Genomic DNA, 57,671 nt, shown 5'->3' with positions numbered 1-57,671 from the left:
GGTGGCCGAACTGGGCCGCCGGACCGAAGCCGTTCTGGGCGCGGGGCGGGAGCTGGCCGCCGCCCGTGGCGAGTTTGACCGCGAAGGCATCATGTTTGCGGTGCATGAGCGGCTGGTCGCGCTGGACAGCACCATCTCGCGCCTGCGCGGCAGCACCACCCCGTCAGCCGCCCTGCAACAGCTGGAAGATAACCTCGATCTGTTCCGGGTACAGGTACAGGCCCTGTCCGCCCTGTCATCCGACATCCAGCGGCTGGACAACCGGCTGTTCCAGCTGAGCGAAGACCTGCAGCGCAGCCGCGACCGGACTCTGGAAAAAGCCGGACCGCTGCCGGAGCTGCAGAACGAGCGGCTGTTCGCGGCAGCCTTTGCCGTGCTGACCGCCGACGGTGCCGATGCCGTAACCCAGCGCGGGGAACAGTTCCGCGCTCTGGTGGCCGGTCTGGGGAAAAGCGGCAGCCCGGCCCGGGTCGGGGACAGCGCCGCCCCTTACCTGCAGGAGGCGGTTCTTGGCCCGGCGGGCATCGTACAGTCCCGGCTGACCCTGCTGCAGCTGCGGCAAAAGTGACGGTCGCCGTCCGCAAGGTGGACAGTCAGGCCCAGCGGCTGGCCGCAGTCAGCAGCCAGTACCAGAAGGAGATTTCCGGCCAGACCCGCCAGATGGTGCAGGAAATCAATGCCCAGACCCAAAGCAGCAACACAATGCTGGCAACGGTGGCCGTACTGGCGGTGATCGCCATCATCATTCTTGCCTACTATCTCGAGGTTCGGGTTCTGTCCCGGCTGCAACGTCTGCGGCAGGCCATTGACCAGTTCGGGACCAGCCGGTCTTTTGATGCCGCCATCCATGGCAATGACGAAATCGCCGGAATCGCCCGGGCCTTCCTGCAGCTGGCACGGGAGATCAGCAGCCGTGAAACCCAGCTGGTGGAAATCGCCCACAGCGACCCGCTGACCGGTCTGGCCAACCGCCGCCGGTTCATGGAACGGTTTGACACGCTGTCCCGCCGCCGCCGCCCCGGTGACGCCGCAGTTGCCCTGCTGGTGATCGACATCGACCATTTCAAGGACGTCAACGACCGCTACGGCCATCTGGTCGGGGATGAATGCCTGCGCCAGATTGCCCGGGTGATTGAGCGGTCAATCCGCACCACCGATCTGGTCGCCCGCTTCGGCGGCGAGGAATTTCTGGTGCTGTGTACGGACATCGACACCGAAGGCGCGGTGGTGGTGGCCGAAAAAATCCGTAAAGCAGTGGAAGACACCTCTGTCACCCTGACCGATCAGGGGGTCACGGTCCGGGTCACGGTCTCGGTCGGCGTTGCTGCCGTGCCACCGGATGCCCCGGTCCAGTCGCTGGATTTCGACATGATGATGGAAGCTGCCGATGTTGCCGTCTACGATGCCAAAAAAAGCGGCCGCAACTGCATCCGCCTGTCAGACTCTCAGGTCGCCCGCCTGACCGGCTGACACCGGCAGGCCCCAGACCGGGGGGGGGGCCGACCGCCGGGTAAATAATGATGGCGGTCCGGGCAAAAGCAGCCCATATGTGAAACCCGATCCGCCGCTTTCCCTTAAAACAGCCGGGGCTGCATCATGACCCTTCCGCATCTTCAGGCCGCTGCCGCCATCCCCGAGCTGTCGTGGCAGACCCTGACCTGTGAGGCAACCCGCCTGAGCCGGAAGGAACCTCTGCTGCAGCCGGTTCTGTCAGCCCTGCTGCCTGATGACGGCTCCCTCGCCGGGGCAGTGGCCGGTATTCTGGCCGGGGCCCTGTGTGCCCCCGGCATGGATGTGGCGGCCCTGTCCGCGCTGTTCCACGAAGTGCTGTCGCAGGAAGCCGTCAACACCGCGCTGACCCGCGACCTGCAGGCCGTGCGCGACCGTGACCCGGCCTGCACCACCTATCTGCATGCCCTGCTGAACTACAAGGGTTTTCAGGCCCTGCAGGCCCACCGTATCGCCCATGCCCTGTGGACCCACGACCGGATGGAACTGGGGGCCTGGGTGGCCAACCGCACCTCAATGGTGCTGGGGCCAGATATTCACCCCGCCGCCCGCATCGGGGCGGGGATCATGCTCGACCATGGCTCAGGGATCGTCATCGGTGAGACGGCGGTGGTGGACGATGACGTCTCGATCCTGCAAAACGTCACCCTCGGCGGAACCGGCAAAGTCACCGGCGACCGCCACCCGAAAGTACGGCGCGGCGTGATGATCGGCGCTGGTGCCAAGATCATCGGCAATATCGAAATCGGCGAGTTCAGCAAAATCGCAGCGGGCAGCGTGGTGCTGAAACCGGTGCCGCCGCGCTGCACCGTCGCCGGGATTCCGGCGCAGGTGGTGCGCATCCATGGCACCACAGAAATGCCCGCCCTGTCGATGAACCAGACCATCTGACGCAGAACCGCCCCGCGGCCCTTCTGGGTGGCGGTCTGGATGCGCTGCTGTTTGTCACAATTGGTGGAACCGTTGTCCTGTCACCGGACGGCTGATCTGTGGAATGACGGGTGCACAACCTCTTTCAATCTCGGAGCCCGCCATGCTGGAGTTACGCCCCAACTGCGAACTGTGTGACCGTGATCTGCCCCCGGACTCTGCCGAGGCCCGGATCTGTTCTTACGAATGCACCTATTGCGCTGACTGCGTGGAAACGATCTTACACAATGTCTGCCCGGCCTGCGGCGGCACTTTTGTCCCGCGCCCGATACGGCCCCGGCACGCGTGGCGGGCCGGCAAAATGCTTGGCCTGCGCTATCATCCGGCCAGCACCACCCGCAGACACAGCCCGTTCTCGGCGGAAGAGATTGCCGACCATTCCGCCCGGATCCGGGACCTGCCCCCGGATCAGCGGTAAGCCCCCCTGAAACGGAAACGCCCCCCGGAAATCGGGGGGCGTCCTTACGGGTTACACCGCTCTCAACGGCGTCTGTGCAATGGCCAGACGTGCCTTCGATGTCAAAGATTCCGGCGCGATCACTTTGGCCTTTTCGATCGGGAATATGAGCAGTGCCGCCCCGGTTGACTCTTTTGCAGCCAGCAACGCCTGCGGCGACATCAGCACAGAAATCCCGAACATGACGGCCGTTTCGCCATCATCGTGTGTCCGCACCTGGTTGCTTTCAAACGCAGCCCCATACAGAGGCTGAATTGCCTTGATCGGAGCATCAAGGAATGCCGCACTGTTGATCTTCTTTTTAATACTACGGTTCTCGAACTGCACAGATCCAAAGACATCATACCGCTGATTGATAACATTGGTGACACCCGGCGATTTAGCCCGGTCCAACAACAGAATATTCTGCCCATCCGTGAAGGAGGCGAATGTGGAAATGCGGGTTCCGTTGATGATAACCCGTGTCGCATCGTAGTTTAGATCTGTTTCATTTTGGACCTTCCAGTCCGGGGGAATACAGAAGTTCAAAACATTAGCGAATTGATCCTCAAGATCCCGCGGAGTCTTGGCGGCAAAATCGTCAGGCAACATGGCAACGCCCTGCTGGACAGTTGTCATAATTGCAGGATCGACGATCACGTTACTGCGACTGTCCAGAGAAAATTCAACCGAAGATGCACTCGGATCATAAAGATCCTTAGCAATCTTCGCCAATCTTTCTGCAATATTACCGTTCCATAGGTTGCCCACCCGGCTCTCAAGCTGCAAAGAGTCGAGGCGGTTTTCGGGGCGTAGAGTTTTATTCACCTGCAGAAAAAGCGCTATCATCTGCTGCTGATTTTCTTCGGTATCGAGCTGATATTGGTAATTGTTCAGGGTCCGTATAGGCTCCTCAACAGCGCTACGATGGCGGCAAAAAAGGTATGGAATCAATTCTCCGCCATTAATCTCAGCCGCTAAGGCCGAGCCACCGGCTTCATACATCAGCCATGGCGACCCTTTGATATTTTCTGGCGACAAAACTGAAATCGCAACCCTGGTTTGCTTTAATTTCTCGCGAATCTGCTTTTCGAAACTACCAGCCCCGAGACTAGCGGCAGAGAAAAAGATCTCAACCTGCTTCTTACCAGAGTAGAGCGTTGTCAAAGCATCGTACAGAACCTGCCCAACCTGAGCAGTAAACCGCTTTGAATAAGAAATGAAAATCGTATCAACAGCTGCTGTCTCAGTCACAGGTCCCCCTACGCCCGTCTCTGCGGGCATATATCCTATTGCAGACATGCAGTTTGAGTCGGCACCCCGATCAAATGCACTCATAAAGTGCATTATCAGAACACATCAATCAATGCGATTTTATCGGTGTTCCGTCTTTCTTCCAAACGGCCAGAAAGACCGGGGCTCTTCCGGCCGAAACCGCTGAAACAGGCCGGGATCTGTCGGGTCAACCTGCAACCCTGACGGCAGCGGCGCACCCGGATCCAGCACCCAGTGGCCGATATCCCGCAGCACCACCTCTGCCGCCCGGTCCCGGGTCAGCATGTGCCAGCCATCGGGATACAGCACAAACCGCTGGCCCTCTGCCGCGTCCAGAGTCCGGGCGGCTGTCAGCGTCGCTTCGGCGGGCACGATCTCGTCATGGGCGCCATACAGCCACAGCACCGGCCCCCGCAGGGATGGCAGACGGTCCAGTGCCAGATCCATCAGGTCGGTGGCCCCATACAGGGCTTCCACCCGCGCCCCCTTCAGCACCAGCGGGTCCTGTGCCAGCGCCGCCAGCATCGGGTGGTTATCAGACGGCCACAGGTTCAACCCCCGCCCCCCCATGGTCATACCGGGGGCAACCCGGCCCATGACCGCCAGCGCCGCCCGGGCGGACCACGGCAGGGCTTTTCGCCCCAGCACACCGGGGGCGGAGAGGATGACGCCATCGACCGGCAGGGCCTTACCGCCGGTCATCGCCGTCACGGCCACCGCCCCGCCCATGCTTTCGCCCATCAGGATCAGGCGGGTATCCGGCCAGCGGGCATGCAGGGCGGCCAAACCGTCGCGGGCATCCTGTGCCATCTGCTCTGCCCCCGCCCAGCGCCCAGCATCGGGATTGGCCCCGAACCCCCGCTGATCGTAGGCGTAAACCGCCACCCCGAGATCCGTCAGCCAGTCACCGACCTCGGCAAAGGCATTGCTGTAGTCGTTGAACCCATGCAGGGCCAGCACCACGGCTTTCGGCGGCGCATCCGCCTGCGGCAGCCAGCGGCGCAGCGGCAGGGCATGGCCATCACGGGCGATCAGGGTGGTTTCAGTCAGATGCGGAACAGTCACGGCAGCCCCCGGCGCGGGAAAAGACGGCGCGCAGGCAGTCAGCAGGAGTGCCGACAACAGCAACGCCGCCATTTTCATCACCGGCCCCATGGTCGGCCTACCGGTGCCCGGTCAGGCCGCTGAGCGGGTCAGCTGCAGGAAGATATCCTGCAGATCCGCCTCTTCCGTGGAGAGATCGGTGATGGTCAGACCGGCATTTTGCACTGCAGCAAGAATTTCGGCAATGCTGGTCTTTGACGGGCGGTAGGTGAACACCAGCGCATTCCGTGCCGTATTGACGGTCGCGTCAAAGCGGTCCAGCCCCTCAGGAACCCCGGCCAGCGGCTGCGCTACCGTCAGGGTCAGGGTCTTACCATCCACCCGGCGGAGCAGGTTGGCGGTGGTGTCATGGGTGACCACCTGCCCGTGGTTAATGATCGCCACCTGATCACACAGCTCTTCCGCCTCTTCCAGATAATGGGTGGTCAGCAGAATGGTGGTGCCCCGCTGGTTCATCGCCTTTACCTGCGTCCACAGCTGCTGACGCAGCTCAATATCCACCCCGGCGGTCGGCTCATCGAGCACCAGAATCGGCGGCGTATGCACCATTGCCTTCGCCACCAGCAGACGGCGGCGCATCCCGCCGGACAGGGTCCGGGCGTAGGAGTCGGCCTTATCACTCAGGCCGACGGTCGCCAGAATTTCGTCGGTCCGGCGCTCGGCCTTCGGCACGCCATACAGCCCGGCCTGTACTTCCAGCAGCTCCCGCGGGGTAAAGAACGGATCAAGGTTCAGCTCCTGCGGCACGATGCCGATGGCAAGGCGGGCGTCGCGTTCCTCACGGTCAAGGTCACGGTCCCAGATTTTGACGGTGCCGCTGCTTTTCCGCACCAGCCCGGCCATGATGTTGATCAGGGTCGACTTACCGGCACCGTTCGGGCCCAGCAGGGCAAAAAAGCTGCCGCGCGGCACCGACAGCGACACATCCTTCAGGGCCTGTTTGGCAGGCTGGCTGCCCCGTGGGGCATACTGCTTGTTCAGGCCCCGGATTTCGATCGCGTTATCGGGCTGTTTCTGGGTCGGTGCCATCGGAACGGGGTCTCCTGCTGCGGGGGATGGCAACTGTACCGTATTTGGTCGTTGATCGCCCCGGCGTTCTGGGTATCATCCGCGCGTTTGCGGGGTCAATGTCATCGGGAGATAGGACACCATGTCCCATACCGCCACCTATAACGTGACCGATCGGGTCGAAGTTGAATCCATGGAAGTGTCCTGCGACGGCGGCACCCCGGCGCTGGGGCACCCGAAGGTGTACCTGCACCTGGATCCGGACAGCCATGAAGTGACCTGTCCGTACTGTTCCCGCACCTTCGCGCTGAAGGCCGGGGCGCACGTCGGCGGTCACTGATCCGCCGGGCAGGGAAAGACTCCGGCGGCCTCCGGCAGCCGGATCATGACGGACAGACGGCGACTTGCCCCGACCCACCGGGCGGCGCGGATGTTTCTGACGGGGAGGCTTCGGTCCTCCCCGTTCGTCTTTTGTCCTAATCCGGTTATACTCAGGGCCGGTTATACTCAGGGGCCGCCCAGACCGGCACAGTCCATCGGCGATACCGCACAGCGTTAGGGTTTAAACATGCAGCATCTTTTCCTGATTGACGGCTCCGGGTTCATTTTCCGGGCCTATCACGCGCTGCCGCCGCTGACCCGGTCAGACGGCACCCCGACCAATGCGGTCTCCGGCTTCACCTCGATGCTGATGAAACTGGTGGAAGACAACACCGCCGACCACATTGCGGTGATCTTTGATGCCGGACGCCGGACCTTCCGCAACGATCTCTACCCGGAATACAAGGCCCACCGCCCCCCGGCCCCGGAAGACCTGATCCCACAGTTTCCGCTGGTCCGGCAGGCTGTGCAGGCCCTGAACGTCGCCTGCGTGGAGATGGAAGGCTTCGAGGCGGACGACCTGATCGCCACCTACGCCCGGCAGGCCCGCGAGAAGGGGATGAAGGTCACCATCGTCTCATCGGACAAAGACCTGATGCAGCTGGTCGCTGATGATGTCGAGCTGTGGGACGCCATGAAGAACAAGGCGATCAACCGCGATGCCGTGATCGAAAAATTTGGGGTCCCGCCGGAAAAAGTGGTGGATGTTCAGGCGCTGGCCGGGGATTCCGCCGATAACGTGCCGGGGGTGCCGGGAATCGGCGTCAAAACCGCCGCCCAGCTGATTGAGGAATACGGCGATCTCGACACCCTGCTGGCCCGGGCCGGGGAGATCAAACAGCCGAAGCGCCGCCAGACCCTGCTGGATAATGCAGAGGCCGCCCGGATCTCCCGCCAGCTGGTGACCCTGCGCGATGATGTGCCGGACGTGCAGCCGCTGGAAACCTTTACCAAGGCTCTGCCGGAAATCGGCACTCTGACGGCCTTTCTGGAAGAGATGGAATTCCGCCGTCTGCTGGCCACCGTCAAGGGACGGCATCAGGCGGCGGTGTCAGAGCCGATGCAGGCCACGACCTCACGCGATGCCACGCAGGCGATGACCGCCGGTGGCAGCCGCAGCGACCAGACCCATACTCCGGCAGCACCGGCAGACACCGCATACGAGCTGGTACAGGATATTGATACTCTGCGCCGCTGGGTGGAAGCCGCCCACACCGCCGGGGTGATCGCCATTGATACCGAAACCACCGGCCTTGATCCGATGACGGCGGCGTTGGTCGGCATCTCTCTGGCCACCGGGCCGGGGCAGGCCTGTTACATCCCACTGCGTCATGTCGCGCCGCAGGATCAGGGGGACCTTCTGGGCGGCGCACCGGAGGCCCCGCCGCAGATCCCGATGACAGACGTCGCAGACCTGCTCCGCCCGCTGCTGACGGACCGCAGCGTGCTGAAGGTCGGCCACAACATTAAGTACGATCTGCACATTTTGGCCCGGGAAGGTCTGGCGGTGACACCGCTGGACGATACCATGGTGATGTCTTACGTGCTGGATGGCGCCAGCCACGGCCACGGGATGGACGAACTGGCAAAGCTGCATTTCGATCACGACACCATCACCTTCGAGACCGTCTGCGGCAAGGGCAAGAGCCAGATCACCTTTGACCGGGTGCCGTTGGATAAAGCGCTGGCCTATGCCGCCGAAGATGCCGACATCACCCTGCGCCTGCACCATTATCTCAAGGCCCGCCTGTTCAACGAGCGGATGCTGACGGTCTATGAAACCCTCGACCGGCCGATGGTCGGCCTGCTGTTTGATATGGAAGAGGCCGGAATCCGCGCTGACGCGGCGGCCCTGCTGGCATTGTCTGAAGATTTTGCCGCCCGTATGACCGATCTGGAAGCTGAGATCCGCACGCTTGCCGGGGAAGAGTTCAACATTGCCTCGCCAAAGCAGCTTGGCGAAATTCTGTTTGACCGCATGGGGCTGAAGGGCGGCAAGAAAAGCGCCAAGACCGGGGCGTGGTCCACTGATGCCGAGGTGTTGGAGACACTGGCCGCTGAAGGTCACGCCCTGCCCGCCAGAGTGCTGGACTGGCGCGCCCTGCAGAAACTGAAAAGCACCTACACCGATGCCCTGATCAAACAGATCAACCCGCGCACCGGGCGGGTGCATACCAGCTTTGCCCAGACCATCACCACCACCGGGCGGCTGTCTTCTTCGGACCCGAACCTACAGAACATTCCGATCCGCACCGAAGAAGGCCGTAAGATTCGCCGCGCCTTTGTCGCCGCGCCGGGGCATGTGCTGATCTCCGCCGACTATTCGCAGGTGGAACTGCGGCTGGTGGCCCATGTCGCCGATATTGCCGCCCTCAAGCAGGCCTTCCACGACGGGCAGGACATTCACGCCATCACCGCAGCGCAGGTGTTCGGGGTGCCGGTCGAAGGCATGGACCCGATGCTGCGCCGCCGCGCCAAGGCCATCAACTTTGGCATCATCTATGGCATTTCCGCCTTCGGGCTGGCCCGCCAGCTGGGCATTTCCAACGGCGAGGCCAAAGGCTTCATCGACGCCTATTTTGCGAAGTTCCCGGAAATCAAAGCGTATATGGAACGAACCAAGGCTGAGGCCCGCGACAACGGCTATGTCCTGACCCCACTGGGCCGTAAGTGCTTCATCCCGGAAATTCAGGGTAAGAATCCGGCGATGCGCGCCTTTGCTGAGCGCGCGGCCATCAATGCCCCGATTCAGGGCGGGGCCGCTGACATCATCAAAAAGGCGATGGCCGCCCTGCCCGATGCCCTGCGGGCCGCCGGACTGTCAGCCCGGATGCTGCTGCAGGTTCACGACGAACTGGTGTTCGAGGCCCCGGAAACGGAAGCCACCGCCACCGCCGTACTGGTCAAGCAGGTGATGGAACAGGCCGCGACGCTGTCGGTGCCCCTGATTGCCGAGACCGGCATTGCCGCCAGCTGGGCAGAGGCGCACTGAGTCTAAAAATAATACTTACTACCTATATACTTTATGAGGATCTCTGCGGCAGGGTAAACGACCAGTCTTTCGCGCACGGTTTTTTCTTTTGATGAAGGCTCCCCCGACCATGACCACCCTGCCCACCCCGGCGGAACACACCCTTCTGGAAGAGATGTTTAGTGCTGCGGTGGCGGCGGCACGGCCGGGGGCGGCCCAGATCGCCGCCCATCTGCCGCCGCTGCCCAAAGGGCGGATCGTGGTGGTCGGGGCCGGAAAAGGGGCAGCCGCCATGGCCGGGGCCTTAGAACAGGTTCTGGCAGAGCGTGCCCCGAACCGGGGCATTACCGGGGTGGTGGTCACCCGCTATGCCCATGGCTACCCGACCAAAGCCATCAAGGTGATTGAAGCGGGGCACCCGAACCCGGATACCGCCAGCCAGCAGGCCGCCGCCCGTATTCTGGCACTGGCAGAGGGTCTGGGGGCTGACGATCTTCTGATTTGCCTGATCTCCGGCGGGGGATCGGCTCTGATGGCCCTGCCCGCCTCCGGACTGACCCTGAAGGATAAACAGACGGTCAACCGGGCCCTGCTGCGCTGCGGGGCCACCATTGAAGAAATCAACTGTGTCCGCAAACATCTGTCTGCGATCAAAGGGGGGCGGCTGGCCGCCGCCGCATGGCCTGCCCCGGTCCTGACCCTGATGGTCTCTGATGTCCCCGGCGATGACCCGGCGGTGATCGCCAGCGGCCCGACCGTTGCCGACCCGACCACGCGGGAGCAGGCACTGGCCATTCTGGACCGCTACGCGGTCGAAGCTCCGGCTGCGGTGCGGGCGCATCTGCAGTCTCCGGCCAGTGAAAGCCCCAAGCCGGGGGACCCCCGGCTGTCGACCAATACCGGCATCATGCTGGCCACACCACAGGATGCGCTGGAGGCCGCCGCCGCCATCGCCCGCAGCAGGGGCTATACCCCGGTTATTCTTGGCAATGCCCTTGAAGGTGAAGCCCGCGATGTCGCGCAGGTCCATGCCGGGATTGCCCGGCAGATTGCCCGCTACGGCCAGCCGGTCGCAGCCCCCTGTGTCCTGCTGTCCGGCGGCGAAACCACCGTCACCGTGCGCGGACACGGTCGGGGCGGACGGAATACCGAATTCCTGCTCTCCCTCGGCATTGCCCTGCGCGGGCATCCCGGCATCTGGGCACTGGCCGCTGATACTGACGGCATTGATGGCGTGGAAAAAAACGCCGGAGCCATCATCACCCCGACAACGCTGGAGCGGGCGGCAGCCATGGGTCTCAACCCGACCGCCCGTCTGGATGACAACGACAGCTACAGCATTTTTGCCGCTCTGGATAATCTGGTGACCACCGGCCCGACACTGACCAATGTCAACGATTTCAGGGCCATCGTCATCACCCCGGCTGCGGCCCCGGGGTAACCGGCACCGCATTTCCGCCGCATCCGTCTTTCATGTTAATGTGATGGCAACGACTGGATGAATCATATAAAAGCCACATCAACGCTAATGATATTCAGCAGTGCCCCATCCTCTTCAGTCCGTATTCTTCCGGGGCTGAGCCTGCAAAGAGAGCCCGGCGGTGACATCCTCCCCCACACCCCCCACACATACCCGCACGCCCTCCCGCCGTAACCGGATCGCGGCAGCCTATGCTGTGACCGGCGTGGTAACAGTGGTGTTTCTGCTGGCGGCGGCGGCGGGGTTTTATCTTCAGGGGCTGGTCCGGACCAGTGTCGCCAACTGGCACGACTATCAGGAACACCGTCAGGCGCAGCTCGGCTGGCTGCATGACCTGCGGATTGAGATGGGCTTCGGGGGCCTGACCTCTCACCTTGCCGCCTATGCGGCTACGGGGAACGAGACGGCATGGTACCGGGCTGACCTGTCCCTGCGCCGCCTGCATCATATGGTCAGCCTGCGCCTCGACACCGCCACCCCCGAAGAAAGGCCGCTGCTGACGATCATTGGTGACGGGCTGGAGCGCTATCAGACGCTTCTGGCGTCGGCAAAAGCCCTGATCGCCGCCGGAGCCCGCTGGGAAGACATCCGCCCCCTGCTGTCACCGGACCAGACGGCGATGGTCAATGCGCTAGCCCGTCTGGAAAGCCTGACCGCCCTGAATGACAGCAGCCATAATGACGAGGTGGAGGCCCAGTTTCATCTGCTGGACACCCTGCATACGCTGATCCTGCCGCTGGTGGTGCTGACCCTGCTGGCAGCGGTCGGAGTGATCCTGCTGATCCGCCGCTTTGAGCAGGAAATCCGCCGCCGCGAGCGGTCCGATAAACAGCTCAGCCAGTTCACCGCGCGGCTGCGGCAGGAAATCGAGATGGCCCGCGATGTCCAGAATGACCTGCTCCCGACGCCCCAGCAGATCGGCAGCCTGACCGCAGCCGCCGGGCTACATCTGTCTTACCGCCTGCGTCCGTCCACGGAACTGTCAGGGGATTTCTGGATGCCGGTTGATCTGGGAGATGGCCGGGTCGGGGTTCTGCTGGCGGACATGACCGGCCATGGACTGGTGGCGGCGATGAACGGGCTGCGGATGACCGATGTGGTCCGCCGGAGTGATGACTATTTTGTCGTCAACGCCGCTCATCTGCTGGCCAATGTCTCCACCGACCTGACCGGGGTGTTGCCGGAAGGGCATTTTGCGGCTGCCGTGCTGGCCCTGTACGACCCCAACGGCCATACACTGGAACTCGCCGGGGCCGCCGTACCGCCACCGCTGATCTACCGCCATGGTGACGACAGCGTCGAAACCGTGACGGTCCGAGGGCTGCCACTGGGGATTGATGAGGATGCCCGCTACGACAGCATCCGCATGGACATCACAGCCGACACCACCCTGCTGCTGTATTCTGATGCCCTGACCGAAACCCCGGCGCTGGACGGCACCGTGCTGACCACAGAGCTGATCGGCAGCTGGCTGCGGGATGCCGCCATCCGCCGGACGGCTGACCCCACCGTGGACGTCGCCGGAGAAATTCTTGAACAGGCACTGGAAATGCTGGGACCGGATCTGCCCGATGACCTGACGATCATAGCCCTGACCCTGCCCGGCACCCCGCCGGCCCCGCCACCGCAGTCCGGACTGTCCGCCTTTGTCGCGGCCCTGGACCGCGATATCTGATACCTTCCCGCAGGAGCCCTTGCCGTGGACCTGACGCTTGTGCGGTTTTCTGACCGCGACTGCGCTGCCCTCAGCGCCTTCTATCACCTGATCGCCGATGACCTGATGGGCATTCTCGATCATTTCTATGACCGCATCGGCAACCAGCCGGAGGCCGCCCGGATCCTGTCCGCCGCCGGAAACCTGCAACGCCTGAAAGAAGCCCAGAAGCAGCACTGGAAAAGTCTGCTGACCATGGGGTTCTCGCCGGAATATTTCGAGCGGGCCCGCCGGATCGGACTGGCCCATGAGCGGATAGGCCTCAGCCCCTCATTCTATATGGAATCTTATGCCATCCTCAGCGAGGAACTGTTCGCCGCCGCCTTCCGGCGGGCCGGACGGCGCGGACAGGCACAGATGGTGCAGACCATCGGGCTGGTGAACCGGGCGATTATCATCGATATGCAGGTGGCGGTCTCAACCTATTTTGATGCCGAGACAGCCCGCAGTCAGGGGCGGCTGGACGCCCTTGCCGACACTTTTGAGAACTCGGTCGCTGCCAGCACCCGATCCGTGCTGGACAAGGCTGGCAGCATCATCCGCAACGCCAGTGACGCCGCCACCCATCAGGATACCGGGTCAGGCCGCACCGTCCGCGTTGCCCGTGCCAGCCGGGATCTGACGGAACGGGTCGAGGCGGTCGCCGCCGCCACGGAAGAACTGTCAGCCAGCCAGAACGAAGTTGTTGCCGCGATCGGTCGTTCTGACGATGCCACCCGGCGGGCTCTCTCCTCCGCTGAGGAAACTGTCAGCCAGATGGAAGAGCTGACGGCAGCCGCCGATGCCATCGGCAAAGTGGTTGACCTGATCAATCACATTGCCGGACAGACAAACCTGCTCGCCCTGAATGCAACGATCGAAGCAGCCCGCGCCGGGGCACAGGGCAAGGGATTTGCCGTCGTCGCCAACGAGGTGAAAAACCTCGCCAGTCAGACAGCCCGCGCCACAGACGACATCCGCCGCCAGATCGGGGCTGTTCAGGCACAGGTGGCCCGGGCGGCACAGTCCATTGAAAGCATCACTCAGGTGGTCACCGATGTTGCCCGCAACAGTCAGGACATCAATGCAGCTGTCGGCCAGCAGAAGGCGGCGCTTGACGAAATCAACGGAAGCGTTCAGATCATTTCCGGCGATCTGGGGCATGTAACGGAGCTGGTTGGAGCGATCACACAGGATTCTCTGAAGTCCTGCGGCACGGTGATCGAAATTGTCTGGGCAGGGGATGATCTGTCAGAAACAGCCGACATTCTGGCCGCACAGACCCGTGACTTCCTGACATCCATCAAAAGCCGGTCTTAGCCCGACCTTATAAAACAGACATAAAAACAATACATAAGACTTAAACCAAATCTCTCGACCCTATCCGTTCTGAAGGCCCGTTTCATGGATTACAGCATCACCTCCACCGCCGACGCCCGTACCGCCCAGCTGAAAGGCCGCCTGACCTTTCAGGAACAGCGGCTGTTCCGGACGCTGATCGACGATCTGTTTTCCGACGCCGCCGGGCAATACGTGATTGATCTGCGGCAGGTCGAATACATTGACTCCTCGGGGCTGGGCATGCTGCTGATTGCCCGCAAACGGGCCCAGCAGGCCAAAGCCGGGATCGTCCTGACCGGGGTGCCGACCAACGCGCGGGAAACCTTCGCCACCGCCCGCTTTGAAGACCTTTTCGAGATCCGGGGCTGATGCCTGACCCCGCCCGGTCCTTTTTTGCCCCGGCAGTCCGGGCCGTCAGCCTGCTTCAGGCCGCCGATCTGGACGCCCTGAGCAATGGCGGCTGTACCGTCCTGATCGAAAGTGGCGGCGAGGATGCCCCCCCGGACGGTAGGGAACAGGAACAGACAGAAGCGGTGCGTCTGTATGCCCTGTTCCCGCCCGAAGCCCGGACCACCGGCATCCTGCTCGGCCTGTGTCTGACCACAGGGTCAGCCTGCACCCACGATATCCCTGCCGTGATCATCGCAGGACTGCGGCATCAGGGGGTGACTGCGGCCTGTGGCAGTACCCGCCTGCACACAGCCCTGCACGAGGCCATCGTCAACGCGCTGATCCACGGTAATCTGGAACTGGCATCCCCCCGGCGGGATGACCCCGCCGATTTCTGCGCCTTCGGAGACGCCATTGCCGAGCGGCTGGCGGACCCGACCTATAACCGACGGTATCTATGGATCTCGCTGTGCCCCCCTGCCCGTCCGGGAGAGGGGGCCCGCCTGCTGGTTCGCAATGAAGGCAGCGGCTTCAACCCGGCCAGCCTGCCGCCGCAGGAGCGCCGCAGACCGGAACGGGCCCATGGCGGCTGGGCGCTGATCCTGGCCGGATGTGAACGGGCCACCTTCAGCCCTGACGGTAAAACCCTGACTCTGACCCTGCACCCGGAAAGCACTGCGTCCGACCCGGCCTGACGTCTGCGGAACAGGGCCAGAAACAGGAACGGCCCGCCTGCTTGATCTTCAGGCGGACCGTTTCCGGGGACTTCTGTGCTTTACCGGGCGGTCAACCCGGTGTCAGACGTCACTTACGGCCAAGGGAACGGCCAACGTAATCATCAACCACGGCCACCATCGGCTCCAGATGGTTGTTGAAGAAGTGGTTGGCACCATCGACCGGCCGATATTCAACCGTGATATTCTTCTGGCTCTGCAGCTTGGTCGCCAGCTTCTGCACCGCCGCACCCGGCACAATTTCATCACCGGTCCCATGCACGATCAGCCCGGAGGACGGGCACGGCGCAAGGAAGGTGAAATCATAGATGTTGGCGGGTGGGGCAACGCTGACGAAGCCAGCGATTTCCGGACGGCGCATCAGCAGCTGCATGCCGATCCATGCCCCGAACGAAAAGCCTGCCACCCAGCACTGGTCGGCATTGGCATTCAGGCTCTGCATCCAGTCCAGTGCCGAAGCGGCATCAGACAGTTCGCCCTGACCGTTGTCAAAGGCGCCCTGAGACCGGCCGACGCCCCGGAAATTGAAGCGCAGGACCGAAAAGCCACGGCGGGCGAAGGCGTGGTACAGGTTGTACACCACCTTGTTGTTCATGGTGCCGCCATGCTGCGGGTGCGGATGCAGGATCAGCGCAATCGGGGCATTTTCAGCCTTTGAATGGTGATACCGGCCTTCCAGTCGGCCCTCGGGGCCGTTGAAGATGACTTCTGGCATGGATTCTGGGTTCTTCGCGCGGTGATCAGAAAAAGAAACGGAACCATCGGCGGGCACCTTCGGTCAGCTCCGGCTGCAGCCCCGGCGGGGCCTGAGTCCGGGACTCTGGATAAAGGCGCATCCCGCCCGATTGACAAGGGATGCTGTACAAACAATATACCCCACAATCTTGACCACTTTTGTCGGAGATCCTATAGTGCCCTTAAGACTGGAAGGGCTAAAGCAGTCCGGCAGGACTGCTGGCCGTTTCAGTCGGGTCGGGGATCTCCTGCCAAAGGGGGTTTCCTGTCGCAGGGGGTGACCACGCCCCGCACCAAAATCCGGTTTCCGTGCTCCGTCCGCATCAGGTCTGCCACCTGCCGCGCCGGATCCTCGGCCCCCGGACCCGGGGTGGGACCGGCGCATACTAGCACATCACCAGCCACGGATATCAACCGGATATGTTTCTGACGCACCTGAAGGAAGACATAGACACAATTCTGGCCCACGATCCGGCTGCCCGGTCGCGGCTGGAAGTGCTTCTGTGCTATCCGGGTGTACATGCAATCATCGCGTACCGCGCCGCTAACTGGCTGTGGCGTCAGGGCTTCAGACTGCTGGGGCGGCTGGTGTCGCATCTGGCACGGATGCTGACGGGAATCGAGATCCATCCCGGCTGCACCATCGGCCGCCGGGTGTTCATCGACCACGGCACCGGGGTGGTGATCGGTGAAACCGCCGAAATCGGCAACGATGTGACCCTGTATCAGGGCGTTACCCTTGGTGGCACATCGCTGAACAAGGGCAAGCGCCACCCCACCCTGCGCGACGGCGTGATCGTCGGCGCGGGCGGTCAGGTTCTCGGCCCGGTGACGGTCGGTGAAGGGGCCCGTGTCGGGGCCAATGCCGTGGTGCTGACCGACGTTCCGCCCGGGGTGACGATGGTCGGGATTCCCGGCCGCCCCGCCGTCCCGAAAGAGAAGGTCAAGGCCGAGGAATTCTGCGCCTATGGCGTGGCACGGGACGAACTGCCGGACCCGGTGATGCGGGCAATGGATGCCCTGCGCGACCAGATCACCGCCCTGTCAGCACGGCTGGACGAGATGACCAGGACCGCAGGCACCCCTGCCGTCCCCCTTGATGACCGGGCCGGGCACGACAGCACCGCCCGGACACCCCCTGCCGCGGTCAACTGACCCTGCTGGCCCTGTTTCAAAGACGCTATGGACTTCTGCCCCGCCGGGCCTGTGTTTTTCTTAAGGAGCTGACCACGTGAGACTGAGCACCAAGGGGCGTTACGCCGTAATGGCCATGGCCGACCTGGCCTGCAACTCCAGCGGCAAGCCGGTGGCGCTGGCCGATATTGCCGAGCGGCAGGAAATCTCCCTGTCTTATCTGGAGCAGCTGTTCGGCCGCCTGCGCAAGGGCGGTCTGGTAAAAAGCGTGCGTGGCCCCGGCGGCGGCTACCTGCTGTCGCGGGCGGCGTCGGAAATGCGGATTTCCGACATCATTCTGGCGGTGGATGAGCCGATCCAGACCACCCGCTGTACGCCGGGCAGCCCGGCAGGCTGCCACAACAACAAGGGCCGCTGCATGACCCACGACCTGTGGGAAGAGCTGGGCAACCAGATTTACCTCTACCTCAGCGCCGTCAGTCTGGAGCAGGTGGTGGAACGCCGGGTGCTGGGCACCAGCGGGCTGTTCCGTGATGCCCCGGCCGCGCAGTAAGACCGCAACGGGGTCTGTGTTCCGCCGTGGGCCATTATCTTGACTATAACGCCACCGCTCCGGCCCGGCCGGACGCGGTGGCTGCCGTCACCGCCGCCCTGTCGGTGCCCGGTAATCCGTCGTCGGTGCATGCCGCCGGGCGCACCGCCCGCGCCCTGATGGAAGACAGCCGGGACCGGGTCGCCGCCCTGACCGGGGCCAGCCCCCGTCAAGTGATCTTCACCTCGGGCGGCACCGAAGCTATGGCACTGGCCCTGAACGGGTTTTCCGGGCGCCCAGTGCTGATGTCAGCCATTGAACATCCCTGTGCCCCAGCCGCTGCCCCACAGGCGGAACGCTGCCCGGTGCGGCCTGACGGTCTGCTGGATCTCGATGCACTGGCGGCCCGGCTGGCGGATTCCACACGGCCTCCCCCTGCCGCCGTGGTGGTAATGCTCGCCAATAATGAAACCGGCGTCATCCAGCCTCTGACGGAGGTTGTGGCACTGGCAAAAGCCCATGGATGTGCCGTCATCTGTGATGCGGTCCAGGCCCTTGGCAAGATGCCGGTCAGCTTTACGGCGCTGGATGTCGATTTTCTGGTGGTCTCCGGCCATAAGATCGGTGGCCCGCAGGGCATCGGGGCCCTGATTGCCCGGATTGCGGAACAGGTGCCGCCGCTGATGACCGGCGGCGGGCAGGAACGCGGCAAACGGGGAGGCACCCAGAACCTGCCCGGCATCGCCGGATTCGGGGCTGCCGCCGCAGCGGTCATGGCACAGGGACCGGCAGAACAGATCCGTCTGGCGAGGCTGCGCGACCGGATGGAGGCTGAGGTCCGAACCATGGCCCCGGCAGCGGTGATCTGGGGGGAGAACAGTCCCCGCCTGCCCAATACCAGCTGTATCGGCCTGCCCGGTGTTGCCCAGCAGCGGCAGGTTATGACGTTGGATCTGGCCGGAATCGCCGTCTCCGCCGGATCAGCCTGCTCTTCCGGCAAACTGGAACCCAGCCCGGTGCTGAAAGCGATGGGGGCCAGTGATGCCACCGCGCGGGAAGCAATCCGGATCAGTCTGGGCTGGGCCACCACCGAGGCCGATGTTGACGCGTTTCTGCGGGCCTATGCACCGCTGGCTGCGGCCTGCACCGGATAAGCCGCCGCCCGGGGTCCTTCCCCCATGCTCGCGAAACAGGAAAACGCTTGCCCGGACGGTGCCCGCAGGCTATCCATTTCTGCACCGCAAACTTGTCACACAATCAAGGTGGGAGAGACCCAAGAATGCCGAAAATGACCTTCGTCAGCCCTGACGGAAAGCGCCATGACGTTGAGGCGCCGGAGGGTCTGTCGGTGCTGGAAATCGCCCATCGCAATGACATGGATCTGGAAGGCGCCTGCGAAGGGTCGCTGGCCTGCTCCACCTGCCATGTCGTGGTTGATCCGGACTGGATCGACCGCCTGAAGGATCCGACCGAAGACGAAGAGGACATGCTTGACCTCGCCTTCGGCCTGACCAAGACCAGCCGCCTCGGCTGTCAGATTCTGATGACCGCCGACCTTGATGGTCTGGTCGTCCATCTGCCGGAAGGCAGCCGTAACGTCCTGAAGGACTGACCCGGCCTGCACAGTCCGTGTCACCCTGACGCCCGGCTCTGCCGGGCGTTTTGCTGTCCGGCAGGCCTGCGGCGCCGGTTTTTGCCGTTGCCGGTGCTTTTCATTTCCGAGTGATGCGCTTATGTATGGCGGATCAACCGCCGTCCGCCAATCTGTCAGCCCGGATCAAAGCCGGGCCGGGTGGCTTTTGAGAGTGGACCCCCGCCATGAGCCTTGCACCAGACCTGACCGCCCCCGGCAGCGCTGACACTGTTTTTACCGCCAGCCTGCTGGATCTGCCGGAAGATACGGCCAACACCCGGGTGGTGGTGGCAATGTCCGGCGGGGTGGACAGCTCCGTCACCGCTGCCGTTCTGAAAGAGGCCGGATACGACGTGGTCGGGCTGACGATGCAACTCTATGACGCCGGATTTACGGTTGGGCGCGGTAAAACCTGCTGCGCCGGGCAGGATATTTATGATGCCCGGCGAACTGCCGACCATCTTGGCATCCCCCATTACGTGGTTGATTACGAATCGACCTTCCTGAAAGACGTGATGGACGCCTTCGCCGATTCCTACATCGCCGGGGAAACGCCGGTGCCTTGCGTCCTGTGCAACCAGACCGTCAAATTCCGTGATCTGGTTCAGGCCGCCCGCGATCTGGGGGCTGCCGCACTGGCCACCGGCCACTATGTGCGCCGGGTCGCCACCCCCGGCGGAGCCCAGCTGTGGCGTGGTGCTGACCATAACCGCGACCAGAGCTACTTCCTGTTCACCACCACTCAGGATCAGATCGACTTCCTGCGGTTTCCGCTGGGCCATCTGACCAAAGATGAAACCCGTGCCATTGCCCGCCGCCACGGCCTGGCCGTCTCGGATAAACCCGACAGTCAGGACATCTGTTTTGTGCCGGACGGCGATTATGCCCGGGTGGTGCGGGAACTGCGGCCCGATGCCGCCGGGCCGGGAGAGATCGTCCATGTCGATGGCCGGGTCCTTGGTCAGCACGATGGCATCATTCATTACACCGTCGGCCAGCGCCGGGGGCTGGATCTCGGCGGCCTGCCGGAACGGCTATACGTGATCGCAGTTGATCCGGCCACCCGCCGGGTGATCGCCGGGCCGCGCAGTGCACTCGGACGCGACCGCTTCCGGCTGCGGGCGGTCAACTGGCTGGGGCACCGCCCCCTGAGCGAAGACGACGGCACCCGGATCACCGTCAAGGTCCGCAACAGCTTCCGCCCGGCAGCCGCCACCGTCTTTGCCGGACCGGACCGGACCGCCGAGGTGATTCTGGATGCCAGCGTTGACGGGGTCGCCCCCGGTCAGGCCTGCGTCTTTTATGACGGCGACCATATGCTGGGCGGGGGCTGGATTATCCGGGGATAACCGCCGGTCACAGACAGAAAAGCCCCGCTGGCCTGTGCCTGCGGGGCTTTTTTTGACTGGATCAGACCGGGGCAGATCAGCCGAGCATGGCGCGCAGCATCCACGCGGTCTTTTCATGCACCTGCATCCGCTGGGTCAGCAGATCGGCGGTCGGCTCATCATGGGCCTCGTCAGCCAGCGGGAAGATCGACCGGGCGGTGCGGACCACCGCTTCCTGATCCTTCACCAGATTGGCCAGCATCTCCTGCGCTGACGGCACCGTGTCATCTTCCTTGATCACCGTCAGGGCGGCGAACTGGCGGTAAGACCCCGGGGCCACCACGCCCAGCGCACGGATACGTTCCGCAATCAGATCCACCGCCAGCGACAGTTCCGTGTACTGCGTCTCGAACATGAGATGCAGGGTATTGAACATCGGGCCGGTGACGTTCCAGTGGTAGTTGTGGGTCTTCAGGTACAGGGTGTAGGTGTCTGCCAGCAGGCGGGACAGGCCTTCAGCAATCTTCTGGCGCTGTTCTTCGGCAATTCCGATGTCGATGGTGGTGGTCATGGCAGATCCCTTCCTGTGTCTCAGATGGTGGCAGACCGGCTGTTTCCCTGGGCCGCTGTCTGCGTGAGATGACTGTGCCAAAAAAAGCCCTAGCAGGCCAATGACTTCTACCGGAACAAATCATCGCTTTAACCGATTAAAATTACGACACCATACTGCTGAGATCCAGCACACCGGTCACCCACAGGCCGATCAGGATATGGGACAGGCAGACCCCGAGCAGAGAGCCATGGCGGGCATACATCCACCCCCAGAACAGGCCGGGCACAAACACAGCCACTGCATAGCCGGTGCCCAGATGCTGATGACAGATGGAAAACACCGCGTTGGACAACAGCACAGCCCGGACCATCACCATCCGCCCGGCCAACATCTTCTGCAGACTGCCCTGCAACAGACCCCGGGCAATAAACTCCTGCACCGGGGACAGCAAAACATACAGGGCATAGGCCACGGCGGTGGCCCCTGCCCCCTCCGCCGACACCCATGGCTGGATCAGGGCCAGACCGGGCCGGGGATAGTCCGATGCCAGCAGCAGGGCCTTGGCAGCGGTGACAGCCGCACAGAAGACCGCAGTCCAGACCAGACTGTCCCACAGCACCCAACGCCACCGGGCCAGCGTGAAACCGAACGTACCGGCAGAAAAGCCGCTGAGACGGGCGACGACAGCCGCCCCCGCCGCCATCGCCAGCAGCAGCGGGGCGGAAATCAGGGTGGTGGAGGCCCCGGCGGCGCTGAGGTGCCGCAGCAGCCCCAGACCGGACACATAGAGAAACAGCAGCAGAATGATATTGCTGAACAGAGTCCCGAAAGCCACCCGCATGCGGAATTCATCGAGATGCCGCTGCATGGTCTCTGCCGCGATGGTATTCACCCGGGTCAGCCGTTCTCCCAGTGCCGTGGCATGACGGCGGGCTGACTGGGTCAGCAGATCGGTGCCGGTCGTTGCATACAGACGATCTAACGCCGCCAGCGGTAACGTCCACACCTCCGCCGGGCCATCGGCATAAACCGAAGAAGAGCGTGGCTCCCGCGTCAGCAACCCAATTTCCCCGAAGCTGTCCCCGGCGCTCAGCCGCCCCACCGGCATCGCCTGACCGTCCAGCTCCTTACAGACCACCGCCTGCCCCCGCACCAGCAGGCACAAGGCCTCTGACGGGTCCCCTTCCCGCAGGATACAGCCCCCGTCCGGAATCTGCCTGCGGTCCAGCAGAGGCAAGGCGGCAGCCAGCACAGCAGGCGGCAGATCGCGCAGCAGCGGCGGAAGCAGGGCAGACGACGGCCGCAGGCTCGCCGTCGGTTGATCTTTCAGGGGCATGGCTTGGTCTTCACAGTCCACACAGTTACCGTCGTCACGCTGAGGGCGTCGGCTGAGAGAGGGATGTGGCAGGAGTGAAGCCCGGCTACCCTATCATGCCCGCCCCGGCGACTGAAGAGGGGGAAACGGACGGCATGGTCCGGCTGCAATGACGACTGAACACACATGACAACCACGCTGCATGACCGGGTTGCCCGGACCTACAGCTCTGACACCGGCCTGATTGCCGCCAAAAACCGGATGGTCCTGCACCGTCAGCGGCAGCGGTGGAGCGGGCGGCGTGACCTGCTGCGGGTCGCCGATCTTGGCGTCGGTGACGGGGCGCTGCTGGAAGCCCTGAGTGAGGCATTAGAGCAATCCCCCGATCTGCGACTGGCCTTAACCGGGCTGGATATCTCCCCTGCCATGCTGACACGGGCAGCGCAGCGGGTAACCCTGACCACCGTACAGTCCTGTGCCAGCCGATCGGCAGATCATCTTCCCCTGCAAGGGTTTGACCTTGTGCTGGCGCACTTCATTCTGGCTTATGTGGACCGCCGCACCCTGCTACAGCAGGCCCGGCAGCTTCTGGCCCCGGGCGGAATCCTGTCGCTGGCAACCTCCACCAACGAAGGGGCGGCCCCCCTGATGGCACAGATCAACAGCCGGTTCCGCGTCAGCCGTAACCCGCTGCGCCGGATCATTGCCCGCGCCACCGACCACGCTTTTTCGCGGTCCTCCGTTCCCGCGACGGGAGCAATGCTGGAAGCCGATGCCGCCGCCTGCGGCCTGAGGCTGATCAGCCGGGATACCCTGCGCCACACCATCGTCTTCCAGAGCGCCGAAGAGGCCTACCGCTTCGCCATCGAGGATGGCTGGTGCGTCAATGTTCTCGCGGTCCCCGGCATTCCGCCGGGGCTCGGGCAACGGCTGACCCGCGCCGGACTGCGGCTGTTTCAGTATCCGTTCACCTTCACACAGGTGGTGGAAATGATGGAATTCACAACGGCGGACACCGCCACCGCCTCCATCCGCCAGCCGGAAGCGGCATCGGCCTGACCAGACGGCAAAAACAAACCGGCGGAGCCCAGAGGATCCGCCGGTTGATCGTTTCCGTCATGACTGAAGGGGGATAACCGGAAGATTATTCCCCGGCATCCAGCTTGGCACGGGACAGGAAGCGGTACGGATGGGCCGGATAAACCCCGAGAATCCGCACCTCGCGGGAGAAGAAGTCCAGTTCCTCCAACGCCAGCCGCACGGCACGGTCATCGGGATGGCCTTCCACCTCAGCAAAAAACTGGGTCGCCACAAACTGGCCGTCGATCTGATAGCTTTCCAGCTTGGTCATGTTGACGCCATTGGTGGAGAAACCGCCCAGCGCTTTATACAGCGCTGCCGGAACGTTGCGGACCTTGAAGACAAAGCTGGTCACCACCGGGCCGCTCTTCGGGCCGGGGTCCACCGCCTCACGCGACATGATGATGAAGCGGGTGGTGTTATGGGCGGCATCCTCGATATTGGCGCGCAGGGACACCAGACCGTAGGTTTCCGCCGCCAGTTCCGAGGCGATGGCGGCGATATGGCGGTCACCGCGCTCCGCCACCTCGCGGGCACTGCCCGCCGTGTCGGCGGCCACCACCGGGGTCAGGCCCAGTTCGCGGAACAGCTTGCGGCACTGCCCCAGCGCGTGGACATGGCTGCGCACCTCGCGGATATCTTCGATTTTGGTGCCCGGCAGGGCCAGAAGGTGATGGTGTACCGGCTGATAATGTTCGCCGATGATATGCAGGCCAGACCCCGGCAGCAGGTGATGGATATCCGCCACCCGGCCCGCCACCGAGTTGTCGATCGGGATCATGCCGTACTTGGCGCGGCCTTCGCGGACATTGGCAAAGGCATCCTCAAACGAGGCACTGGGCAAGGCGGTAAACTCCGGAAACACCGCCCGGCAGGCGAGGTGGGAGTAAGCGCCGGGCATGCCCTGAAAGGCAATGGTGGTATCCGGAGAGGTCGTCATTGCAGTCTCGTTTTTAGGGGTTGAAAGAAAGCGTGTAAGATCCCGGTCAGGCTGACAGAATCTGCCGGGCCTTTTCAAGATCCGCAGGAGTATCGACACCCAGCGGAACAGTGTCAACGCGCACACAGTCAATGCGCATGCCATTCTCCAGCGCCCGCAGCTGCTCCAGCTTCTCGCGTTGCTCCAGCGGGCTGGGCGGCAGGCTGACAAAACGTTCCAGCGCACTGCGGCGGTAGGCATACAGACCGATGTGGTGCCACAGCGGCCCGTCCCCCCACGGGGCCGTGGCGCGGGTGAAATACAGTGCCCGGCCCTGACGGCCGGTGCGGTCAAGGCCGGTCACAGCCTTAACAACGTTGGGGTTGGTGCGTTCTTCGGGCTCGGTGATCTCCGCGACCAGCGTCGCCAGATCCACCGCCGGATCGGCCAGCGGCTCCAGCGCCGCGCGCACCAGCGCCGGATCGAGCGTCGGCAGGTCACCCTGTACGTTAACGATCACGTCATGCCGGGCCTGCGGATCAAACCGCAGCACCGCCTGCCACACCCGGTCAGATCCCGACGGCAGATCCGGGTCGGTCAGCACCGCCTGCCCACCCGCCGCTGTCACCGCATCAGCGATCTCGGCCTCGGCACAGGCAACCAGCACCGGGCCGATTCCGGCCTCCATCGCCCGCCGCCACACCTGCACGATCATCGGGGCCCCGGCGATATCCGCCAGCGGCTTGCCGGGCAGACGGGTGGAAGCCATGCGGGCCGGTATCACCACCAGCGGGGACACAGATGACGCGGACATGCCGGATGCCTCTTTCACAACAGCTTGGGGCCACTTCAGGTCCGGTGAACCATCCCCCGGACCGGGCGCCCATTTAGCCCGCTTCGCCCCCGGATCGTCAAAATGTTTATGGCCCTTGCCTGTTTCTGCCGCCCGGACCGGGCAGCAGACTTGCAGGCCGGGACCGGGACAGGTACAGCATGGGGGCTATGACCGCGATTGTACTGCCTGACGGCACCCTTGACCTTGCTCACCGGCTGGCGGATGCGGCCGGTGGGGTCATCCGCCCCTATTTCCGGACCCCGGTCTCGGTGGACGATAAAGCCGACGAAAGCCCGGTGACGGTGGCTGACCGCGAGGCCGAAATGGTCATGCGGACCCTGCTGCTGGCCGAACGCCCCGATGATGGCGTGGTCGGCGAAGAACACGGCACCGTCAACCCCGGTGCGGACTGGGTGTGGGTGCTGGACCCGATCGACGGCACCAAATCCTTCATCACCGGCATGCCGACCTTCGGCACCCTGATCGCCCTGCTGCATAAAGGGGTGCCGGTGCTGGGCATCATTGATCAGCCGATTTCCGGCGAGCGCTGGGTCGGGGTCAGCGGTCAGCGCAGCACCCTGAACGGCAGGGACATCTCGGTCAGGGCCTGTGCCGGTCTGGGGCAGGCTGTAGCCTTCACCACCGATCCGGCTCTGTTTACCGGCGATGACAGCGCGGCCTGGGGCCGCCTGAACGCCGCAGTGAAGATGCGGCGTTATTCCGCCGACTGCTACGCCTATGGGCTGCTCGCCACCGGCTTTGTCGATGTGGTCTGCGAGGCCGGGATGAAGCTGTACGACTTCGCCGCCGTGGTCCCGGTGATTCAGGGGGCCGGTGGCATCATCACCGACTGGCAGGGCGGACCGCTGGGGCAGACCTCTGACGGCCACATCCTCGCCGCCGGGGATGCCCGCAGCCACGCCGAAGCGATGCAGCGCCTTAAAGGCTAATTTAAAATAATGCAAAACCCGCCGGATTAAAGATCTTCCGGCGGGGTTTGAGATAAAATAATTATGGCATCGCCAGCCGCCCGCCCCCCATGGGGGCCGGGCAGCCGGTGGTTTCAGGGAAGGTCTGGGCCAGACCATCCAGATGCCGCAGGGCGAGGAACGCAAAGGCCTGCGCCTCCAGCGCATCACCATCCCACCCCAGAACTTCCACCGGATCAACCGGCACCGCCAGCCGCTGCCGCAGGGCCGCCATCAGGGCCGGATTATGCCGCCCGCCCCCGCAGACCAGCCAGCGGGTCGGGGCCTCGGGCATCCAGACCCGCGCCTGCGCGCAGGCTTCCACCGTAAAGGCAGCAAGCGTTGCCGCCCCATCCACAGCCGACAGACCATCAACACAGCGGGCGAGGGCCGCGAAATCATCGCGGTCCAGCGACTTCGGCGGACGGCGCGAGAAATAGGGGTGTTCCATCAGGCGGGTTAACGCGGTCGCATCCACCTGCCCCTGCCGGGCCAGCGCACCGTCACGGTCCACCGCCACGCCGGTATGGCGCAACGCCCAGTCATCCAGCAGGGCATTGCCGGGGCCGGTGTCAAAGGCCAGCGGCGCGGCCCCGTCGGCCAGAACCGTGACATTCGCCACCCCGCCGATATTCAGCACCGCCGTCACGCCGGAGGCATCATGCCCGGCACACAGGGCCTGATGATAGACCGGCACCAGCGGCGCCCCCTGCCCGCCAGCCCTGACATCCGCGGTACGGAAATCATAGACCACCGGGCACCCCAGACGCGCGGCCAGACGCCCCCCGTCACCGATCTGGCGGGTATGCCGGTCCTGCGGGCGGTGATTGATGGTCTGCCCATGGAAACCGACCGCAGCCACCTCTGCCGCCGTCAGACCGGCAGCGGCAAGAAGCTCTTCCACCGCCTCGGCATGGATGTCGGTCAGGGTGCGCTCGACCGCCGCAATGGCGTCCTCGCCCCCCCGCTCCCCAAGAATGGCCCGCACCGCGTCCCGCACATCGGGCGGATAGGGGCGGGTGTGGGCCGGGCCGAACGCCGCAACCCGCCGCCCGTCACTGTGGATCAGGGCGGCATCCACCCCATCAAGGGAAGTGCCGCTCATCAACCCGACCGCCCAGCGGAAGACGGGGGTTTCGGCGGGGACAGAAGAGGAAAACGCGGGGCTGGCGGCGGCTGCGGTCATGGCTGCTTCGTTGTGATACGGCGGGGAGTGTGATAAACGGGGCCCCTTACCCTTAACCCGTGGGGCACAGGCGGCGGTATAAACCTTAGCCCCTTTGCACCCCCAGTGAAAGAGACCCATCATGAGTTCCCCGCACGCTTCACTCCGGTCAGACTTCCTGAAGACCGTGGTCGAGCGCGGCTATATGTACCAGTGTACCGATCTGGAGGGACTGGACGCCGCGCTCTCAGCCGGAATCGTCCCGGCTTATATCGGCTTTGACGCCACGGCAGACAGCCTGCACGTCGGCTCGCTGATTCAGATCATGCTGCTGCGCTGGCTGCAGAAGACCGGCCACAAGCCGGTGGTCCTGATGGGGGGCGGCACCAGCCGCATCGGCGATCCGTCCTTCAAGGACGAAGCCCGCAAGCTGCTGAGTGACGAACAGATTGCCTCCAACATGGATGGCATTAAGAAGGTCTTTTCCAAGTACCTGACCTTCGGTGACGGCCCGACCGATGCGGTGATGGTCAACAACAACGACTGGCTGGGTCAGCTCAACTACATCGACTTCCTGCGCGATTTCGGCGTGCACTTCACCATCAACCGCATGCTGAGCTTTGATTCGGTCAAGCTGCGGATGGACCGTGAACAGCCGCTGACCTTCCTTGAATTCAACTACATGATCCTGCAGGCCTATGACTTCCGCGAGCTGAACAGCCGCCGGGGTGTCCGGCTGCAGATGGGCGGCTCCGACCAGTGGGGCAACATCATCAACGGCGTGGAACTGACCCGCCGCAAGGATGGCCAGACCGAAGGGTACAAGGAAGTCTACGGCCTGACCTCGCCGCTGCTGACCACAGCGTCGGGTGCCAAGATGGGCAAGACCGCCAATGGCGCGGTGTGGCTGAACGAAGAAAAACTGCCGGGCTATGACTTCTGGCAGTTCTGGCGCAACACTGAAGATGCCGACGTCGGCCGCTTCCTGCGCCTGTTCACCGAGCTGCCGCTGGACGAAATCGCCCGTCTGGAAAAGCTGGAAGGCGCTGAGATCAACGAAGCGAAGAAGATCCTTGCCGATGCGGTGACCACACTGGCCCGGGGCGTCGATGCTGCCACCGCCGCCCGCCGCACCGCCGAGGAAACCTTCGAGAAAGGCGGCGTCGCCGGGGATCTGCCGACCATCACCGCCGACCTGTCGGCAGCGGTGCCGGTGATCGACCTGCTGGTGTCAGCCGGTCTGGCTGCCTCTAAGGGCGAAGCCCGCCGTCTGGTGCGTGGCGGTGGCGTGAAGATCAACGACGCCAAGGTCGAGGACGAAAACCAGACCGCCTCTGCCGCCGATCTGGCCGACGGGGTGATCAAGCTCTCCGCCGGCAAGAAGAAGCACGCGCTGGTGAAGCAGGGCTGATCCTCAGCCGTCTCATCCACCGGAAAGACGCAACGGGCCGCAGCGATGCGGCCCGTTTTGCTTTATGCCCCCTTCGGCGTCCGCATCGCCGCCAGCATCAGAACCCCCACCCCCATCGCCACCGCTGCCATGATCAGCCCGGCATTGTAGCTGCCGCTGCGGTCTGCCAGAAATCCGGTGATCCCCGGGGCGATGGTCTGCGCCACCCCATAAGACAGGGTCAGGCGGGCCATTGCCTGCGAGGGATTGGCCGGAAACTGCCGCCCGGCCAAGGCCAGCGTCATCGCCACGATGCCGATAAAGGTGGCGCCGAACAGCACCGCCCCGGCCAATGCCGCGATCAGGCCGTCAGACAGCACCGGCAGCAGGATCGAAACGATCTGCACCGCATAGGCGGCGATCAGCGCCGGAATATCCCCCAGCCGCCGTGCCACCCGGTCCCACAGAATGCAGGCGGGCATCGCGGCCAGCCCGGTGACCACCCACACCGTCGGGCCGGTGCCGCGCAGATCCGGCACCCGTTCCGTCACCGCCACCAGAAAGGTGGCACTGACCACAAAGCCGACCCCGGCACAGAAGTAAGCTGGCACCAGCAGCCAGCCACTGCCGCCACCGGACCGGACCGGACCTTCTGCCGCCTTGCGGGCCAACGGCGCCATCATCGGCATCCAGCCCCAGGCCGGGATCAGCAGAACCGCCGCCAGCACCCCCATCCCCAGCCATTGCCGGTCCCACGGCCAGGCCATCATCAGCAGCACCAGAACCCCGGACACCACAATCCCCAGTCCCAGACCGGCGAAATGAACGCCAAGCTCCGGGCGGCGGCCCTGCGCCACCAGCCAGGCCAGCACCATGCCGGACCCCAGCAGCATCCCACCGGCAGCACTGACCCCGGCAACAAACCGCAGGATCATCCACAGCCACGGATCGGTGGTCATGCCCATCCCCGCCACGCCAATCACTCCGGCCAGAAGCCCGGCCCGGTACAGCCGAAGCCGCGTTGCCGGGGCCGATACTGCCGTCGCAATCAGCGTTCCGGCCATATACCCGGCATAATTGACCGTCGCCAGCAGACCGCCCAGCGCATCATCCAGCCCGGCCTGCGCCTTCATCAGCGGTAGCATCGGGGTGTAAGCAAAGCGGGCCAGCCCGATGGTCAGGACAAGCGAGCAAATTCCGGCAGTCAACACCTGCCAGCGGAACCGGGGCGACATGGGGAGTCTCCGTCTGGGATCAATCAGCAAACAGTGTTACGGTGCCGCAGGCCGTCTGTCTTGCGATGGAATGACAATAAATGTCGATCAGCCGCCAACATCTGTTTCCAGCCGGAGAGGACTGGCAGCCCCTGTCCGTGCCTGACGCCGATCAACGCCCCGATCCCCTGCGGGTGCGGGCCCAGTCACTGCCTGCCCGCCATTACTTTCCCGATCACAGCCACGACTGGCACCAGATGGTCTATGCCATCACCGGGGCGCTGACGGTGTTCCTCGACGGGCGGCGCTTTGTCATCCCGCCGGAACAGGCTGTCTGGCTGCCCGGCGGCACCCCCCATGCCGTCGCCACCCGCAGCGGGGCCGAATACCGCAGCCTGTATGTGGCGGAGACCGCCGGAACCGGGCTGGCGACACTGCCCTTTGTGTTTGCGGTTCCGCCCCTGCTCCGCGCCCTGATCATCGAAGCCACCGGCCTCCAGCGGGCCGACGATGGCAGCCCCTATGCCGGACAGGTCAACAGCCTGATCCTTGCCACCCTGCCCCGGCTGACCGCCCTGCCCTCAGCCCTGCCGTGGCCCCGGCGGCGGCAGTTGATTCAGCTGTGTGAAGCCCTCTACGCCAGCCCCGATGATCCACGCGGGCTGGATGACTGGGCCAGAGCCCTCGGCCTGTCGGAACGCAGCCTGACCCGCCACTTTCAGGCAGAAACCGGCATGACCCTGCGGACATGGCGGCGGCGGCTGCGCCTGTTCCGCAGTCAGGAGCTTCTGGCGACCGGAGTCAGTATCACCGCCATCGCGCTGGAGCTGGGCTATGCCTCCGTTTCCGCCTTCATCGCCATGTTCCGGGCGGAAACCGGGCTCAGCCCGGACGCCTACCGCCGGAGCGATCTATCGGCGACAGAGAGGACCGCAGGAAGTCCTCTGAGACCACCCTACCACACAGCAGCAACGTCGGCCTGGGCGTCAGGCCCTGTCTTTTGCAATGTGCAGACCAGCTTCGATCAAAGCTGATACGCCGGTGACCGGAATGCCCTGACGATGGTTAAATGTCCCTGCCTTATCCCACGCTACGCCGCGACCGATCGCGAAGGCGGCACGGTACTTTCGCATCATATTTTTCGGGTCGTCCCTCAGTTCCTGCATAAGGAACGGCACAGTCCATACGGAACGCCTGAACGAACACCCCAATGCCGCCTCAAGCTTATCCGCGACCTCTCCATAGGTAACGGTATCACCGGCAAGGAAGACAATTTCGTTACGGATTGTCGGCTCGAAAAAAACAATCTCAGCAGTCAACATCCCGATGTCTTCAGGAGTCGTCAAAGTCACCGCCGTGTCGAGACTGCCAAGCGCATGGACTTCGCGGTTCTTCAAGTCGACAACGCCGAATTCCGGCTCAAACAGATAGCTCATGAACATGCCAGTGGAGATGATAACCCACTCCGTCCTGTCCTGCGCCCGAAGCAGTTCGCGCACATCAAGCTGTGCATCGAAAATATCCTGTGGTCCACCACGGCCAATCGCCTCAAAATCGACACCGAACTGCCACGGGAAATAGCGCGGAACCGCTGATTGCAGAGCCGCCTTCGCGAGTTTCATCGGCGTATCGATCCCAGCCGCATAACCGGCACAGCCAATCACCGTGTCATAACGGGAAAACAGGGATGCCAGTCCGTCGATCGAATCGTTGACGAGATCTCCAAGGACAATATCGATGCCTGCCTCACGGATTTCCGCGATGTCGCGCTGCTTGACCGGATTTCCGGACTCAAGGGCGCTCTGACGCAGCAGCACACTGATCGCGGCACCGTCGATGCCTTTCGCCCGACGGGCAAGATTACGCAGGACCGGCATACCAAGTTCACCGGCCCCCAGCACCAGGATATTGCGCGACGTCATGTTGGGGCGTGTATCATTCATCAGTCAGACTCGTTCAGGGTTGGTTGCAGCCCCCATATGGCAGCCCGCCCGCAGGTAAGAAAGAAAGGTACATGAGTGATACTGCTGTTCGGTTGTTAAGCCGGGAGGACATCCTCCAGTATTCGCAGACTGTCTGCGACGGCCTCAGGGACGATGATGACGCCGTCCGCCGGGAAGTCCTGACCCACGCCGGAAATCGCTGGTCGCTTGGCGTCATTCATACGCTTGGCGTGTATGGGCAGCTTCGCCATACGGAAATCGGTCGGCGCATGCATGGAATCACGCAGCGAATGCTCACGCGCACGCTTCGCCATCTCGAACGGGACGGACTGGTGGTACGCCATGACTTCGAGGAGGTTGTCCCCCACGTCGAATACGCCCTGTCCGAAACCGGTCTGGAAATGCTGGTGCGGATGGTTCCTCTCTGGACATGGATCGTAGAGAATGTGGACAGTTTCCGCGCGGCGCGGAATGCGTTTGACCGGGTCTCTGCCGAAAGAGCAGACATCTTCGCCCCCGAAAAAGGATGAACTGCGGAAGGCTGATCGGCCTTTGCCTCCTGCACCACGGCAAACGTCTGCTGCTCCCTCAGCATAGGGGCCAAGCAGATAATATCTCCGAGAATCCACAACAAAAGAACGTTATTTTTCCCACCGCATAACCATCATGCACAAAACGCATGTGAAAAAAGATTGCTGTATGACGAATGACCGACTAAGTTGGATCCAACGCGCCGATTTGCTTCTCAGCTTGCGGGCGCTTGATAAATGCGGCTAAAGCGAGGGGCTTTTCGGATATCCGTTTTGCACCGCTTTACCGTAAGGGAAAGCGGTTTTTTTGTTTGTCCGGGTGTCGCCATGATCCGTCTGAGTTCCGTCGAAAAAACCTACCCCGCCCGCCGGGGAACACCGCCGCACACTGCCCTGAAAGGGGTGAGCCTGTCCGTCGGTAAGGGGGAGATTTTCGGTATCATCGGCCGGTCCGGCGCGGGCAAATCAACCCTGCTGCGCACCATCAACCTGCTGGAACGGCCGACCGCCGGAACGGTGGAGGTGGAAGGCCGCGATGTCACCGCCCTGCCCACCCGTGACCTGCCGCTGTTCCGCCGCCGTATCGGCATGGTGTTTCAGCATTTTAACCTGCTGTCCTCGCGCACGGTCTATGACAACGTTGCCCTGCCGCTGGAACTGGCCGGGGCCAGCAAGGCTGAGATCGCCGCTGCGGTTGACCCGCTGCTGCCCCTCGTCGGGCTGGCTGACAAGCGTGACCGTTACCCGGCGGAACTGTCGGGGGGGCAGAAGCAGCGCGTCGGCATCGCCCGTGCCCTGTCCAGCTCGCCGCAGGTTCTGCTGTGTGACGAGGTGACATCGGCGCTGGACCCCGAAACCACCCGCCAGATTCTGGCCCTGCTGAAAACCATCAACCGCCGCCTGAACCTGACCATGGTGGTCATCACCCACGAAATGGATGTGGTGCGCCTGCTGTGTGACCGCGTGGCGGTGATGGATCACGGGGAAATCATTGAAACCGGCGTCACCGCCGACGTGTTTGCCAACCCGGCGCATCCGGTCACCCAGTCAATGCTGCACGAACTGCACAGCCTTGACAGCCTGATCGACGCCGACCTGTCCGCCGAAGAGGTGCTGTGATGCTGTCCGCCATTCTGCCGCTGCTGCTCAATGCCACGCTGGAAACCCTGTACATGGTTTCCGTGGCGCTGGTGATCAGCCTGCTGATCGGCGGGCCGCTGGGGATCCTGCTCGCCACCTCCCGCCGGGGGGAACTGTTCGAGGCCCCGCTGTTCCAGCTGATCGCCGGACCGGTTATCAACGCGGCCCGTTCCATCCCCTTCATCATTCTGGCCGTGGCCATCATCCCCTTCACCCGACTGGTGGCAGGCACATCAATCGGCACCAGCGCCGCAATCGTGCCGCTGACCGTCGCCGCCGTACCGTTTCTGGCCCGGATTGTCGAAGGCGCAGTGCGAGAGGTTGACAGCGGACTGATCGAAGCGGCACAGGCCATGGGCGCCCGCCCGTGGCAGGTGGTGGCCAAGGTGCTGCTGCCCGAAGCCCTGCCCGGGCTGATCCATGGCATCACCCTCGCCGCGGTGGCAATGATCGGTTATTCGGCCATGGTCGGGGCCGTCGGCGGCGGCGGTCTGGGTGACCTTGGCATCCGCTATGGGTATCAGCGGTTCCGTCCCGACATGATGATCGCGGTGGTGATCACCCTGATCGTGGTGGTGCAGGGCGTGCAGATGCTGGGTGACTGGCTGGCCCGTAAAGCCGACAAGCGCAATATCTGACCCTTTCCCCCTCTTTTCATCCCCCACTGGCTCTCAGGAGTTATCCGATGCGTCTTCTGTCCACGCTGGCGGCCGCTGCCGCCCTGGCGACCCTGACTGTCGCCCCGGTTTTTGCGAAAGAGATCAAGCTGGGTGTCACCACCGGCGTACATGAGCAGGTGGCCGAAAAGGTCGCCGAGATCATCAAGGCCAAGGGTCACACCCTGAAAATCGTCGCCTTCAGCGATTACGTGCTGCCCAATCAGGCGCTGGCCGACGGTGATCTGGACGCCAACAGCTTCCAGCACAAGCCGTACCTCGACCGCCAGAAGAAAGACCGCAACTTTGACCTGACCATCGTCGGTGCCAGCTTTGTCGCCCCGATGGCCGTGTACTCCGATAAGATCAAGGCGCTGACCGATCTGAAGGCCGGTGACTCGGTGGCAATCCCCAACGATCCGTCCAACGGTGGCCGCGCCCTGCTGCTGCTGGCCAAGCTGGGCCTGATCGAAGTGGATGCCAAGGCAGGCCTGACCCCGGGTGCCGCCGATATCACCAAGAACCCGAAGAACCTGAAGATCGTCGAGCTGGACGCTGCCCAGCTGCCGCGTTCCCTGCCCGACGTGACGCTGGCGGCCATCAACACCAACTACGCGCTGGAAGCCAAACTCAATCCGACCAAGGATTCCATCGCCCGCGAAGACGCCGACAGCCCCTATGCCAATGTGATCGTGGTGCAGGGCAAGAACCAGTCCGAAGGCTGGGTGAAGGATCTGGTCGCCGCGTACAACGACCCGGCGATCCGCACCTTCATCACCGATGACCTGAAGGGTGCCGTGGTTCCGGCCTTCTGATCAACCTGTCTCAGAGTACCGGCGCGGGGACAGCATTCCCCGCACCGGCCCAACAGCAAAAAAGGAAACGACCGATGCGTCTTCTCTCCACTCTCGCCGCTGCTGCGGTCTCCGCCGTTCTGATCGCCGCCCCGGCGGTCGCAAAGGAAATCAAGCTGGGTGTCTCCGCCGGGTCGCATGAGCAGGTGGCCGAAAAGGTCGCCGAGATCATCAAGGCCAAGGGCCATACCCTGAAGATCGTCACCTTCAACGATTACATTCTGCCGAATCAGGCGCTGGCCTCGGGCGATCTGGATGCCAACAGCTTCCAGCACGTGCCGTATCTGGATCAGCAGAAGAAGGACCGTGGCTACGACCTGACCGTCGTCGGCACCAACTTCGTCGAGCCGATGGGCGTGTATTCCAAGAAGATCAAGACTCTGGCCGACCTGAAGTCGGGCGATTCCGTCGCGATCCCTAACGATCCGTCCAACGGGGGCCGCGCCCTGCTGCTGCTGGCCAAAAGCGGCCTGATTGAAGTGGACCCGAAGACCGGTCTGACCCCGGGTGCCGCCGACATCACCAAAAACCCGAAGGGCCTGAAGTTCGTCGAGCTGGACGCCGCCCAGCTGCCGCGCTCCCTGCCCGACGTGACCGCCGCCGCAATCAACACCAACTATGCGCTGGAAGCCGGTCTGAACCCGCTGAAGGACTCGCTGGTGATCGAAGACGCCAAGAGCCCGTACGCCAACATCGTCGTCGTTCAGACCAAGGACAAAGACGCCGCCTGGGTGAAGGATCTGGTGGCCGCCTATCAGAACGATCAGGTCCGCGCCTTCATCCTCGACACCTTCAAGGGTGCTGTCGTTCCGGCGTTCTGATCGCCTGATCCGGCTGAAAAGACAGAAAGGGTGGCAGCCTGCGAGCTGTCACCCTTTTTTCTTTGAATTTCAGGGATACATCAGGGGGGAGGCGTCAGTGCCGCCGGACGGTCGCCACATCCCGGCCCTGCATCAGACGGGTGCCGTCACTGACCCAGCCGACCTCATCGTCCAGCCCCCATTCCCCCTGAGCGGCGGTGCGCAGCAGAACCGCCAGCAGGCGGTGGGCATCGCCCCGGGTCAGGGGCAGCATCACGGCCCGGCTTTCACCGCCGAACAGGCGCAGATCAAACCGGCCTTCCTGCGGGGTGACATCTATCCGGGTCATCAGCACCGTATCAGCGGCAGGGGTCACAGTGGGCTCCGCCGGGACCGGAGCTGTTTCCGGGTCTGTCGCCGGGTCCGGCACGGGCGGGGGGGGCACAGCGGGAACCGGCACGCTCTGGCCGGGCACCACCGGCACCGCACCGGACGTCAGGGCGCTGGCCTCGCGGTCCCGTGCCAGCGCGGCCTGATCATTCAGGGCATCCAGATGCTCAAACAACACCATCGCCTGCCGCTGGGCGTCGGTGACGCCACCCGCCGGGGCTGTCACCGCCAGCAGAGAGCCAAACTGCTGCAAAAAGGCCCGGGTCAGCCGACGGGTCAGCCACAGATGATGCGATCCCCCGGCCTGATCGAGGCACCGGACCAAAATCCGGTCTTCCATCTGGCTGAAGGCAAAATCAATGCTGGTGGCGAGCAGAACCTCTGCGGTCATCCCCGTTGTCTCACTCCTGCGGCATGGTCCGGCGCGGTGGCGGGCCTTTTCCGTTACCCCTGTGTAGCCCAGCCCCCCGGCCCTGTACAGTCGCCGCCGCCGGTTATCCCCATCTGTTTTGCCCCCGGCGTTTTCCCCGTCGCGCCGGTGGAAAAACCGGGTAGCATGGCCCGATGATGAGAGCATCGCCACCCCTTGGATCCCTGCCGCCCCCCCCACCCCGCTCGCTGCGGCGCACCATTGCCGTGCCGGTGATCGGCCTTGGCCTGTTGCTGGCCGTGATTGCCGGGGCGGTGGTCGGTACCGCGCTTTATCTGCGCCAGCTCGACCGGGTTCAGGATGAAATCAGCGCGGTGATTGAAACCAACCGCGATCCGCTGTCCTTCGCCACCTGGGGCGGGGACCGGGCAATGATCGGGATGATCCTGACCGCCATCAACGCCCACCCCTATATCACCGCCTCGCAGCTGGAAGCCGACTATATCGGCCCGGTTAACATCGGCACCCCGGCGCGGGAGCCGATGCGGCAGGAGGCGGCGCTGTACTGGACCATTGACGGCCAGACCACCCGGATCGGCTTTCTGACAGTCACGGCGGATCTGGCTGATATCCGCGATCTGCTGATCGGGCAGCTGGCGGCAGTGGCAGCGGTTGTGACTGCGGTGGTGGTCGGCATGGCCGGGCTGCTGCTGGTCTTTCTGCAACGGGTGGTGGCCCGACCGACCGAACGGCTGGCCGAACAGGCGCTGGCCTTCAGCAGCCGCAGCCCGGCGGAAATCGCCAGCTTTGATTTCCATCAGAACAAAGACGGTGCCCCGGTGCGCATGGCCCGGGAGCATACGGCGCTGGTGGCAGCCCTCGACCGGGTCCGTCTGCATCTGGGGGATACCCTGACCCGCCTGCACGACAGCGAAGACCGCTACCGCGCCGCCTTTGCCGGGGCCCGGGATGGCCTGTGGGACTGGCACCCCGGCAGCCCGGAGGTCTATCTGTCCGCCCGCGCCCTGACCATTCTGGGGCTGGACGCAGCCAATGGCGAAGGGCGTACCGTTGCAACCAGTCGGGTGATGGGCTGTCTGGCCGCCACCCACCGGGCGGCGGTTCTTGACGCCGTGGACCGCCACCGCCGGGGCGAAACCCCGGCGCTGGAAGTGCGCTGCCCGCTGGAAGCCCATGGCACCGGCCCCCGCCGCTGGGTGGAGTTCCGCGGGAAAGGGCTGCGGGGCGGGCGGCGCGACGGCACGCTGGTCCGTATTGCCGGATCCCTGACGGACATCACCGAGCGTGTGGAGGCGGAAAACCGCCTGACCCAGATGCGGCAGGCCGAGTTGGTCGGACAGATGAGCAGCGGCCTTGCCCATGATTTCAACAACCTGCTGACACTGGTGCTGTTCAACCTGGATGTGTTGAAAACCCGCTTCGACGGCATCCTCGATCCCCGGGATGAGCAGCTTCTGGATGATGCCGTGGCAGCCGGGCGGCAGGGCCGCGATCTGGTTAATCAACTGCTGCTGTTCGCCCGCCGCCGCGATCCGGTCAAAATACGCCTGAACCTACCCGACAGTCTGGCGCAGGTCGGGCGGATGGTCGGGCGGTCCCTGCCCGCCACGGTACGGCTGTTGACCGCTGGCGCGACCCCGGAGCCCCAGACAGACACCGGTCTGTGGATTGATGCCGACCCCACCCAGCTGGAAAGTGCGGTCGTCAACCTGATCCTGAACGCCCGTGATGCCCTGCCTGCCGGTGGGGGAGAGATCACCGTCTCCGCCCGGCCCGATGGCCCCGACCGGGTCCTGCTGGAAATCGCCGATACCGGCTGCGGCATGCCTGCCGCTGTGCTGGAACAGGCGGCCACCCCGTTTTTCACCACCAAGCCGGTGGGACAGGGCACCGGGCTGGGCCTGAGCATGGTCGCCGCCTTTGCGGAAGCGGCTGGCGGCACCCTGTCCATCGACAGTCAGCCCGGGGCTGGCACCCGGGTCCGCCTCAGCTTTCCCCGCCGCAGCCCGCCGGACAGCCCGCCATCGGTCACGGTGCCCGGCCCGCTGCCGCAGGGGGAGGGAGAGCATCTTCTGGTGGTGGAGGATGAAGCCCCGTTGCTCCAGACAGTGGCGGAAACGGCGCGGGAACTGGGCTACCGCGTCAGTACCGCCGCCACCGCCGCCGAAGCCCGGCGGATCTTCACCCGGCTGACGCAGATGCAGGATGCCCCGGCACTGGTCCTGACCGACATCACCATGCCCCCGGAGAGCACCACCGGGCCGGTACCGGATACCGGAGTCGATCTGGCCGACTGGCTGACCCGCCAGCCTGAGCCGCCCCGCATTCTGCTGATGACCGCCGCCGGTCAGCCTGAACCGCACCTGCTGCGGGTCTGCGGCAGCCCCAGCAGCCCATGGCCTATTCTGCCCAAGCCTTTCCTGCCCGCCGATCTGGCCAACGCCCTGCACCGGATCCGGACTGCATCGCGCACCACACCATAAGCTAGCAGCGCGGCGTTTTTGTTTGTCACCGCTGCATCCCCCCAATACTGTATACAAAAAGTGCGATCTCGTATGGGAGGGATCAGATCAATGACCGCCACGGTATCAGCCGTTGATGACGGCCTCTATGACTTCATTATTGTCGGGGCAGGAACCGCCGGATGCGTGCTGGCCAACCGCCTGAGCGAAAACCCCGCCCATCGCGTCCTGCTGCTGGAAGCCGGATCCCGGGATACCTATCCATGGATTCACATCCCGATCGGGTATCTGTTCTGCATGAACAATCCGCGCACCGACTGGATGATGAAGACCGAGCCCGATCCCGGCCTGAACGGGCGCAGCCTGAACTATCCGCGCGGCAAGGTCCTCGGGGGCTGTTCCTCGATCAACGGCATGATCTACATGCGCGGGCAGGCCCGCGACTACGATCACTGGCGGCAGCTTGGCAATCCCGGCTGGGGCTGGGAGGATATCCTGCCCTATTTCCGCAAGTCCGAAGACCACTATGCCGGGGCAACCCCGCTGCACGGCAGTGGCGGAGAATGGCGGGTGGAAAAGCAGCGCCTGTCCTGGGATATCCTCGATTCCTTCGTCAAAGCCGCTGAAGAACTCGGGATTCCCCCGACCGCTGATTTCAACTCCGGCACCAATGAAGGGGCAGGATACTTCGAGGTCAACCAGCGCGGCGGCGTGCGGTGGAATACCAGTAAGGCCTTCCTGCGCCCGGCGGAAGGACGGCCCAACCTGCGGGTCATCACACAGGCCCTGACCACCGGCCTGACGCTGGACGGCAGCCGCATCACCGGTGTCACCTACACAGTCAACGGGCAGGCCCGTCAGGCCCGGGCCGGGGCAGAGGTGGTGCTGGCAGCCGGGGCGATCAACTCCCCCAAACTGTTGGAGCTGTCCGGGATCGGCCAGCCTGACCGGCTTCAGGGGCATGGTATTTCCGTCCGTCACGCCCTGCCGGGAGTGGGCGAAAACCTGCAGGATCACCTGCAGATCCGCACCGTATTCCGCATTGAAAACGGCAAAACGCTGAACGAAATAGCCAACAGCCTGTTCGGAAAAGCCAAAATCGGTCTGCAATATCTGCTGACCCGCAGCGGCCCGCTGTCGATGGCCCCCAGCCAGCTCGGCATCTTCACCCGCAGCGGGCCAGAAGTGGCAACCCCGGATCTGGAATATCACGTCCAGCCGCTGTCAACCAACAAGTTGGGGGAACCGCTGCACCCCTTCCCGGCGGTGACCGCGTCAGTCTGCAATCTGCGCCCCGACAGCCGCGGTCATGTCCACATCAGCTCTACCGATCCGGCCCGGCAGCCATCGATTTTCGCCAATTACCTGTCGGCACCGTCAGACCGGCGCATTGCGGCGGACTCCATCCGCCTGACCCGGCGACTGATGGCAACACAGGCGCTGGCCCGCTATCGTCCGCAGGAGATGTTACCCGGCCCGCAGATTGCCAGCGATGACGATCTGGCCACCGCAGCCGGCAATATCGCCACCACGATTTTCCATCCGGTGGGCACCTGCAAAATGGGGGATGATCCTTTGGCTGTCACCGACGCCCGGCTGCGGGTGCATGGTCTGCACGGCCTGCGGATTGTCGATGCATCGGTGATGCCGACAATCCCATCCGGCAACACCAACTCCCCGGTGATCATGATTGCCGAAAAAGCGGCAGACATGATGGCCGAAGACCTGCGTCCGCAATGACCGCACCCCGGCGCACCGTTCTGGTTCTGGGGGGTACCGGGGAAGGCTACGCCCTGGCTGAAGCCCTGCAGGATCATCCCCGCTGGCGGTGCTTAAGCTCGCTGGCCGGTCGGACCCGCAGCCCCCGCCTGCCTGCCGGAGACTCCCGCAGCGGTGGCTTCGGGGGCCCCGAAGGACTGGCGGCATTCCTCCGCACGGAAGGGATTGCGGCGGTCATTGACGCGACTCACCCCTTCGCCCGGCGGATGGGGTGGAACGCTGCGGCGGCCTGCACAGAGCAGGGTCTTCCCCTGTTACGGCTGGACCGACCGGCCTGGCAGGCCGGACCGGAGGACCGCTGGCATGAGGTCACAGACTGGGATCAGGCGGTTGCGGTGCTGCGACGCCTGCGCACGGGCCGGGCATTTCTGGCTCTGGGCCGTCAGGAGGTCGCCGCTTTTACCCCGTTGACCACCTGCCATTTTGTCATCCGCGCCGTTGACCTGCCGGATCCACCGCCCACCTTTGCCGCTGCCGAATGGATTCTGGCCCGGGGACCGTTTTCACAGGCAGAGGAAGAAGCCCTGCTGCGTCACCACGGCATCGAAGCCGTGGTCTGCAAAAACAGCGGTGGCCCGATGGACGGCAAACTTGCCGCCGCCCGCAGGCTGGGAATACCGGTGGTGATGCTGCAACGGCCTGCCCGCCCGCAGACCGCCCGCGCCGCAACGGTGGCAGAGGCCCTGACATGGCTGGAGGCGGCAGGGTAATCCCGCCGCCTCCGGCACACTCAGCGGGACAGAACCCCGCACACGTTATAGCGCGCGGATATCGTGGAAGAAGCTGTCAACCTTCGCCTTCAGGGTTTCCGCCTGTCGGGCGAGCTCAACCGCAGCCCCCAGCACCTGTGCGGCACTGTCCCCGGTTTCCCGCGCCCCTTCGGTCACGTTGGTGACGCTGCTGGATACATCCTGCGTCCCCTGCGCCGCCTCGGCGACATTGCGGGCGATTTCACGGGTGGAATCCCCCTGCTGCTCAACTGCCTGCGAGATATCCCCGGCCAGCGTATTGACCCGGGTGATCACCCCAGCAATGCCCTGAATGGCCTGCACCGTCTCATTGGAGACTGACTGGATTTCCCCGATCTGGGCGGCAATGTCACCGGTGGCCTTGGCGGTCTGGTTGGCAAGGCTTTTCACCTCATTCGCCACAACAGCAAAGCCTTTTCCGGCTTCTCCGGCCCGCGCCGCCTCGATGGTGGCGTTCAGCGCCAGCAGGTTGGTCTGGCTGGCGATATCATTGATCAGGCCGACAATCTGACTGATACGGTCCGTGGCCTGCACCAGTGACCGAACGGTCTGATCGGTGCGTGCTGCTGCCTCCATCGCCTGCTCCGCCACCTGCCGCGATTCTCCGGCATTGTCAGCGATATGGGCAATCGACCGGACCAGCATGTCGGTGGAAGACGCCACGCTTTTCACGTTGACCGAGGCCTGCTCGGTCGCCGCCGCCGCCGTGGTCGCATCCCCGGCAGAACGATGGGCGGTGGCCTGAAGGGACTGGGCGGTGGCTTCCAGCTCCGTCGCCGCCGAGGTCACCAATTCCAGCACCTGCAGCATGTCGCGGTCGAAGGCCGCAATCAGCTGTTCCATCCGTTGGGTGCGCTGTTCCCGCGCCCGGCTGGCATCAGCCTGTTCCGCCTCCAGCCGCTGACGCTCCAGCGCATGATCCCGGAACACCTGCACGGCAGAGGCCATTGCCCCAACCTCATCCTCACGCTCCAGACCGGGGATCTGCGTCTGCAGGTCACCATCCGCCAGACGCCGCATTGCGGCGGTCATGCCGGTGACCGGCAATGCCACCACCCGCTTCAGGGCCTGCTGCATCAGGATGATCAGCAGCAGCGCCCCCACCACGGCAGCAATCACCGCAGCAAGGCGGAAGGTGGTCAGCGAGGCATACGCAAGATCCTCATCCACCACCACGGCCAGAGACCACTGGGTCCCGGGGACAGTCAACGGTGCGAACCGCACCATTACCGGGCGGCCATTCTGAACGCTATGGGTGGTGGCGGTGCCGATCACCGGCGTGTTCTGCGGGAAGAGATCAGTCAGGGTTTTGGTCGCCTGCGCCGGATCCGGATGCATCAGGACAGTGCCTTTGGCGTCAACCACAAAGGCATACCCCAGCCCGCCCAGCGTGATGCTCTGCAGCATCTCGCCCAACGCCTTGACCGTAAAGTTACCGCCCGCGACCGCGACCACTTTACCGTCCTGTATCACCGGGACAGCGGCAGTCATCACCAGCTGTTTGGTGGCCGCCTGCACAAAGGGCGGTACCACCACCTGTGTTTTGACCCCTGCGGCCAGCGTGTACCACGGACGCGTACGGGGATCAAAACCCGGCGGCAGAGTCGGGAGAGGCCAGGCCGTAAAGACACCGCTGTCACGGCCGATATAGACCGTCTCGAAGGTTTCCGTCAGGACTTTGGCTTTCAGAAACGCCTCAACGGCTTTCTCGTCAGAGACGCTGCCCTGCGTCTCGGCAATCGTCCGGATCAGCCGGGTCCGGGCCTCTAGCCAGTCACTCAGACCGGCAGCGGCACCCCGACCGGTACTTTCAAGCGACGCCTCAAGCTCGGCTTCTATCTGTGTTCTCTGATAACGGTCGAGATAAATCGAAAAGGCAGCAAAAATCACCAAAACCATTACAACCATTATCATTAATATTCTGGTCATAATACTCTTGCGGGCACCCCCCGGCACCCCGCTGCCAACCCCATGTGCGGCCATTCTGAAACTCCCTCTGTCTCCGCCCCCCCTTTGATCAGTCGGAGATCATTCGATAAAGCCTATCATATGGGGTCATATTACCGGGTACAAATACAAAAGCCGCACCATCCATAGGTCTTAATGACTACGGGAGCGGGAATAACTGTTATAGATTTTCAATTTCAGAAGCAAAGCCATTGAAAAACGTGGGTTTCCCGATGTTCTTCATCTTCAACCGCCCGTGAGGTGGGAACGGTATAGACGGCCACCGACCGCAGGTGGCCACTGCTCAGGCTTTCCTGCGGCAGATAAGCCCGACCGGGGTCCGCCATCAGGACAACCGCACCCGCCTCAGCCCGCTGCCGCAACCACGGGATCACCCGGGCGGCCATCCCCCGGTCATAGCAGACATCCCCGGCCAGAACGATCTCCGGGCTTTCCCACCCCGAAGGCAGGGCTCCCCCCAGCAGGTTATCGCCGCAGACCGTCAGGGTCACACCGTTCAGTCCGGCATTCAGGTCACAGGCTGTCAGGGCAAGGGGATCAATGTCATTGGCCAACACCCGGGCGGCCCCGGCCCGGGCGGCGGCGATGGCCTCAATCCCCCCGCCTGCGGCGAAGGACAGGACACTCTTGCCCCGCACCAGCTCAGGCTGATCAAGCAGAAGCCGCGCCAGTGCCTGCCCGCCCGGCCACGCGAAAGCCCAGAACGGCGGCTCCAGACCATGCTGATCGAGAAAGTCCTGCGTCGCGGTCCACAGCGGCGTCACATCCGTTGCCAGATGCAGCGTCAGTTCCGGCGTCAGGCCCGGACGGTCAGGGACCGTATGCCGCTGAATGAACGCGCGGGCATCGGGAAGGGTCACACCTGCCCCACAACAATCGCCAGCAGCACAATCCAGCCCAACGTCTTGTTCGACTTGAACAGCCGCAGACAGGTGGGGCCGTGGTCAATATCCAGCGCCAGAATCTGCCAGACGAAATGCCCCAGCACCGCCAGCATCACCGCATAAAACGCCATATTGAGCCCGGTCATGGCCCCGGCGGCGGTAAACAGCCCCCAGGCCAGCAGATAGAACACCGCCACCACACCCCGGGTGTTCCGGCCCAGCGCCAGTGCCGACGATTTAACCCCGACCGCCAGATCGTCCTCGCGGTCCTGATGGGCATAAATCGTGTCATAGCCCAGCGTCCAGAACAGGCCGCCGACAAACAGCAGCAACGCCGGAAGGCCGACAGTGCCGGTCACGGCAGCCCAGCCGACCAGTGCCCCCCAGTTGAAGGTCAGGCCCAGCCACGCCTGCGGCCAGTTGGTGATCCGCTTCATCAGCGGGTAGAGGACAAACATCGGGACCGAGCCGATACCGACCAGAATCGCCGCTTTTGACAGACTGAGCAGCACCCCCAGCCCAATCAGCAGCAGGGCCACCAGAAACACCCCGGCCTGCCGCACGGTCAGCGCCCCGCTGGCCAGCGGTCGGGCAGCGGTACGGGCCACCTGCCGGTCAATATCACGGTCAAGGATATCGTTAATCACACATCCGGCACCGCGCATGACCGTAGCGCCGATGCCGAACAGGATAATCAGCGTCAGCCATTCCAGCGGGCCGATGTCTTCCACCGCCGAGGCCAGCGAGGCTGACCACCAGCAGGGGAACAGCAGCAGCCAGACCCCGATCGGGCGGTCCAGCCGCATCAGTTTGCAGTAGGGGCGCCATGCCTCCGGCAGGATCCGGTCGATCCATCCATCGGTCGGCATATCGCCAATCATTGGCCTTGTGTCAGTCATAGGGGTATACATACCGACGCCCAGCGGCAAACTCAACACAGCAAACTCATCGCCCGGTTCCGGCACTGCCCGCCGAAGCCCCGCCCCTGTCAGGATACCCGGTGTCATGCCCGCCCGTCCCGCCATCCGCCTGTTCACCGCTGCCCCGCTGTCTGCCGGAGCCGAAATCCCGCTGACGGAAGGACAGGCCCATTATCTGCACGCCGTAATGCGGATGGCAGCAGGGGACGAGATCGCCCTGTTCAACGGTCAGGATGGCGAGTGGACCGCCACCCTGACAGAAACCGGCAAGCGGCGCGCCACCGCCCGGGCCGACCGCCTGCTGCGCCCCCAGACCGATGAACCCCGGCCCGGTCCGTGGCTGCTGTTCGCCCCACTGAAAAAAGACGCCACCGACATGGTGGTTGAAAAAGCCACCGAACTGGGGGCCAGTCGTCTGGTGCCGGTCCTTACCCGCTACACCAATGCCGCCCGCGTCAATACCGAGCGGCTGACCGCCAATGCGGTCGAAGCCGCCGAACAGTGCGAGCGGCTGTCCGTACCTGCCGTTGCCGAGCCGGAAAAACTCGACCGCCTGCTCGACGGCTGGACCCCGTCCCGTCACCTGCTGGTGATGGATGAAACCGGCGCCGGACGCGACGTGGCCGGGGTGCTGAGTGACCTGCCCGCCGGGGCGGATGCTGCCGTGCTGATTGGCCCGGAAGGCGGATTTGAAAAATCGGAACTTGAACTTTTGCATCGGTATCCCTTTGTTATCTGCGTCACTCTGGGACCGCGGATCCTGCGGGCGGAAACGGCGGCACTGGCCGCCCTGACCTGCTGGCAGGCCCTGCGCGGCGACTGGCAGGGGCGTCCGGCCTTCCGGGCCGGGTGACGGCCCCGGCCTGCCGGTTGGCCCGGCAGGTGATTTGCGGTGGTCCGCCGCCGTTGTTTTCTGGTATGCCGTCAGACGGCGTCCGTCCCGTCCGGCCGGTTCCGGCCCCCAGTTTTCAGGCCAGTTTTCAGGAGTGCCCTGCATGTCCGCCTTTGCCAAACCTAATGCCGCCCCAATCTCCAGCCGCGATGATCTGGTCGCCTATCTGGAAAGCGGGTCGCGCCCCCGGGACGAGTGGCGGATTGGCACCGAGCATGAAAAATTTCCCTTCCGCATCGCTGACGGCAGCACCCTGTCCTATGACGAACCCGGCGGAATCCGCGACATTCTGAAAGGGATGGAGCAGTTCGGCTGGCAGCCGGTACGGGAAGGTGATCATGTCATCGCCATGACCCGGGAAGACGGGGCCTCCATCTCGCTGGAACCTGCGGGACAGCTGGAACTGTCGGGCGCACAGCTGGAGACCCTGCACCAGACCTGTGTGGAGGTGACCACCCACCGCCGCCAGATCAAGCAGGTCGCCGAAGCCAACGGCGTCGGCCTGATCGGGCTGGGGTTCCACCCCACCGCCCGCCGCGATCAGATGCACTGGATGCCTAAGGGCCGTTACCGGATCATGCGGGAATACATGCCCAAGGTCGGCACCATGGGGCTGGACATGATGCTGCGCACCTGCACGGTGCAGGTCAACCTTGACCACGGATCTGAAGCCGACATGGTGCAGAAGATGCGGGTCTCGATGGCCCTGCAGCCGATTGCCACCGCCCTGTTTGCCAACAGCCCATTCACCGAAGGCAAGCCTAACGGCTACAAGAGTTACCGCGCTCACGTCTGGACCGACACCGACAAAGCCCGCTCCGGCAATCTTGATCTGGTGTTCGAGGATGGCTTCGGCTTTGAGCGCTACGCCGATTACCTGCTCGACGTACCGATGTATTTTGTCTACCGCGACGGCGGCTATATTGACGCGTCCGGCCAGTCATTCCGCGATTTCATGGCAGGCCGTCTGGCGGCCTACCCGGGACAGACCCCGACCGTCGGCGACTGGGCAGACCACATGTCTACCGCCTTCCCCGATGTGCGTCTGAAAAAGTATCTGGAAATGCGCGGTGCCGATGGCGGCCCGTGGGACCGTCTGTGCGCCCTGCCTGCCCTGTGGACCGGCCTGCTGTACGACCAGACGGCGCTGGATGCAGCATGGGATCTGGTGAAAGGCTGGACCGCCGAAGACCGTCACCGGCTGGTGGCTGACGTGCCGCGTCAGGCCCTGCAGGCGACCATTGACGGGCGCAGCGTACAGGATGTGGCAAAGCAGGTGCTGGAGATCGCTCACGACGGCCTGACCCGCCGCGCCCGCCTGAACAGCGCAGGGGATAACGAAACCGGGTTCCTGACTCCGCTGCGTGAAATCGCCGACAGCGGCCTGACCGCCGCTGACCGTCTGCTTGAGGCGTACGACAAAAAGTGGAACGGCGATATCAGCCGCATCTATCAGGATTACGGATACTGATCTGCCGGCTACGGCGGACCTTCGCAGATCAGCCACCGTTTATGTCATGTTTTTATAATAAAACCCGGCCCGGTCACGGCCGGGTTTTATGCTTTTTCACCAACGTTTCATACCAGTTCCCCCTACGCCGTTTGATGCAGGTCAATCACGCCGGTTAAGGTTGCGCTAGGCTGTGATCTCTGAGAGAGTCCTTCTCATCAGTAGGGTAAACAGGCAGGGCAGTTTACGGGGCAGAAACGGGCATTCTGTGTGTAACGGGGCGAAGCGCGGCCCCCGGAGCCGGAGCAGCCAGACCGACATCGGGGCAGACACATCAGGCCGGGCGACACCCGGCAATCCGCCAGAAGGACGTCGGAGACAGCAGAAACAGGGGTAGCGGATCCTTATGCGTGCTTTCAAGACCATGAAGATTGGGACCCGTCTTGTTGCCGGGTTTTCTGTGGTTTTTACGCTGTCGACACTGGTCGCCATCGGCACCGTCTGGATGTTTGAAAACGTCGCCGGGCACGTCCGCATCATTTCGGGCGCCTCTACCAATGCTGTTCTGGCCGTACAGCTGGACCGGCAGGTTCTGGCTTACGACAAGTATGTCTCGGCCTATATTCAGCTGCCTACCCCGGAAAATGCCCGTGCCGTTGATGCCGAACAGAAAAAGCTCGATGAGCGGATCGCGGCCCTGACCTCCTCCGCCGAAGGAACCGAGGTCGCCCCGACCGTCGCTGAAACAGCCACCGCCATCGCCGGATACAAGGAAGTGCTGGAACCGACCATGGCGCTGGTCGCCGCCCGGGTCCAGCTGATCACGGAACGTCTGGTTCCCATTGCCGGACAGCTGATTGACGGGGTCGCCGCCATCCGCACCAAGGCTGCCGCTGCCAACGACGCCCAGCTGACCGAGGTTGCAGGCCGCCTGATCCAGCACATGCTGCTGGCGCAGCGGGCGGTGGATGAATTTATGGTCACCCAGAAGGAAGATGCCTATGCCAAAGCATGGGAAGAACTGTTCCGGGTTGACGAAGCCATTGCCCAGATGCCCGATGCCGCACAGGCCAACACCCTGTATGCCGACTATCAGACTGCCCTGAATGACCTGTCGGCGATCATCGGGGAACTGACGGCCCAGCAGGACAAGCTGCACGGTCTGGAGCGTAAGATCAGCGCCAATACCGAAGAAACCAAAATCGCCTCGCTGGAAATGGAACGCCGGATCCAGCAGGAAACCCAGACCAATATTCTGAACAGCCTGCGTGGATCACAGATCACCGTCTCGCTGATCACTCTGCTGAGCATCATCGCCGGGATCACCGCAGCCTATCTGATCGGGCGCAGCATCACCCGCCCGATCAATGCGATGACCGGGGCCATGCGCCGTCTGGCCGAAGGGGACAAATCCACCGACGTCCCCGGCACCGACCACCACGACGAAATCGGGGAAATGGCAGCGGCGGTCAGTGTCTTCAAAGATAATGCGCTGGAAATGGAACGGCTGGAACGGGAACGCGCTGAGGCCATGGAGCGTGAGGAAACCGAACGCCGCCAGATCCTGCTCAGCCTTGCCGATGATCTGGAAAGCCATGTTTCCGGGGCGATCACGGCCATCAGTACCTCGGTCGACGGCATGCATGAGACCGCACAGGTCATGACGGCCACAGCCGAAGACACCAGCAGGCAGGCCCATGAGGTTGCCCGCGCCACCCACGAAACCAACACCAACGTCGAGATCGTCGCCTCTGCCGCAGAAGAACTGTCGGCATCGATCCATGAGATTTCAGAGCAGGTGGCCCGCTCTGCCTCCATCGCCAATCAGGCCGTGGAGGAAGCCCGCCGCGCCAATGAACAGGTGGAGGGCCTGCTGGCTGCCACCGATCACATCGGTGAAGTGGTGCGGATGATCACCGCTATCTCGGAACAAACCAACCTGCTGGCCCTGAATGCCACGATCGAAGCCGCCCGGGCCGGCGATGCCGGTAAGGGATTCGCCGTTGTTGCCAATGAAGTGAAAACACTGGCCAGCCAGACGGACCGGGCAACGGAAGAAATCAGCCAGCAGATCACCTCCGTACAGTCTGCCACCCGGGATGCCGTCAAGGTGATCCAGCGGATCGCCCGGGTGATTGACCGCATGAACGAGATTGCCGCCGCCATTTCCTCTGCCGTGGAAGAACAGGGGGCCGCAACGCTGGAGATCGCCCGCAACACCCAGCAGGCAGCTGCGGGAACCCAGTCTGTCAGCAGCACCATCGGCGAAGTGACGCTTGCCGCCCAGCAGACCGGCACACAGGCTGAAGCCGTATTGACCAGTGCCGATGCGCTGAAAGCGCAGGCTGCTTCGCTGTCTCGGGCCGTCTCAAACTTCCTTGATCAGGTCCGGCACACCAACACCTGACCTGATCCCCCAAACCTGTTCCGTAATCAGGGCTGCCCCGCCGGGTGGCCCTGATTTGTTTTTCCGCTCCGGATTGGCGGCAGGGACCGTGAGCCGGGACTTCAATCATAGCGCTATTGATTGCCACTCAAAAGCAGTGCTCTTCGGCACTCTCCAGGTGTGGATCATCTATAATCAAATGATTCGCAAAATCAGGTGTGAACATATTTTATTGAGGCTGTTTTATTGAATCAAAAATGACCCTATACTTACTAAAATTCTGATCCTGTCGCCGTTCCGTGGCTCCATCGCGTTCATGAAATCCACTCTGCATTTCATCGTAACGGCGACATCCACCTTCGCAGATACCCGACACCAGAGAGGAGATCAGAATGGTCCAGAACCTTCCGGAACAGATCAGGGCACCGGGAACCAGTATGATGACCCGGATCCTGCTGTCGCTGTCCGGGTTTGTTGTCGCCGTCTTTCTGGCTCTGGCGATTTATGTGGATATCTACGAACGGCGGGCAATTGAGGAGTCTGTCGATACCTCGATGAACGGCATCGGCAACTCTGCCGCCCTCAATGCCCATAACTGGCTTTCAGCCCGCATCAACCTGATTGATGTGCTGGCCAATATGGCTGCGGATGACTTCAGCAAAGACCGTCTGCAGTCACTGGTCAGCACCAAGGCTTTCTTCGATACCTACATCATGGTTTTCGTCGGGATGGATGCAGACGGGGCCTTCCCGCATGCCCCGGTCCGCCAGATGCCTGACGGATATGATCCCCGTAAGCGCGGCTGGTACAAGCTGGCCCAGACAGCGGGCAAAGCAACCATCACCGAGCCGTACATTGATGCCTCCACCAAAGAGCTGGTGGTTTCTGTGGTGGCCCCAGCCCAGAAGAACGGACAGTTTCTCGGGTCGGCAGGCGGTGACTTTTCCATCGCGGATCTGGCAAAAAGCATTGAGGCGGTCAAGCTGGGGGAGAAAAGCAGCGCCTTCATTGTCGACGGAAAGGGGACAATCCTGATTCACGGCCAGCAGGCACTGCTGACCAAACCGCTGAAAGACCTCTATCCGCAGGTCACCCCGGCGATCAAAACCACCAAGCAGACAGCCGTCGGCCCGCAGGGAGAAGACCTGATACAGTTCTTCCCCCTCAATCTGCCGGGCGTTGACTGGTATCTGGCGGTTTCGATCGATCAGGCAGAAGCCTTTGCACCGCTGAGCAATTTCCGGACCTCGATCCTCATCGCCTGTATTCTGGCAGCCCTGCTGCTGGTGCTCGCCATGCGTCAGGTGATGCAGAAACTGATTGCCCGCCCCCTGCTGGCAATGACATCGACAATGAAGCGCCTCGCCGCCGGGGATCTCTCCGGGACGGTGCCCGGCATTGACCGCACCGATGAAATCGGAGCCATGGCCGAAGCCGTCATGGTCTTCCGCCGGAATGCCGAAGAACGCGACCGGCTGGAGGCCGAGCAGGCAGCCCATCTGGAAACCCGGGAACGTCGATCCGGAGAGATGAACAGTCTGCTGGCAACCTTCGATCAGGACCTGTCGCGGGTGCTGGAAACCGTAACCTCAGCCGCGACCCAACTGGAAGCCACGGCCAAGGTGCTGTCCGGCACAGCGGAACGGTCCGCACAGGATGCGACCATCGCGGCAGCGGCCACCGAGGAAGCCTCGGTCAACGTCCGCAGCGTCTCGGCCTCAACCGACCAGCTCGCCACATCAATCAATCATATTGCTGAACGGGCCGGGCAATCCCAGACCGTGGCAGAACAGGCCCGCCGCTCGGCAGAACGGACAGATGCCACCGTACGCTCGCTGGTCGAAGCCACCGGCAGAATCAGCCAGATCATCGGCCTGATCAATGACATCGCCAGCCAGACCAACCTGCTCGCCCTTAACGCCACCATTGAAGCCGCACGGGCCGGAGAGGCCGGCAAAGGCTTCGCCGTTGTCGCCAACGAAGTGAAAACCCTCGCCAGTCAGACTGCCAAAGCCACCGGTGACATCGGGGCCCAGATCACCGAAATTCAGAAAGTATCGGGAGAGGTTGTCTCTGCCATTCACGAAATCGCGGACGTGATTACGGAAATCAACGCTTTGGCGCAGGATATCTCTTCCGCCGTCGCCCAGCAGGGCGAGTCGACCCGCGCCATTGCGATCAATGTCTCCGAAGCGGCAAAGGGCACGCAGGATGTCGCCCAAAGCGTCATCAGTGTGACAGAAGGGGCCCGGGAAACCGGGGACAGCGCCGGTCAGGTTCTCGCCTCGGCCGGGGAACTGGCCCGGCAATCAGAAACCATGAAGGCACAGGTCGATGCCTTCTTTGATAAAATCCGCCGCCTGTAACCGGATGCAGGCGCGCCCCCGGCAAAAGGGTGCGCCTGCCTTCCGTGAGACAGCTGGCCGTGAGGCAGCCGGCCGTCAGACAGCCGGGCGGACGCCGACGTTATCAATCAGGCGGGTACGGCCAAGAAACGCCGCCACGAACAGCCGGGCCGGTCGGGTCAGCTCCGTCACCGGCTCCAGTGTTTCCGCATCCCGCAGCTCCAGATAATCAACGGCCCGGAATCCTGCCGCCAACAGGGCCTGCGATGCCGTGGCACAGGTTGCCGCCACCGGCGCCCCCTGCATCAGGGCCGCCGTCGCCTCCGTCAGGATGGCGTGAATACGGGCCGCCACCGGGCGCTCTTCCGCTGACAGGTAGGCATTGCGCGAAGACATGGCGAGACCGTCAGCCTCCCGCACGATCGGGGCACCGACAATTTCCACCGGAATATCGAGATCACGCACCAGACGGCGGATCACCATCAGCTGCTGGAAATCCTTTTCGCCAAAAATGGCAACGTCGGGCAAAGCCTGTAACAGCAGCTTGGTGACAATGGTTGCCACCCCCCGGAAATGCCCGGGCCGGGCATCACCGCACAGACCGGAGGAAACGCCGGACACCTCGACCATGGTCGATGCCCCCGCCGGATACATTTCCTCCACCGTCGGCAGATAGACCAGATGCCCCCCCGCCGCGGCAATCGCTGCACTGTCCTGCTCCGGCTGCCGGGGATAAGCGGAAAAGTCTTCCGTCGGGCCGAACTGGGTGGGATTCACAAAAACCGAGACCACCACACGGTCCGCTTTGGTCAGCGCCAGCGTCACCAGACTCATATGCCCGGCATGCAGCGCCCCCATGGTCGGCACCAGCGCCACGGTCAGCCCGGCAGCCCGCCACTCCCGGACCTGCGCCCGCAGATCAGCGACAGACCGCGCCACGGCGCACGTGTTCCCCTGCGTCATCATCAACACCTTATCGTCAGAACTGTGTTCCGGCCTGACAGGCAGGCCCTTCTATAAATAAAGACCGGCAGCAGGGCGTCCCTGCTGCCGGTCTGATACCGTCATCGGATCAAAGAATGACCACTCACACTTCCAGTGCGCGGGGCTTGGCCGGAATGCCAAAGCAGTGTTCATCCGCCGGGAACGTGCGGGCCCGCACCTCTTCCGCATACTGCGCCGCCACATCGCTGATCTGGCTGCCCAGATCGGCGTAGCGCTTGACGAACTTGGGCTTGAAAGTGGAGAACAGCCCCAGCACATCCTCCGTCACCAGCACCTGACCGTCACAGGCCGGGGAGGCCCCGATACCGATAATCGGCACATCAACGGCGGCGGTGATCTCCCGCGACAGTGCTTCGATGGTCCCTTCCAGAACGATGTTGAAGCATCCGGCATCCGCCACAGCCTTGGCATCGGCCATCACCCGGGCTGCTTCCGCCGCATCCCGGCCATGGGCACGGAAGCCCCCGGCGGCATGAACCGACTGCGGCTTCAGGCCGATATGGCCCATCACCGGCACACCGCGTTCGGTCAGGAAGTGAATGGTGTCGGCCAGTTCCAGCCCGCCTTCCAGCTTGACAGCGGCGCAGCCGGTCTCGGCCATGATCCGGGCCGCATTGCGGAATGCCTGCTCCCGGCTTTCCTGATAGCTGGCAAACGGCATGTCGACCACCACGCAGGCATGCTGACTGCCGCGCACCACGGCCTTGCCGTGATTGATCATCATGTCAACGGTGACCGCCAGCGTGGTGTCCATACCGTAGACAACCATGCCGAGGGAATCCCCGACCAGCAGCAGGTCAACATGGGGATCGAGAAACTGAGCCATCGGCGCGGTATAGGCGGTCAGGCAGACCACCGGAACACCGCCCTTCCGGGCCCGCAGATCGCGGGTGCTGACCCGCTTGATGGTGGCATGGGCGCTCATCATTTCCTCTCGGATCGCGTGCGGTGTCCGCATCGGTGGATCCTTCCCCATCACCCCACCATCACGGAGGGAACAGACGGACAAGGCCCTTTTGCTTGGCCGGTGCCCCCGCACGGGGTGGTCCCTGGCTGTTGCCGTTGTACCTGAAGTCAGGCTGTCACGAAAGGATAAAGCCCGGACGGGGGCCTGCCATGCGTAGCGGGCAGGCCATCATTTCTCCTGCCCGGCGACTCGCGAAATTGGATAAAACCAGTTCGCAACAGACGTTAAATGAAAAAAGCCTTATTCATCCCCGTTACCGTCGGCAATCTGCCGGAGGGCATCGGCCTTCAGGATTGACACCACGTTGGGTGACGGGACTTCAATCAGGGCATCTTTTTTCAGGGTGGTAATCGTCCGGCTGACGGTTTCAATCGTCAGGCCAAGGTAATCCGCCATATCAAGGCGGCTCATCGGCACAGCCACCACTGTCGCCGAGTCGCCCCGGTTGGCAGCCCGGCGGGACAGCATGGTCAGAAAATGGGCGACCTTTTCGCGTGCCGTCATCCGGCCCAGAAGAAGCATCTGCTCCTGCGCAAACCCCAGCTCATCGACCAGCCGCCCGAACAGGCGTCGGCGCAGGTCACCGTTTTCTTCCATCAGAGACGCCAGCCGCCGCTCTGAGAACCGGCACAACGACGTCGGCACGATCGTCTCCGCCGAATACGTATAGCTGCCCGCCAGCCCGAAACCGAAAAAATCACCGGGGAACAGGAAGCCGACGATCTGGCGGCGACCGTCGGCCATCAGCTTTGACAGCTTCACCGCCCCCTTGACCACCGTGAAAATATGACTGGCCGCATCCCCTTCACGGAACACCGTATGGTGGGCTTCCAGCCGGGCGCTGCCGCGGATACTCCGCAACAGGGCAGAGCCCTGAGACCCCAGACCGGCACAGAAGGCACGGTCCTCAAGATCACAGCAGCCACAGTTATGACCGGGATCGGCAATCAGCTTGACGTAGGGGTCGGCATTCATGTCGGACCTCCGGCAGAACCGACCGGGCCAGACGGCCCGGAAGAAGGCGATATCGGGCCAGACGGCCCGGAGGAAGGCGAATTTGGGGACTCCGGCGGCGTCTGCGCAGACTGACGGGGGGTCACCATATCATCGTCGTCGTCGAACAGGATACGGTGCGCCGCGCCGTCAAGATCATCAAACTGGCCGGACTTCAACGCCCACAGAAAAGCCCCGAGCCCAAGCAGGCCGAGCATCAGCGCAACCGGAATCAGCATCAGCAGCGATGACATCAGCGGGACCTCCGGGCCAGACGCAGGGCATTGGCGATGACCAGCACCGACGAGGTGCTCATGGCAACCGACGCGATCAGGGGGGTAACATATCCTGCAATCGACAGGGGTATGGTGACACCGTTATAGGCCAGCGCCAATGCAAAATTCTGCCGGACCAGACGGTCGCTCCGGCGCGCGACATCCAGCGCTTCCAGCACCGGGGCCAGACGCCCCCCCTGAAAAACGATATCCGCCGCCGTCTGCGTCACATCCACCGCTGTCGACGGTGACACCGACACATCCGCCGCCGCCAGAGCCGGTGCGTCATTCAGCCCGTCGCCGACCATCATCACGCAGCGGCCCTCCGCCTTCAGGGCCTCCAGCCGCTGGGTTTTATCCGCCGGGGTACATTCAGCCACCCAGTCTGTAATCCCGGCGACCCGGGCCGCAGCCTCTACCGCCGCCTTCCGGTCTCCCGACAGCAGCAGCACCGACAGACCCCGCCGCCGGAGCCCGGCCACCACAGCCGCCGCATCCACCTTCAGCGGATCAGAGAAACAGAAACGCTGTATCCTGCTGCCATCGCGCAGCCACAGTTCCGGCCCGGCATGTGGATCTGCCGCCGGGGCATCACAGAACACCGCGCTGCCCAGACGCACCGTCCGCCCGTCCAGACTCACCTGCAGCCCCTGACCGGGAATTTCTTCCACCCCCGTCAGGGCGCGGGCAAGGCCCGCCCGGCGCACCACGGCACGGGCCAGCGGATGACGGCTGGACAGGGCAATGCTCGCCGCCAGCGCCAGCCCGGAGTCGGTCCAGGCAAATGGACCGGCGGCAGGCACCAGCTCGGGCTGACCTTCCGTCAGAGTCCCGGTTTTGTCGAACACCACCGTATCAACGGTCTGCACCCGTTCCAGGGCGGTTGCCGACTTCAGCAGAACGCCCTGCCGCAGCAGACGACCAGAAGCAATCACCTGCACCACCGGCACTGCCAGCGCCAGCGCACAGGGGCAGGTGATGATCAGCACCGACACCGCAATCATCAGTGCGTCCTGCCACGGAAGCGTGGACAGCACCATCCAGCCGGTGAAGGTCAGCAGCGCCAGCACATGCACCACCGGCGCATAGGCGCGGGCCACCCGGTCGGCCAGCGCGACAAACTTGGCCCGCCCCTGTTCCGCCACCTCCATCATCCGGACGATTTCGGCCAGCAGGGTACCCTCCCCAACCGCTGCCACCCGCAGATGCAGGGGGCCGGACAGGTTGAGAGTACCGGCAAAGACCTTGTCGCCGACCGCCACCGCCTTGGGGGTGGTCTCGCCGGAAATCAGGCTGCTGTCGATGTCAGACCGGCCCTGAGTGATGATGCCGTCAACACCGATCCGCTCGCCGGTGGCGACCAGCACGGTCATCCCCGGCTCCACCTGCCGGGGTGGCAGCATCACCCGGTTGCCATCCTCACGCAGAACCATCACCGCCTGACCGCCCAGCGACAGCAGATGTTCTGCCGCAGACCGCGCCCGCCCCCGCGACCGGCTGTCGAGATAGCGCCCGATCAACAGGAAGAACAGCAGGGTTACCCCGGCATCAAAATAGGCGTGGGCCCCGCTCATCGCGGTTTCCCACAGGCTCATCAGGGTGGCAATCATCACGCCAAGCGTGATCGGCACATCCATATTGGTGCGGCCATGCCGCAAAGCCTGCCACGCCGACCGGGCAAAAGGCCGGATGCAATAAATAACCGTCGGAAAGGCAATCAGCGCCGAAATCCAGTGGAACAGGTCGCGGGTATGGCTGCCCATATCGACCCCTGACCACACCGACACCGAAAACAGCATGATATTTCCGGCAGAAAAGCCGGAGACTGCCATTGCCCGC

Annotated in this window: 51 protein-coding genes and 1 pseudogene (2 of these 52 running past the window's edge); 32 read left to right on the top strand and 20 right to left on the bottom strand. The window is 63.5% G+C overall.

Going from position 1 to position 57,671, the window contains the following annotated elements; all coding sequences use genetic code 11:
• The 4 genes from G365_RS0110875 to G365_RS0110860 all read left to right on the top strand — a co-directional run.
• Window positions 1-568, top strand: the 3' portion of a protein-coding gene (locus G365_RS0110875; RefSeq protein ID WP_019645557.1) for a hypothetical protein. The gene continues 164 nt to the left of window position 1, outside the view; 568 of the gene's 732 nt are visible here — the last part of the coding sequence; the start codon falls outside the window, past its left edge; the stop codon is at window positions 566-568.
• Window positions 565-1,470 (top strand): GGDEF domain-containing protein, encoded by a 906-nt coding sequence (locus G365_RS22950; RefSeq protein ID WP_019645556.1) that lies wholly within the window; start codon window positions 565-567, stop codon window positions 1,468-1,470. Before G365_RS0110875 ends, G365_RS22950 begins: the two co-directional genes overlap by 4 nt.
• 126 nt (window positions 1,471-1,596) lie before the next feature.
• Window positions 1,597-2,400, top strand: coding sequence for a serine O-acetyltransferase (gene cysE / locus G365_RS0110865; protein ID WP_019645555.1), 804 nt, complete (start codon window positions 1,597-1,599; stop codon window positions 2,398-2,400).
• A gap of 142 nt (window positions 2,401-2,542) precedes the next feature.
• Window positions 2,543-2,857 carry a DUF1272 domain-containing protein gene (locus G365_RS0110860; protein WP_019645554.1) on the top strand — a complete coding sequence of 105 codons (315 nt, stop codon included), beginning with the start codon at window positions 2,543-2,545 and terminating at the stop codon, window positions 2,855-2,857.
• A gap of 51 nt (window positions 2,858-2,908) precedes the next feature.
• Here G365_RS0110860 and G365_RS23805 read toward each other — a convergent pair whose 3' ends face one another.
• The 3 genes from G365_RS23805 to G365_RS0110845 all read right to left on the bottom strand — a co-directional run bounded on the left by G365_RS23805 (window position 2,909) and on the right by G365_RS0110845 (window position 6,283).
• Window positions 2,909-4,129: a TIR domain-containing protein gene (locus G365_RS23805; protein WP_155976226.1), complete on the bottom strand. Its 1,221-nt coding sequence runs from the start codon at window positions 4,127-4,129 to the stop codon at window positions 2,909-2,911.
• Between the two features lie 120 nt (window positions 4,130-4,249).
• Window positions 4,250-5,215, bottom strand: coding sequence for an alpha/beta hydrolase (locus G365_RS21175; RefSeq protein ID WP_245554738.1), 966 nt, complete (start codon window positions 5,213-5,215; stop codon window positions 4,250-4,252).
• A gap of 111 nt (window positions 5,216-5,326) precedes the next feature.
• On the bottom strand, window positions 5,327-6,283 hold the full coding sequence (locus tag G365_RS0110845; RefSeq protein WP_019645551.1) for an ABC transporter ATP-binding protein: 957 nt from the start codon (window positions 6,281-6,283) through the stop codon (window positions 5,327-5,329).
• Between the two features lie 121 nt (window positions 6,284-6,404).
• Between G365_RS0110845 and G365_RS0110840 the strand changes: the two genes are divergently transcribed.
• The 7 genes from G365_RS0110840 to G365_RS0110810 all read left to right on the top strand — a co-directional run bounded on the left by G365_RS0110840 (window position 6,405) and on the right by G365_RS0110810 (window position 15,213).
• Window positions 6,405-6,602, top strand: coding sequence for a zinc-finger domain-containing protein (locus G365_RS0110840; protein ID WP_019645550.1), 198 nt, complete (start codon window positions 6,405-6,407; stop codon window positions 6,600-6,602).
• 228 nt (window positions 6,603-6,830) lie between these two features.
• Window positions 6,831-9,635, top strand: coding sequence for a DNA polymerase I (gene polA / locus G365_RS0110835; RefSeq protein WP_019645549.1), 2,805 nt, complete (start codon window positions 6,831-6,833; stop codon window positions 9,633-9,635).
• Between the two features lie 91 nt (window positions 9,636-9,726).
• The gene (locus tag G365_RS0110830) at window positions 9,727-11,055 is read left to right on the top strand and encodes a glycerate kinase type-2 family protein (protein WP_245554737.1); all 1,329 of its coding nucleotides are present in this window, start codon (window positions 9,727-9,729) and stop codon (window positions 11,053-11,055) included.
• A 160-nt stretch (window positions 11,056-11,215) separates the two neighbouring features.
• Complete coding sequence (locus G365_RS0110825; protein WP_155976225.1) at window positions 11,216-12,769, top strand: PP2C family protein-serine/threonine phosphatase; 1,554 nt, start codon at window positions 11,216-11,218, stop codon at window positions 12,767-12,769.
• A 24-nt stretch (window positions 12,770-12,793) separates the two neighbouring features.
• A complete protein-coding gene (locus G365_RS21170; protein ID WP_019645546.1) occupies window positions 12,794-14,107 on the top strand; it encodes a globin-coupled sensor protein in 1,314 nt (437 codons plus the stop codon).
• Between the two features lie 84 nt (window positions 14,108-14,191).
• Window positions 14,192-14,497, top strand: coding sequence for an STAS domain-containing protein (locus G365_RS21165; protein ID WP_019645545.1), 306 nt, complete (start codon window positions 14,192-14,194; stop codon window positions 14,495-14,497).
• The gene (locus G365_RS0110810; RefSeq protein ID WP_019645544.1) at window positions 14,497-15,213 is read left to right on the top strand and encodes a hypothetical protein; all 717 of its coding nucleotides are present in this window, start codon (window positions 14,497-14,499) and stop codon (window positions 15,211-15,213) included. Before G365_RS21165 ends, G365_RS0110810 begins: the two co-directional genes overlap by 1 nt.
• 109 nt (window positions 15,214-15,322) lie before the next feature.
• Here G365_RS0110810 and G365_RS0110805 read toward each other — a convergent pair whose 3' ends face one another.
• The gene (locus tag G365_RS0110805; RefSeq protein ID WP_019645543.1) at window positions 15,323-15,967 is read right to left on the bottom strand and encodes an alpha/beta hydrolase; all 645 of its coding nucleotides are present in this window, start codon (window positions 15,965-15,967) and stop codon (window positions 15,323-15,325) included.
• Between the two features lie 440 nt (window positions 15,968-16,407).
• Between G365_RS0110805 and cysE (G365_RS0110800) the strand changes: the two genes are divergently transcribed.
• The 5 genes from cysE (G365_RS0110800) (at window position 16,408) to mnmA (ending at window position 20,635) form a co-directional block, all read left to right on the top strand.
• On the top strand, window positions 16,408-17,142 hold the full coding sequence (gene cysE, locus G365_RS0110800) for a serine O-acetyltransferase (protein WP_019645542.1): 735 nt from the start codon (window positions 16,408-16,410) through the stop codon (window positions 17,140-17,142).
• Window positions 17,143-17,218: 76 nt separating this feature from the next.
• Window positions 17,219-17,674, top strand: coding sequence for an Rrf2 family transcriptional regulator (locus G365_RS0110795; protein ID WP_026345275.1), 456 nt, complete (start codon window positions 17,219-17,221; stop codon window positions 17,672-17,674).
• 26 nt (window positions 17,675-17,700) lie between these two features.
• On the top strand, window positions 17,701-18,807 hold the full coding sequence (locus tag G365_RS0110790; protein WP_019645540.1) for a cysteine desulfurase family protein: 1,107 nt from the start codon (window positions 17,701-17,703) through the stop codon (window positions 18,805-18,807).
• Between the two features lie 125 nt (window positions 18,808-18,932).
• Window positions 18,933-19,265, top strand: a complete 333-nt coding sequence (locus G365_RS0110785; protein ID WP_019645539.1) for a ferredoxin family 2Fe-2S iron-sulfur cluster binding protein — start codon at window positions 18,933-18,935, stop codon at window positions 19,263-19,265.
• Between the two features lie 206 nt (window positions 19,266-19,471).
• Complete coding sequence (mnmA, locus tag G365_RS0110780; protein WP_019645538.1) at window positions 19,472-20,635, top strand: tRNA 2-thiouridine(34) synthase MnmA; 1,164 nt, start codon at window positions 19,472-19,474, stop codon at window positions 20,633-20,635.
• 76 nt (window positions 20,636-20,711) lie between these two features.
• Here the strand turns inward: mnmA and G365_RS0110775 are convergent, their stop codons facing one another.
• Together G365_RS0110775 and G365_RS0110770 are read right to left on the bottom strand one after the other, a co-directional pair.
• Entirely contained in the window at window positions 20,712-21,185 is a 474-nt protein-coding gene (locus tag G365_RS0110775; RefSeq protein WP_019645537.1) for a Dps family protein, read from the bottom strand.
• A 142-nt stretch (window positions 21,186-21,327) separates the two neighbouring features.
• Entirely contained in the window at window positions 21,328-22,503 is a 1,176-nt protein-coding gene (locus tag G365_RS0110770; RefSeq protein ID WP_019645536.1) for a cyclic nucleotide-binding domain-containing protein, read from the bottom strand.
• 165 nt (window positions 22,504-22,668) lie between these two features.
• Here G365_RS0110770 and G365_RS0110765 point away from each other — a divergent pair, with 165 nt between their 5' ends.
• A complete protein-coding gene (locus tag G365_RS0110765) occupies window positions 22,669-23,541 on the top strand; it encodes a class I SAM-dependent methyltransferase (RefSeq protein ID WP_019645535.1) in 873 nt (290 codons plus the stop codon).
• A gap of 85 nt (window positions 23,542-23,626) precedes the next feature.
• Here G365_RS0110765 and G365_RS0110760 read toward each other — a convergent pair whose 3' ends face one another.
• Both G365_RS0110760 and G365_RS0110755 read right to left on the bottom strand, forming a co-directional pair.
• A complete protein-coding gene (locus tag G365_RS0110760) occupies window positions 23,627-24,502 on the bottom strand; it encodes a prephenate dehydratase (RefSeq protein ID WP_019645534.1) in 876 nt (291 codons plus the stop codon).
• 46 nt (window positions 24,503-24,548) lie between these two features.
• A complete protein-coding gene (locus G365_RS0110755; protein ID WP_019645533.1) occupies window positions 24,549-25,295 on the bottom strand; it encodes a 3-deoxy-manno-octulosonate cytidylyltransferase in 747 nt (248 codons plus the stop codon).
• A gap of 179 nt (window positions 25,296-25,474) precedes the next feature.
• Between G365_RS0110755 and hisN the strand changes: the two genes are divergently transcribed.
• Window positions 25,475-26,266, top strand: a complete 792-nt coding sequence (gene hisN / locus G365_RS0110750) for a histidinol-phosphatase (RefSeq protein ID WP_019645532.1) — start codon at window positions 25,475-25,477, stop codon at window positions 26,264-26,266.
• A gap of 61 nt (window positions 26,267-26,327) precedes the next feature.
• Here hisN and G365_RS0110745 read toward each other — a convergent pair whose 3' ends face one another.
• Window positions 26,328-27,470, bottom strand: a complete 1,143-nt coding sequence (locus G365_RS0110745) for an anhydro-N-acetylmuramic acid kinase (RefSeq protein WP_019645531.1) — start codon at window positions 27,468-27,470, stop codon at window positions 26,328-26,330.
• A 121-nt stretch (window positions 27,471-27,591) separates the two neighbouring features.
• Between G365_RS0110745 and tyrS the strand changes: the two genes are divergently transcribed.
• Window positions 27,592-28,860 (top strand): tyrosine--tRNA ligase, encoded by a 1,269-nt coding sequence (gene tyrS / locus G365_RS0110740; RefSeq protein ID WP_019645530.1) that lies wholly within the window; start codon window positions 27,592-27,594, stop codon window positions 28,858-28,860.
• 62 nt (window positions 28,861-28,922) lie between these two features.
• Here the strand turns inward: tyrS and G365_RS0110735 are convergent, their stop codons facing one another.
• Window positions 28,923-30,074, bottom strand: coding sequence for a YbfB/YjiJ family MFS transporter (locus G365_RS0110735; RefSeq protein WP_019645529.1), 1,152 nt, complete (start codon window positions 30,072-30,074; stop codon window positions 28,923-28,925).
• Between the two features lie 80 nt (window positions 30,075-30,154).
• On the opposite strand from G365_RS0110735, the gene G365_RS21160 reads away from it, so the two are divergent.
• The gene (locus tag G365_RS21160) at window positions 30,155-31,087 is read left to right on the top strand and encodes an AraC family transcriptional regulator (protein WP_019645528.1); all 933 of its coding nucleotides are present in this window, start codon (window positions 30,155-30,157) and stop codon (window positions 31,085-31,087) included.
• On the opposite strand, the gene G365_RS0110725 is transcribed toward G365_RS21160, so the two are convergent.
• Window positions 31,040-31,996, bottom strand: a complete 957-nt coding sequence (locus tag G365_RS0110725; protein WP_019645527.1) for an aromatic alcohol reductase — start codon at window positions 31,994-31,996, stop codon at window positions 31,040-31,042. The two genes, G365_RS21160 and G365_RS0110725, sit on opposite strands and share 48 nt — an antisense overlap.
• A gap of 71 nt (window positions 31,997-32,067) precedes the next feature.
• On the opposite strand from G365_RS0110725, the gene G365_RS0110720 reads away from it, so the two are divergent.
• From G365_RS0110720 to G365_RS0110700, 5 genes and pseudogenes are all read left to right on the top strand, one after another.
• Window positions 32,068-32,526 (top strand): winged helix-turn-helix transcriptional regulator, encoded by a 459-nt coding sequence (locus tag G365_RS0110720; RefSeq protein WP_019645526.1) that lies wholly within the window; start codon window positions 32,068-32,070, stop codon window positions 32,524-32,526.
• A 327-nt stretch (window positions 32,527-32,853) separates the two neighbouring features.
• Window positions 32,854-33,603, top strand: a pseudogene (locus tag G365_RS0110715) (methionine ABC transporter ATP-binding protein); the annotation flags it as partial.
• 41 nt (window positions 33,604-33,644) lie between these two features.
• A complete protein-coding gene (locus G365_RS0110710) occupies window positions 33,645-34,304 on the top strand; it encodes a methionine ABC transporter permease (RefSeq protein WP_019645524.1) in 660 nt (219 codons plus the stop codon).
• 47 nt (window positions 34,305-34,351) lie between these two features.
• Entirely contained in the window at window positions 34,352-35,137 is a 786-nt protein-coding gene (locus G365_RS0110705; protein ID WP_019645523.1) for a MetQ/NlpA family ABC transporter substrate-binding protein, read from the top strand.
• A gap of 74 nt (window positions 35,138-35,211) precedes the next feature.
• Window positions 35,212-35,997, top strand: coding sequence for a MetQ/NlpA family ABC transporter substrate-binding protein (locus tag G365_RS0110700; RefSeq protein ID WP_019645522.1), 786 nt, complete (start codon window positions 35,212-35,214; stop codon window positions 35,995-35,997).
• A gap of 94 nt (window positions 35,998-36,091) precedes the next feature.
• Here the strand turns inward: G365_RS0110700 and G365_RS0110695 are convergent, their stop codons facing one another.
• Window positions 36,092-36,757 carry a hypothetical protein gene (locus tag G365_RS0110695; RefSeq protein WP_019645521.1) on the bottom strand — a complete coding sequence of 222 codons (666 nt, stop codon included), beginning with the start codon at window positions 36,755-36,757 and terminating at the stop codon, window positions 36,092-36,094.
• 173 nt (window positions 36,758-36,930) lie between these two features.
• Between G365_RS0110695 and G365_RS0110690 the strand changes: the two genes are divergently transcribed.
• The 3 genes from G365_RS0110690 (at window position 36,931) to G365_RS0110680 (ending at window position 41,708) form a co-directional block, all read left to right on the top strand.
• On the top strand, window positions 36,931-39,240 hold the full coding sequence (locus G365_RS0110690; protein WP_081628517.1) for a hybrid sensor histidine kinase/response regulator: 2,310 nt from the start codon (window positions 36,931-36,933) through the stop codon (window positions 39,238-39,240).
• A 90-nt stretch (window positions 39,241-39,330) separates the two neighbouring features.
• A complete protein-coding gene (locus G365_RS0110685) occupies window positions 39,331-40,959 on the top strand; it encodes a GMC family oxidoreductase (RefSeq protein WP_019645519.1) in 1,629 nt (542 codons plus the stop codon).
• Entirely contained in the window at window positions 40,956-41,708 is a 753-nt protein-coding gene (locus G365_RS0110680) for a cobalt-precorrin-6A reductase (RefSeq protein ID WP_019645518.1), read from the top strand. The genes G365_RS0110685 and G365_RS0110680 overlap by 4 nt, the downstream gene beginning before the upstream one ends.
• A gap of 45 nt (window positions 41,709-41,753) precedes the next feature.
• Here G365_RS0110680 and G365_RS0110675 read toward each other — a convergent pair whose 3' ends face one another.
• The 3 genes from G365_RS0110675 to ubiA all read right to left on the bottom strand — a co-directional run bounded on the left by G365_RS0110675 (window position 41,754) and on the right by ubiA (window position 45,468).
• Window positions 41,754-43,655, bottom strand: a complete 1,902-nt coding sequence (locus G365_RS0110675) for a methyl-accepting chemotaxis protein (protein WP_245554736.1) — start codon at window positions 43,653-43,655, stop codon at window positions 41,754-41,756.
• Between the two features lie 236 nt (window positions 43,656-43,891).
• Entirely contained in the window at window positions 43,892-44,575 is a 684-nt protein-coding gene (locus tag G365_RS0110670) for a class I SAM-dependent methyltransferase (protein WP_019645516.1), read from the bottom strand.
• Window positions 44,572-45,468, bottom strand: a complete 897-nt coding sequence (ubiA, locus tag G365_RS0110665) for a 4-hydroxybenzoate octaprenyltransferase (RefSeq protein ID WP_245554735.1) — start codon at window positions 45,466-45,468, stop codon at window positions 44,572-44,574. The genes G365_RS0110670 and ubiA overlap by 4 nt, the downstream gene beginning before the upstream one ends.
• 136 nt (window positions 45,469-45,604) lie before the next feature.
• Here ubiA and G365_RS0110660 point away from each other — a divergent pair, with 136 nt between their 5' ends.
• From G365_RS0110660 to G365_RS0110645, 4 genes are all read left to right on the top strand, one after another.
• Entirely contained in the window at window positions 45,605-46,372 is a 768-nt protein-coding gene (locus tag G365_RS0110660) for a 16S rRNA (uracil(1498)-N(3))-methyltransferase (protein ID WP_019645514.1), read from the top strand.
• Between the two features lie 142 nt (window positions 46,373-46,514).
• Entirely contained in the window at window positions 46,515-47,882 is a 1,368-nt protein-coding gene (locus tag G365_RS0110655; protein WP_019645513.1) for a glutamate--cysteine ligase, read from the top strand.
• A 385-nt stretch (window positions 47,883-48,267) separates the two neighbouring features.
• The gene (locus G365_RS0110650) at window positions 48,268-50,268 is read left to right on the top strand and encodes a methyl-accepting chemotaxis protein (RefSeq protein WP_019645512.1); all 2,001 of its coding nucleotides are present in this window, start codon (window positions 48,268-48,270) and stop codon (window positions 50,266-50,268) included.
• Between the two features lie 371 nt (window positions 50,269-50,639).
• Entirely contained in the window at window positions 50,640-52,613 is a 1,974-nt protein-coding gene (locus G365_RS0110645) for a methyl-accepting chemotaxis protein (RefSeq protein ID WP_019645511.1), read from the top strand.
• Window positions 52,614-52,688: 75 nt separating this feature from the next.
• Here the strand turns inward: G365_RS0110645 and panC are convergent, their stop codons facing one another.
• From panC to G365_RS0110620, 5 genes are all read right to left on the bottom strand, one after another.
• Window positions 52,689-53,558 (bottom strand): pantoate--beta-alanine ligase, encoded by an 870-nt coding sequence (gene panC, locus G365_RS0110640; protein WP_019645510.1) that lies wholly within the window; start codon window positions 53,556-53,558, stop codon window positions 52,689-52,691.
• A gap of 121 nt (window positions 53,559-53,679) precedes the next feature.
• Entirely contained in the window at window positions 53,680-54,522 is an 843-nt protein-coding gene (panB, locus tag G365_RS0110635) for a 3-methyl-2-oxobutanoate hydroxymethyltransferase (protein WP_026345265.1), read from the bottom strand.
• 282 nt (window positions 54,523-54,804) lie between these two features.
• A complete protein-coding gene (locus tag G365_RS0110630) occupies window positions 54,805-55,539 on the bottom strand; it encodes a Crp/Fnr family transcriptional regulator (protein ID WP_019645508.1) in 735 nt (244 codons plus the stop codon).
• A complete protein-coding gene (gene ccoS / locus G365_RS22945; protein ID WP_019645507.1) occupies window positions 55,536-55,811 on the bottom strand; it encodes a cbb3-type cytochrome oxidase assembly protein CcoS in 276 nt (91 codons plus the stop codon). The genes G365_RS0110630 and ccoS overlap by 4 nt, the downstream gene beginning before the upstream one ends.
• Window positions 55,811-57,671: the 3' portion of a heavy metal translocating P-type ATPase metal-binding domain-containing protein gene (locus G365_RS0110620; protein WP_019645506.1), read on the bottom strand. The gene runs 545 nt beyond the window's last position; the window shows 1,861 of its 2,406 coding nt (coding positions 546-2,406); the start codon falls outside the window, past its right edge — the gene reads right to left on this strand; the stop codon is at window positions 55,811-55,813. The genes ccoS and G365_RS0110620 overlap by 1 nt, the downstream gene beginning before the upstream one ends.

It is taken from the genome of Novispirillum itersonii subsp. itersonii ATCC 12639 (assembly GCF_000381985.1).
Taxonomy (GTDB): Bacteria; Pseudomonadota; Alphaproteobacteria; order Rhodospirillales; family Rhodospirillaceae; genus Novispirillum; species Novispirillum itersonii.
The sequence above is the reverse complement of the archived record's forward strand: the minus strand, read 5'-3'. Positions and strand labels throughout refer to the sequence as shown.

Coding starts and splice junctions, on each gene's coding strand:
- cysE (WP_019645555.1), top strand. CDS start 1,597: ATGACCCTTCCGCATCTTCAGGCCGCTGCCGCCATCCCCGAGCTGTCG.
- G365_RS0110860 (WP_019645554.1), top strand. CDS start 2,543: ATGCTGGAGTTACGCCCCAACTGCGAACTGTGTGACCGTGATCTGCCC.
- G365_RS0110845 (WP_019645551.1), bottom strand. CDS start 6,283: ATGGCACCGACCCAGAAACAGCCCGATAACGCGATCGAAATCCGGGGC.
- G365_RS0110840 (WP_019645550.1), top strand. CDS start 6,405: ATGTCCCATACCGCCACCTATAACGTGACCGATCGGGTCGAAGTTGAA.
- polA (WP_019645549.1), top strand. CDS start 6,831: ATGCAGCATCTTTTCCTGATTGACGGCTCCGGGTTCATTTTCCGGGCC.
- G365_RS0110830 (WP_245554737.1), top strand. CDS start 9,727: ATGAAGGCTCCCCCGACCATGACCACCCTGCCCACCCCGGCGGAACAC.
- G365_RS21165 (WP_019645545.1), top strand. CDS start 14,192: ATGGATTACAGCATCACCTCCACCGCCGACGCCCGTACCGCCCAGCTG.
- G365_RS0110810 (WP_019645544.1), top strand. CDS start 14,497: ATGCCTGACCCCGCCCGGTCCTTTTTTGCCCCGGCAGTCCGGGCCGTC.
- G365_RS0110805 (WP_019645543.1), bottom strand. CDS start 15,967: ATGCCAGAAGTCATCTTCAACGGCCCCGAGGGCCGACTGGAAGGCCGG.
- cysE (WP_019645542.1), top strand. CDS start 16,408: ATGTTTCTGACGCACCTGAAGGAAGACATAGACACAATTCTGGCCCAC.
- G365_RS0110785 (WP_019645539.1), top strand. CDS start 18,933: ATGCCGAAAATGACCTTCGTCAGCCCTGACGGAAAGCGCCATGACGTT.
- mnmA (WP_019645538.1), top strand. CDS start 19,472: ATGAGCCTTGCACCAGACCTGACCGCCCCCGGCAGCGCTGACACTGTT.
- G365_RS0110775 (WP_019645537.1), bottom strand. CDS start 21,185: ATGACCACCACCATCGACATCGGAATTGCCGAAGAACAGCGCCAGAAG.
- G365_RS0110770 (WP_019645536.1), bottom strand. CDS start 22,503: ATGCCCCTGAAAGATCAACCGACGGCGAGCCTGCGGCCGTCGTCTGCC.
- G365_RS0110765 (WP_019645535.1), top strand. CDS start 22,669: ATGACAACCACGCTGCATGACCGGGTTGCCCGGACCTACAGCTCTGAC.
- G365_RS0110760 (WP_019645534.1), bottom strand. CDS start 24,502: ATGACGACCTCTCCGGATACCACCATTGCCTTTCAGGGCATGCCCGGC.
- G365_RS0110755 (WP_019645533.1), bottom strand. CDS start 25,295: ATGTCCGCGTCATCTGTGTCCCCGCTGGTGGTGATACCGGCCCGCATG.
- hisN (WP_019645532.1), top strand. CDS start 25,475: ATGGGGGCTATGACCGCGATTGTACTGCCTGACGGCACCCTTGACCTT.
- G365_RS0110745 (WP_019645531.1), bottom strand. CDS start 27,470: ATGACCGCAGCCGCCGCCAGCCCCGCGTTTTCCTCTTCTGTCCCCGCC.
- tyrS (WP_019645530.1), top strand. CDS start 27,592: ATGAGTTCCCCGCACGCTTCACTCCGGTCAGACTTCCTGAAGACCGTG.
- G365_RS0110735 (WP_019645529.1), bottom strand. CDS start 30,074: ATGTCGCCCCGGTTCCGCTGGCAGGTGTTGACTGCCGGAATTTGCTCG.
- G365_RS21160 (WP_019645528.1), top strand. CDS start 30,155: ATGTCGATCAGCCGCCAACATCTGTTTCCAGCCGGAGAGGACTGGCAG.
- G365_RS0110725 (WP_019645527.1), bottom strand. CDS start 31,996: ATGAATGATACACGCCCCAACATGACGTCGCGCAATATCCTGGTGCTG.
- G365_RS0110720 (WP_019645526.1), top strand. CDS start 32,068: ATGAGTGATACTGCTGTTCGGTTGTTAAGCCGGGAGGACATCCTCCAG.
- G365_RS0110710 (WP_019645524.1), top strand. CDS start 33,645: ATGCTGTCCGCCATTCTGCCGCTGCTGCTCAATGCCACGCTGGAAACC.
- G365_RS0110705 (WP_019645523.1), top strand. CDS start 34,352: ATGCGTCTTCTGTCCACGCTGGCGGCCGCTGCCGCCCTGGCGACCCTG.
- G365_RS0110700 (WP_019645522.1), top strand. CDS start 35,212: ATGCGTCTTCTCTCCACTCTCGCCGCTGCTGCGGTCTCCGCCGTTCTG.
- G365_RS0110695 (WP_019645521.1), bottom strand. CDS start 36,757: ATGACCGCAGAGGTTCTGCTCGCCACCAGCATTGATTTTGCCTTCAGC.
- G365_RS0110690 (WP_081628517.1), top strand. CDS start 36,931: ATGATGAGAGCATCGCCACCCCTTGGATCCCTGCCGCCCCCCCCACCC.
- G365_RS0110685 (WP_019645519.1), top strand. CDS start 39,331: ATGACCGCCACGGTATCAGCCGTTGATGACGGCCTCTATGACTTCATT.
- G365_RS0110680 (WP_019645518.1), top strand. CDS start 40,956: ATGACCGCACCCCGGCGCACCGTTCTGGTTCTGGGGGGTACCGGGGAA.
- G365_RS0110675 (WP_245554736.1), bottom strand. CDS start 43,655: ATGGTTGTAATGGTTTTGGTGATTTTTGCTGCCTTTTCGATTTATCTC.
- ubiA (WP_245554735.1), bottom strand. CDS start 45,468: ATGCCGACCGATGGATGGATCGACCGGATCCTGCCGGAGGCATGGCGC.
- G365_RS0110660 (WP_019645514.1), top strand. CDS start 45,605: ATGCCCGCCCGTCCCGCCATCCGCCTGTTCACCGCTGCCCCGCTGTCT.
- G365_RS0110655 (WP_019645513.1), top strand. CDS start 46,515: ATGTCCGCCTTTGCCAAACCTAATGCCGCCCCAATCTCCAGCCGCGAT.
- G365_RS0110650 (WP_019645512.1), top strand. CDS start 48,268: ATGCGTGCTTTCAAGACCATGAAGATTGGGACCCGTCTTGTTGCCGGG.
- G365_RS0110645 (WP_019645511.1), top strand. CDS start 50,640: ATGGTCCAGAACCTTCCGGAACAGATCAGGGCACCGGGAACCAGTATG.
- panC (WP_019645510.1), bottom strand. CDS start 53,558: ATGATGACGCAGGGGAACACGTGCGCCGTGGCGCGGTCTGTCGCTGAT.
- panB (WP_026345265.1), bottom strand. CDS start 54,522: ATGAGCGCCCATGCCACCATCAAGCGGGTCAGCACCCGCGATCTGCGG.
- G365_RS0110630 (WP_019645508.1), bottom strand. CDS start 55,539: ATGAATGCCGACCCCTACGTCAAGCTGATTGCCGATCCCGGTCATAAC.
- ccoS (WP_019645507.1), bottom strand. CDS start 55,811: ATGTCATCGCTGCTGATGCTGATTCCGGTTGCGCTGATGCTCGGCCTG.